The 57,671-nt window shown below is 34.4% G+C and carries 47 protein-coding genes and 2 pseudogenes (1 of these 49 running past the window's edge); 13 read left to right on the top strand and 36 right to left on the bottom strand.

The genetic code is table 11. The features are described from left to right. Together ACVQ8P_RS06095 and ACVQ8P_RS06090 are read right to left on the bottom strand one after the other, a co-directional pair. Positions 1-763, bottom strand: partial view of an ABC transporter permease gene (locus tag ACVQ8P_RS06095; protein ID WP_462298251.1) — the 5' portion only. It extends 11 nt beyond the left edge of the window; the window shows 763 of its 774 coding nt (coding positions 1-763); the start codon lies at positions 761-763; its stop codon lies beyond the left edge, outside the window. Next, complete coding sequence (locus ACVQ8P_RS06090; RefSeq protein WP_462298249.1) at positions 760-1,656, bottom strand: ABC transporter ATP-binding protein; 897 nt, start codon at positions 1,654-1,656, stop codon at positions 760-762. The genes ACVQ8P_RS06095 and ACVQ8P_RS06090 overlap by 4 nt, the downstream gene beginning before the upstream one ends. A 313-nt stretch (positions 1,657-1,969) precedes the next feature. On the opposite strand from ACVQ8P_RS06090, the gene ACVQ8P_RS06085 reads away from it, so the two are divergent. Beyond that, a complete protein-coding gene (locus ACVQ8P_RS06085) occupies positions 1,970-3,265 on the top strand; it encodes a sensor histidine kinase (protein ID WP_462298247.1) in 1,296 nt (431 codons plus the stop codon). Positions 3,266-3,273: 8 nt separating this feature from the next. Continuing rightward, on the top strand, positions 3,274-4,008 hold the full coding sequence (locus tag ACVQ8P_RS06080; protein WP_462298245.1) for a LytR/AlgR family response regulator transcription factor: 735 nt from the start codon (positions 3,274-3,276) through the stop codon (positions 4,006-4,008). 67 nt (positions 4,009-4,075) lie between these two features. Here the strand turns inward: ACVQ8P_RS06080 and guaA are convergent, their stop codons facing one another. The 4 genes from guaA to ACVQ8P_RS06060 all read right to left on the bottom strand — a co-directional run bounded on the left by guaA (position 4,076) and on the right by ACVQ8P_RS06060 (position 9,250). Then, on the bottom strand, positions 4,076-5,617 hold the full coding sequence (gene guaA / locus ACVQ8P_RS06075) for a glutamine-hydrolyzing GMP synthase (protein ID WP_462298388.1): 1,542 nt from the start codon (positions 5,615-5,617) through the stop codon (positions 4,076-4,078). Between the two features lie 133 nt (positions 5,618-5,750). Beyond that, a complete protein-coding gene (coaA, locus tag ACVQ8P_RS06070; protein WP_462298243.1) occupies positions 5,751-6,671 on the bottom strand; it encodes a type I pantothenate kinase in 921 nt (306 codons plus the stop codon). A gap of 62 nt (positions 6,672-6,733) precedes the next feature. Next, positions 6,734-9,025: an RNA polymerase recycling motor HelD gene (helD, locus tag ACVQ8P_RS06065; RefSeq protein ID WP_462298241.1), complete on the bottom strand. Its 2,292-nt coding sequence runs from the start codon at positions 9,023-9,025 to the stop codon at positions 6,734-6,736. An 87-nt stretch (positions 9,026-9,112) separates the two neighbouring features. Further along, a complete protein-coding gene (locus ACVQ8P_RS06060; RefSeq protein WP_462298239.1) occupies positions 9,113-9,250 on the bottom strand; it encodes a hypothetical protein in 138 nt (45 codons plus the stop codon). Positions 9,251-9,427: 177 nt separating this feature from the next. On the opposite strand from ACVQ8P_RS06060, the gene ACVQ8P_RS06055 reads away from it, so the two are divergent. The 3 genes and pseudogenes from ACVQ8P_RS06055 (at position 9,428) to ACVQ8P_RS06045 (ending at position 11,527) form a co-directional block, all read left to right on the top strand. Then, positions 9,428-10,081, top strand: coding sequence for a VTT domain-containing protein (locus ACVQ8P_RS06055; RefSeq protein ID WP_462298237.1), 654 nt, complete (start codon positions 9,428-9,430; stop codon positions 10,079-10,081). A 170-nt stretch (positions 10,082-10,251) separates the two neighbouring features. After that, positions 10,252-10,689: pseudogene (locus ACVQ8P_RS06050) on the top strand (transposase); the annotation flags it as partial. Between the two features lie 175 nt (positions 10,690-10,864). Continuing rightward, the gene (locus tag ACVQ8P_RS06045) at positions 10,865-11,527 is read left to right on the top strand and encodes a histidine phosphatase family protein (protein ID WP_462298235.1); all 663 of its coding nucleotides are present in this window, start codon (positions 10,865-10,867) and stop codon (positions 11,525-11,527) included. 46 nt (positions 11,528-11,573) lie between these two features. On the opposite strand, the gene ACVQ8P_RS06040 is transcribed toward ACVQ8P_RS06045, so the two are convergent. Continuing rightward, complete coding sequence (locus tag ACVQ8P_RS06040; RefSeq protein ID WP_462298233.1) at positions 11,574-12,305, bottom strand: deoxynucleoside kinase; 732 nt, start codon at positions 12,303-12,305, stop codon at positions 11,574-11,576. A gap of 271 nt (positions 12,306-12,576) precedes the next feature. On the opposite strand from ACVQ8P_RS06040, the gene ACVQ8P_RS06035 reads away from it, so the two are divergent. Next, positions 12,577-13,245: a histidine phosphatase family protein gene (locus ACVQ8P_RS06035; RefSeq protein WP_462298231.1), complete on the top strand. Its 669-nt coding sequence runs from the start codon at positions 12,577-12,579 to the stop codon at positions 13,243-13,245. A gap of 58 nt (positions 13,246-13,303) precedes the next feature. Here ACVQ8P_RS06035 and ACVQ8P_RS06030 read toward each other — a convergent pair whose 3' ends face one another. Both ACVQ8P_RS06030 and ACVQ8P_RS06025 read right to left on the bottom strand, forming a co-directional pair. Then, positions 13,304-15,103, bottom strand: coding sequence for an FtsX-like permease family protein (locus ACVQ8P_RS06030; protein ID WP_462298230.1), 1,800 nt, complete (start codon positions 15,101-15,103; stop codon positions 13,304-13,306). Positions 15,104-15,126: 23 nt separating this feature from the next. After that, on the bottom strand, positions 15,127-15,882 hold the full coding sequence (locus tag ACVQ8P_RS06025) for an ABC transporter ATP-binding protein (RefSeq protein ID WP_462298229.1): 756 nt from the start codon (positions 15,880-15,882) through the stop codon (positions 15,127-15,129). Between the two features lie 220 nt (positions 15,883-16,102). Here ACVQ8P_RS06025 and ACVQ8P_RS06020 point away from each other — a divergent pair, with 220 nt between their 5' ends. Further along, positions 16,103-17,545 (top strand): amino acid permease, encoded by a 1,443-nt coding sequence (locus tag ACVQ8P_RS06020; RefSeq protein WP_462298227.1) that lies wholly within the window; start codon positions 16,103-16,105, stop codon positions 17,543-17,545. Between the two features lie 57 nt (positions 17,546-17,602). On the opposite strand, the gene ACVQ8P_RS06015 is transcribed toward ACVQ8P_RS06020, so the two are convergent. Further along, positions 17,603-17,950 carry a hypothetical protein gene (locus ACVQ8P_RS06015; RefSeq protein WP_462298225.1) on the bottom strand — a complete coding sequence of 116 codons (348 nt, stop codon included), beginning with the start codon at positions 17,948-17,950 and terminating at the stop codon, positions 17,603-17,605. A 320-nt stretch (positions 17,951-18,270) separates the two neighbouring features. On the opposite strand from ACVQ8P_RS06015, the gene ACVQ8P_RS06010 reads away from it, so the two are divergent. After that, entirely contained in the window at positions 18,271-19,065 is a 795-nt protein-coding gene (locus ACVQ8P_RS06010; protein WP_462298223.1) for a hypothetical protein, read from the top strand. A gap of 186 nt (positions 19,066-19,251) precedes the next feature. Here ACVQ8P_RS06010 and ACVQ8P_RS06005 read toward each other — a convergent pair whose 3' ends face one another. From ACVQ8P_RS06005 to ACVQ8P_RS05985, 5 genes are all read right to left on the bottom strand, one after another. After that, a complete protein-coding gene (locus ACVQ8P_RS06005) occupies positions 19,252-20,211 on the bottom strand; it encodes an ABC transporter ATP-binding protein (protein WP_462298221.1) in 960 nt (319 codons plus the stop codon). Between the two features lie 16 nt (positions 20,212-20,227). After that, entirely contained in the window at positions 20,228-21,295 is a 1,068-nt protein-coding gene (locus ACVQ8P_RS06000; RefSeq protein WP_462298219.1) for an ABC transporter ATP-binding protein, read from the bottom strand. Between the two features lie 10 nt (positions 21,296-21,305). After that, a complete protein-coding gene (gene opp3C, locus ACVQ8P_RS05995; RefSeq protein ID WP_462298217.1) occupies positions 21,306-22,331 on the bottom strand; it encodes an oligopeptide ABC transporter permease in 1,026 nt (341 codons plus the stop codon). A 2-nt stretch (positions 22,332-22,333) separates the two neighbouring features. Further along, positions 22,334-23,263 (bottom strand): oligopeptide ABC transporter permease, encoded by a 930-nt coding sequence (opp3b, locus tag ACVQ8P_RS05990; RefSeq protein WP_462298215.1) that lies wholly within the window; start codon positions 23,261-23,263, stop codon positions 22,334-22,336. Between the two features lie 99 nt (positions 23,264-23,362). After that, positions 23,363-25,009, bottom strand: a complete 1,647-nt coding sequence (locus ACVQ8P_RS05985; RefSeq protein ID WP_462298213.1) for a peptide ABC transporter substrate-binding protein — start codon at positions 25,007-25,009, stop codon at positions 23,363-23,365. A gap of 311 nt (positions 25,010-25,320) precedes the next feature. Between ACVQ8P_RS05985 and hflX the strand changes: the two genes are divergently transcribed. Beyond that, positions 25,321-26,592: a GTPase HflX gene (gene hflX, locus ACVQ8P_RS05980; RefSeq protein WP_462298211.1), complete on the top strand. Its 1,272-nt coding sequence runs from the start codon at positions 25,321-25,323 to the stop codon at positions 26,590-26,592. A 146-nt stretch (positions 26,593-26,738) separates the two neighbouring features. Further along, entirely contained in the window at positions 26,739-28,070 is a 1,332-nt protein-coding gene (locus ACVQ8P_RS05975) for an APC family permease (RefSeq protein ID WP_462298387.1), read from the top strand. 75 nt (positions 28,071-28,145) lie between these two features. Here ACVQ8P_RS05975 and ACVQ8P_RS05970 read toward each other — a convergent pair whose 3' ends face one another. The 8 genes from ACVQ8P_RS05970 to ACVQ8P_RS05935 form a co-directional block, all read right to left on the bottom strand. Continuing rightward, a complete protein-coding gene (locus ACVQ8P_RS05970; protein ID WP_462298210.1) occupies positions 28,146-28,799 on the bottom strand; it encodes an amino acid ABC transporter permease in 654 nt (217 codons plus the stop codon). A 17-nt stretch (positions 28,800-28,816) separates the two neighbouring features. Then, positions 28,817-29,455, bottom strand: a complete 639-nt coding sequence (locus tag ACVQ8P_RS05965) for an amino acid ABC transporter permease (RefSeq protein WP_462298208.1) — start codon at positions 29,453-29,455, stop codon at positions 28,817-28,819. Further along, the gene (locus ACVQ8P_RS05960; RefSeq protein WP_462298207.1) at positions 29,452-30,279 is read right to left on the bottom strand and encodes a glutamate ABC transporter substrate-binding protein; all 828 of its coding nucleotides are present in this window, start codon (positions 30,277-30,279) and stop codon (positions 29,452-29,454) included. The genes ACVQ8P_RS05965 and ACVQ8P_RS05960 overlap by 4 nt, the downstream gene beginning before the upstream one ends. 33 nt (positions 30,280-30,312) lie before the next feature. Further along, positions 30,313-31,050, bottom strand: a complete 738-nt coding sequence (locus tag ACVQ8P_RS05955) for an amino acid ABC transporter ATP-binding protein (RefSeq protein WP_462298205.1) — start codon at positions 31,048-31,050, stop codon at positions 30,313-30,315. A gap of 155 nt (positions 31,051-31,205) precedes the next feature. Beyond that, positions 31,206-32,018: a DUF6681 family protein gene (locus tag ACVQ8P_RS05950; protein WP_462298203.1), complete on the bottom strand. Its 813-nt coding sequence runs from the start codon at positions 32,016-32,018 to the stop codon at positions 31,206-31,208. Between the two features lie 17 nt (positions 32,019-32,035). Next, entirely contained in the window at positions 32,036-32,509 is a 474-nt protein-coding gene (locus ACVQ8P_RS05945) for a hypothetical protein (protein WP_462298201.1), read from the bottom strand. Between the two features lie 69 nt (positions 32,510-32,578). Next, complete coding sequence (locus ACVQ8P_RS05940) at positions 32,579-33,034, bottom strand: Fur family transcriptional regulator (RefSeq protein ID WP_462298199.1); 456 nt, start codon at positions 33,032-33,034, stop codon at positions 32,579-32,581. A 63-nt stretch (positions 33,035-33,097) separates the two neighbouring features. Then, entirely contained in the window at positions 33,098-33,655 is a 558-nt protein-coding gene (locus ACVQ8P_RS05935; protein WP_462298197.1) for a guanylate kinase, read from the bottom strand. 168 nt (positions 33,656-33,823) lie between these two features. On the opposite strand from ACVQ8P_RS05935, the gene ACVQ8P_RS05930 reads away from it, so the two are divergent. Then, positions 33,824-34,003, top strand: coding sequence for a hypothetical protein (locus ACVQ8P_RS05930; RefSeq protein ID WP_409021673.1), 180 nt, complete (start codon positions 33,824-33,826; stop codon positions 34,001-34,003). 49 nt (positions 34,004-34,052) lie between these two features. On the opposite strand, the gene ACVQ8P_RS05925 is transcribed toward ACVQ8P_RS05930, so the two are convergent. The 6 genes from ACVQ8P_RS05925 to ACVQ8P_RS05900 all read right to left on the bottom strand — a co-directional run bounded on the left by ACVQ8P_RS05925 (position 34,053) and on the right by ACVQ8P_RS05900 (position 39,421). Beyond that, the gene (locus tag ACVQ8P_RS05925) at positions 34,053-34,595 is read right to left on the bottom strand and encodes an ECF transporter S component (protein ID WP_462298195.1); all 543 of its coding nucleotides are present in this window, start codon (positions 34,593-34,595) and stop codon (positions 34,053-34,055) included. A 1-nt stretch (position 34,596) separates the two neighbouring features. Further along, on the bottom strand, positions 34,597-35,436 hold the full coding sequence (locus ACVQ8P_RS05920) for a pyridoxamine kinase (protein WP_462298193.1): 840 nt from the start codon (positions 35,434-35,436) through the stop codon (positions 34,597-34,599). 125 nt (positions 35,437-35,561) lie between these two features. Then, positions 35,562-36,728 carry a cation:proton antiporter gene (locus ACVQ8P_RS05915; protein ID WP_462298192.1) on the bottom strand — a complete coding sequence of 389 codons (1,167 nt, stop codon included), beginning with the start codon at positions 36,726-36,728 and terminating at the stop codon, positions 35,562-35,564. Positions 36,729-36,836: 108 nt separating this feature from the next. Then, positions 36,837-37,508: an MIP/aquaporin family protein gene (locus ACVQ8P_RS05910; protein WP_462298191.1), complete on the bottom strand. Its 672-nt coding sequence runs from the start codon at positions 37,506-37,508 to the stop codon at positions 36,837-36,839. A gap of 60 nt (positions 37,509-37,568) precedes the next feature. Next, the gene (locus ACVQ8P_RS05905; RefSeq protein WP_462298189.1) at positions 37,569-38,321 is read right to left on the bottom strand and encodes a YibE/F family protein; all 753 of its coding nucleotides are present in this window, start codon (positions 38,319-38,321) and stop codon (positions 37,569-37,571) included. Next, complete coding sequence (locus tag ACVQ8P_RS05900) at positions 38,318-39,421, bottom strand: YibE/F family protein (RefSeq protein ID WP_462298187.1); 1,104 nt, start codon at positions 39,419-39,421, stop codon at positions 38,318-38,320. The genes ACVQ8P_RS05905 and ACVQ8P_RS05900 overlap by 4 nt, the downstream gene beginning before the upstream one ends. Before the next feature lie 177 nt (positions 39,422-39,598). Between ACVQ8P_RS05900 and ACVQ8P_RS05895 the strand changes: the two genes are divergently transcribed. After that, a complete protein-coding gene (locus ACVQ8P_RS05895; protein WP_462298186.1) occupies positions 39,599-42,007 on the top strand; it encodes a Xaa-Pro dipeptidyl-peptidase in 2,409 nt (802 codons plus the stop codon). A gap of 49 nt (positions 42,008-42,056) precedes the next feature. Here the strand turns inward: ACVQ8P_RS05895 and ACVQ8P_RS05890 are convergent, their stop codons facing one another. The 3 genes from ACVQ8P_RS05890 to ACVQ8P_RS05880 all read right to left on the bottom strand — a co-directional run bounded on the left by ACVQ8P_RS05890 (position 42,057) and on the right by ACVQ8P_RS05880 (position 44,603). Next, on the bottom strand, positions 42,057-42,998 hold the full coding sequence (locus tag ACVQ8P_RS05890; protein WP_462298184.1) for a hypothetical protein: 942 nt from the start codon (positions 42,996-42,998) through the stop codon (positions 42,057-42,059). Positions 42,999-43,087: 89 nt separating this feature from the next. Next, on the bottom strand, positions 43,088-43,624 hold the full coding sequence (locus ACVQ8P_RS05885) for a biotin transporter BioY (protein ID WP_462298182.1): 537 nt from the start codon (positions 43,622-43,624) through the stop codon (positions 43,088-43,090). Further along, a complete protein-coding gene (locus ACVQ8P_RS05880; RefSeq protein ID WP_462298180.1) occupies positions 43,611-44,603 on the bottom strand; it encodes a biotin--[acetyl-CoA-carboxylase] ligase in 993 nt (330 codons plus the stop codon). The genes ACVQ8P_RS05885 and ACVQ8P_RS05880 overlap by 14 nt, the downstream gene beginning before the upstream one ends. 135 nt (positions 44,604-44,738) lie before the next feature. Here ACVQ8P_RS05880 and ACVQ8P_RS05875 point away from each other — a divergent pair, with 135 nt between their 5' ends. Further along, a complete protein-coding gene (locus ACVQ8P_RS05875; protein WP_462298178.1) occupies positions 44,739-45,644 on the top strand; it encodes a proline iminopeptidase-family hydrolase in 906 nt (301 codons plus the stop codon). A gap of 93 nt (positions 45,645-45,737) precedes the next feature. Here the strand turns inward: ACVQ8P_RS05875 and ACVQ8P_RS05870 are convergent, their stop codons facing one another. The 4 genes and pseudogenes from ACVQ8P_RS05870 to ACVQ8P_RS05855 form a co-directional block, all read right to left on the bottom strand. Then, complete coding sequence (locus ACVQ8P_RS05870; RefSeq protein ID WP_462298176.1) at positions 45,738-52,508, bottom strand: isopeptide-forming domain-containing fimbrial protein; 6,771 nt, start codon at positions 52,506-52,508, stop codon at positions 45,738-45,740. Between the two features lie 12 nt (positions 52,509-52,520). Then, positions 52,521-52,718 (bottom strand): hypothetical protein, encoded by a 198-nt coding sequence (locus ACVQ8P_RS05865; protein ID WP_462298174.1) that lies wholly within the window; start codon positions 52,716-52,718, stop codon positions 52,521-52,523. Between the two features lie 347 nt (positions 52,719-53,065). Next, a complete protein-coding gene (locus ACVQ8P_RS05860; RefSeq protein ID WP_462298385.1) occupies positions 53,066-55,363 on the bottom strand; it encodes a heavy metal translocating P-type ATPase in 2,298 nt (765 codons plus the stop codon). A 180-nt stretch (positions 55,364-55,543) separates the two neighbouring features. Beyond that, positions 55,544-57,534 (bottom strand): annotated as a pseudogene (locus ACVQ8P_RS05855) (glucose PTS transporter subunit IIA). Positions 57,535-57,671: the final 137 nt, after the last annotated feature.

Genomic DNA, 57,671 nt, shown 5'->3' with positions numbered 1-57,671 from the left:
TCCTATCGAATATCAGTAATCCACCCATTATAAATATTATGATATAACCTACATTTCCATAAACTAACTGATTAAGTGTTAATTTTGTAATATCAAAATAATCTGGATTTCCCCACTGACCAGTAATATTCATCATGTTAAACGGATTCCACTTAATAAAATGAAATTGGTTAAATATACTTCTGATTAGTGTATTAGACAAACCTTCACCTATAAAACATATACCTAAGCCAACCGCAATGGCAACAGCACCAGTACTTGTTAATAATGCCAACATAAAAGTAATACTTATTAAAAAAATTGATGAAATCATATCCACTGACATATTTATCAACAAATTTCCAATAATCGAATGACCATATAAATATTTGCTGAACAATGATACACCATTACCATAAAATAATACTTTTAAAATAATAGTATATATTACTAATAATATATGCAAAAATATACTATAAAAAATCATCAAGCTCCATTTTGCTAAATAAATTTCAAATCGATTATGACTTTCAGAAATTAATTTTCTAATAGTCCCATATTGAAATTCCATTGAAACTATTGACGCACTCATAGTAATAATAATAATAGCTAACCACTCATATCCAGCAAATGCAGAAGCAATATAAAATGCCTTGTCTTTATTGCTACCATTCTTATTTATAACAGCTATTAATAACATTAATATAAATAAAAATACTGGCACATATCTAACTGACTTTCGATGATATAGCTTAAATATTTCTTGCTTAAATATCTTAATCATTTGAAAGCCCCCTGCTTACTCAAAATTTCTAATAATGCAGTTTCTAAATCACTTTCCACAGTCGAAATTTCTTCTAAAATCAAACCATTATCCACTAATACTTTAATGATATTATTTAATGTACCTGATTCATTTGTTGTAAATTTTATTGAATCAGTTTCAATATTCACATCAAAATTGTTATGCTTTAGTTCTGAAAAAGCTTTATTTAAATGATTTACTTTTAACACATATGTTTTAGTAGTATGCGCTTCAAGGTCAGTAATAGATGATTGTAAGACTACTTTCCCTTGATCCATTAATATTACGTCATCTGCAATTTTTTCTAATTCACTTAAAATATGACTGGAAATTAAAATTGTTTTTCCCTTACTTTTCAACCCTAAAATCAAATTACGTAAATCTTTAGTTGCAATTGGATCCAATCCATTCATTGGTTCATCTAATATAATAAAATTAGGATTATTGATTAATGCCATGGCAATACCAAGTTTTTGTTTCATTCCTAATGAATAATCTTTTGCAGGTTTATTTATATAACCGGTCATTTTTAATTCTTTTACCACATCTTCAAAATTATTAGTTCCAGAATAAAGTCTAAGATGTTCGAATCCCGTTAAAAATGGATATATCTCTGGATATTCAATTAACGATCCTACTCCAGTTAAACCTTCATGATTTCGTGTCGTAATTGAAATACCATTAACTAAAATATCTCCCTGCTTAATTGCTGTTAATCCTAAAATAATTTTCATTAAAGTTGATTTCCCAGCTCCATTAGGACCAATTAAACCAATGATTTTGCTCTCATTGATAGTAAGATTGATATTTTTTAATACTGATTTTTTCCCATATTGTTTTGAAACATTTTTAATAATAAGAATGTTACCCAAATTGCCCACCTCTTTCATTAGCTTCACATACTAAATAAGTCATTCGAATCATGATTCATTACAATCGACATTCAAGATCCCCACTTATTTTGTTTTCTTATAAAATTATTTAAAGAATTTAGATTATCGCTATCTTAATTATTATATAATTAAATTTCTTTTTTTAATTCGTAATGTCACCAATGGTTAGCTATTAGTCATGAACCGACATTAAATTACTATTTACTGCAAAAATATATAGCCATTTTATATAATTATGAAAAGGTAGTACAATAATTATGAAAAATAAAAAAAGTAAAGGAATTACTTATAAATGAATGATTTGCCATTAATTACATTACAAATACTTGTACAAGATACTTGTCTATTACTTATTTATAGTCAAATAAGCCATTTAAAAATAAGTAAAAAATTAGTACTTGCCATATTATTAGGAACTATTATTGGTAATCTACTGATGAGCGTTCTATTTTATTTACTAATTCTATTCATTTTTTACTATTTTGGAATTAAATCGCTTAAAATTACGAATAAAAAATCACTAGCTTTTTTCTATAGTATTTACGCAGTCTCTTTTTTTAGTATCTCAGGAAATCTAATAACAACTCTTACAGATAAGCTAGCACCTAATAATCTTCTATTAAGTGCCCTAGCAATACTGCTATCCGTTATATTAAATTGGCTTATATTAAAAATAGTCAATCCAGATACTCAATTTTTAGAAACAGATTATGGTCATACCTCAAAACTATTTTTATTAATACTTAATACCGTTCTCTTTGTCATTTGTACTTTACAATATACGAGCTATTCTTGGGAAAATACTATTGGGCCACTCGGTAACTCACGATACTATTTAACAATTTCATTTTTTATTTTAGTTTCTATAAGTCTATTTTATTTAAATTCTAAAATTAGGCATCTACAGGAAATACAAATTCAAGAAATGCAACTTGAACAAATAAAAGACTTAACTCAATACACATCTCAAATAGAACATCTATACAATGAAATTCGCTTTATCAGGCATGATTTCATTAATATCACGTCCAGTTTGGGACAGGCTATTAATGCTAAAGATATATCTGAAGTTGAAACAATTTTTAATTCTGTCTTTTTAGATTTAAACAGTTCTCTTGAAAATAATACCTATCAGCTAGGATATCTTAGTAAGATTCAACTTAGCGCAATTAAAAGTGTTATTTCTACGAAAATTATTAAAGCTCAACAAGAACATATTACTGTTAATATTGAATTAGAAGATAGTCTATCTGAAATTTATATTCACGATTTAGATTATATACGTATCTTCACAATATTATTTGATAATGCTCTAGAAGCAGCTAAAGAATCTAATTCTCCTGAGATTAGAATCGCGATTATCATTGATAGTGAATCAAATAAACAATTTTTAATAATTAAAAATAGTATTGTAAATAATAATATTAATAAAAAAGATATCTTTTTACGAGGCTATTCAACTAAAGGCCCTAATCGAGGACAAGGATTAGCAATTATAAGAAATATATTACTTAAAAATACAAACGTTAGCTTAGAAACTGAAGTTAAAGATTTTTATTTCACTCAAAAAATAACATTTGAAAAATGAGGTTGACGATGAATATTTTTATTTTAGAAGACGATATTATTCAACAACAGCACTTAGATTTTATTATTAAAAATATGATGAAAGAAAAGATAAATCAAAAATACACTATATTTGCTTCTGGAAGACCCACTGATATTTTAGATCATGTCAGTAATGCCGAAAATAATTTATATTTTCTTGATATTGAAATTAAGAACAATCCTCAATCTGGATTAGACCTAGCTAAAAAAATTAGACTTATTGATTCATATGGCCTAATTATTTTTGTCACAACACACTCAAATTTTTTACCACTAACCTTTGAATATAAATTAATGGCACTTGATTTTATAGAAAAAGGCCAAGATGAATCATCCTTTACTTTAAGAATTAAAGATTGTCTATCCACAGCCATCGATAGATTTAATTCCACCACTCCTATTGATATTTTTAGTTTTAATAATCAAAAATCTAATTTCAAAATACCATTATCAGACATTTTATTTTTTGAAACTACTGATATCCCACACAAGATCAGATTAGTCACCTTAAACAAACATAGTGAATTTAATGCCACATTAAAAGAAATTGAAAATAAAAATAGTAATTTTTTCATGTGTCATAAATCATATATCGTTAATCTAAGCAATATTTATCAAATAGATAAAAAAAGTAGAATTATCACTTTTAAAGATAGCTCAGATTATTGTTTAGTTTCTAGAAATAAGCTAAAGCAATTATTAAAAAAAATAGCTAATTTCTGAAATGTTTTCCAAAAAAAAGCTTAGAAATCCTAAAATAAAGGATTTCTAAGCTTTTTTCATCGTAATTCTATTCCCATTCAATTGTTGAAGGCGGCTTGCTCGTAATATCATACACGATACGGTTAACGTGTGCGACTTCATTTACGATACGTACTGAAATATTTTGTAAGACATCCCAAGGGATTCTAGCAAAATCAGCAGTCATACCATCAATTGATGTCACACCACGAATACCAACTGTATAGTCATAAGTACGACCATCACCCATCACACCAACACTTTTAATGCCTGGTAAGACAGTAAAGTATTGCCAGATTTCACGATCAAGACCAGCTTTTTTAATTTCTTCACGTAAAATTAAATCACTATCTCTAACAATCGTTAATTTTTCTTCAGTAATTTCGCCAAGAACACGAATGCCCAGACCAGGACCTGGGAATGGTTGACGCCAAACTAATTCATCACTCATACCCATTTTTGCGCCAAGTTCACGCACTTCATCTTTGAATAAGGTTCTTAATGGTTCAATTAAACTAAATTGCATATCATCAGGAAGGCCACCAACGTTATGATGAGATTTAATCGTTTGGGCAGTATCTGTCCCTGATTCAATCACATCAGTGTAAAGTGTTCCTTGTGCCAAGAAATCAATACCTTCTAATTTAGTTGCTTCATCATCAAACACACGGATGAATTCATTACCAATAGTTTTACGTTTCGTCTCAGGATCAGAAATACCTTCTAATTTACCTAAGAAACGATCTTGCGCATCAACTTTAATGATATTCAAACCAAATTTACCACCAAGCATTTCCATGACTTGGTCAGCTTCATTTTTACGAAGTAAACCATGATCAACGAAGATACTTGTTAGTTGGTTACCAATTGCTTTGTGTAATAAAACACCAACAACTGAAGAATCAACCCCACCGGATAAACCAAGAAGGACTTTCTTGTCACCGACAGTTTCGCGGATTTTAGCAATTTGTAAGTCGATAAAATCATCCATTGACCAATTACTTTCAGCTTTACAAACATCAAATGCGAATCGACGTAAAATGTCATCCCCAAATTCAGTATTGCGAACTTCTGTATGGAATTGAAGACCATAGAAATTTTTATCAAGATTCTGCATAGCAGAAATAGGACAGTTAGCTGAAGTCGCAACTGATGTAAACCCATCAGGAACTTCTGTTACTAAGTCACCATGACTCATCCAAACCGTTTGTTCCGTTGGTAACCCTTTAAATAAAGTTGCTTCTGAATCGGTAACTTCAATAACAGCTTTACCGTATTCTTTATTATTTGCGTTCTCAACTTTACCACCAGGCATACAGTATGCCATCAATTGCATCCCGTAACAGATACCTAAAATAGGAATACCTAATTCAAATATTTCAGGATCAACTCTGAAAGCATCTTCATCATAAACACTATTTGGGCCACCAGAAAAGATGATTCCTTTAGGGGCAATCTCTTTGATTTCAGCAGCGCTAATCTTGTGTGATAATAATTCAGAATAAACACCGAATTCACGTACACGACGAGTAATTAATTGATTATATTGACTACCAAAATCAAGAACGATAATTTTGTCGAAATCTTGCATGTTAACGTTGGCCAAAAATAGTCACCTCTTCATAATTTTTAATTTCTTATTATATCCATTCTACTGATTGAAACCCACTTGGTCAATCGTTTGATTTAATTTTCATGAAAATCTGTGAAAATAGCTCATTTTTCTAATATTTACGTAAATAAACTGTATTAATTCGATGCTCATCTGTCTTCTCTAAAATGAGATCAGCACGATTTCGCGTCGGTAAAATAAACGCATTCAAATTCTTTAAATTCACGGTTTTCCAAACATTACGAGCCAGCTTAAAGGCCTCATCATGATTACCAATTGCGTAATCATAATAGTAATTTCCCGGTTTCTGAAAAGAAGTGTTCAACAGAACCCCAAATCGTTCTAAATACCATTTTTCAATTAAGTCAGCATTGGCATCCACATAAATAGCGTAGTCAAAGAAATCACTGACATACAATTGTTGATTACTTGGCAACTGTAACACATTAATCCCTTCAACGATTAAAATATCCGGTTGATCAATTGTTTGTACTTCTCCTGGCACAATATCATAACTATCATGTGAATAGACAGGTGCTTCCGTTTTCAAGCCACTTTTCACATCATTTAAAAATAGAATTAATTTCTCCATGTCATAACTTTCTGGGAATCCTTTTCGATCCAAAATATCTTGACGCATTAACTCTGCATTCGGGTATAAAAAACCATCTGTCGTAATTGATTGCACTTTTTTCGTTGGATATAACGCTGTGAGTAACAACTGTAACAAACGTGCTGTTGTACTTTTACCAACCGCCACACTACCTGTAATACCAATCACAAAAGGCCATTTTTGCTCTTTAATGCCCAAAAAATCAGCTTTTTTTGACTGTAAATCTTGTTTACCAGTCAATGTCATATTCAATAAATGAACCAACGGCATATAAATTTCCTGCACATCTTGAACTGATATTTTATCATTGACGGATTGAATTTGATTTAATTCTTGTTGTGACAAAGAAACTCGCTCCGCTTTATAGAAGTTTCGCCACTCATCCCTCGGAATTTTATAATAATTCATCTGTTTATCCATTTTAATAATCCTCTAATAAAAATTACCTAGCCATTAATACAGTAGGTAATTTCTTCCACAACTTATTTTAAAACATATAAAGCTTTTGATACATGATCAAATAATGGTGATAGTTCAGTTTCAGCATAAACTGTTAATCGATGCATTGCTCTTGAGCAAATCGTATAAACTAACTGACGTTCATCTTCTTCATGGTAATTAATCTTTGAAGCGCCCCACATGACAACTGCATCGAATTCTAACCCTTTAGCTAAGAAAGCAGGCACAATAATTGTTCCATCAGCTAAACGTTGATTCTCCGTCTTAATCAAAGTAACAGCTACCCCATCAGCTTGTAACTGTTCATACAATGCTGTACATTCAGCCAATGATTTGGCAATAATGGCCGTGGTTAAGTGGTCATCCGCATTTTGTGTTAACTGTTCTTCTAAATCTTGAACTAATTTAGCCGAATTGTTATCCACAGTCATTGTGGGTAAGTCTCCTTGTCGGTTAAATGAAGTAACTGATTCACCATCTATCAACACTTCTTTTGTGAAATCTGTGATTTGTTGCGTTGACCGGTAAGATTTCGTTAATTGTACAACTTTTGTCTTATCAGCTGGGAATAAATGACCTAATTCTGACAACAAACTCTTACTATTTTCTTTTGTAAAAATAGCTTGGTTTAAATCACCTAGTAAGGTGAACTTCGCTCTTGGGAAGCCTTCCTTCAAGAAAGCCAATTGGAATGCTGTATAATCTTGAATTTCATCGATAAAGACATAGCGCACATCTGTTTCACCATGTTTACCCGTCATCCGATCAAACAAGTAAAGGTAAGGCGTCACATCATGCATTGAAATTTGACGTGTTTTCAAACGTGCCACAACATCTGCGACGTCTGCTTGCCATTCTTCTAAAGTCACACCATACTCACTTAAATTAATGTACTTAGGCACATTGTGCAAAAAGTTCACATATTGTGAATTAATATTCAAGAAACGATTACGTACAATTGCTTTATGCACACTTGTGAATTGACGCATCACTAACGTCCGCGTCAAGAAACGCATTTCTTTATCACCACTTGCAAATTCTCGATCTTGATCCCCATATAAATCATTCAATTGCTCTTTAGACATATCTTGAATGGCTTTTTCGACCCATTCTAATTTAGCTTCAGCCGCAATACGGCGATTCAATAATTTAACCAACGATTCACGCGTTGCTTCTAATCTTGTACGTAAATGATAATTTTCGTTATATTTATAGTAGATATCTTTTATTTTATCTTTTGAAATGAAGACTTCATTATTAAATTTAATATCTCTGAACTTCATGTCTGCCTGTTCCAAATGTTCTGAGTAAGCTGTTGACGCATTGAAAAAGGCCAAACTATTTTTCAAAACTTGAATATGCTTTTTAACTAACGTGTTGTCTTCTTCAAATCGTTCTTGCAAGGTTTCCACTTGCATATTAGGTAAGCGTCTTGAGGCATATTGGAAATAAGTCATTTGAACCATGTTTTGTTCACCAAGTTCTGGCAACACTTGGTCAATATAATCATTAAACAACTGATTAGGTGAGAACAAGACAACTTGACTAGCCGTTAAGTTTCCACGGTATCTGTACAATAAATAAGCAACACGTTGTAAGACAGCTGACGTTTTACCTGAACCTGCTGCCCCTTGGACGAACAATAACTCTGCTTTAACATCCCGAATAATTTGATTCTGTTCTTTTTGGATAGTTGTCACAATACTCTTCATTTTGGTATCAGCAGAATCATTTAAGACATCCAATAACATTTGATCACCGACAGCTTCGTCAGTATCAAAAATAGTCTCAATCTGACCATCTTCAATTACGAACTGGCGTTTTAATGAAACATCTACCGTCTGATCACCATCAGGGGTTTGATACGTCACATCCCCTAATCCACCATCATAGTAAACACTTGAGATAGGCGCACGCCAGTCATAGACCATAAAATGTTCAGGACGATCAGCGAAAGAACCCAATCCAATATAGAGGGTTTCTTTTTTATTAGTTCCTTCTTGAATATTCAATCGTGCAAAATAAGGTTTCTTTTCTAATTTTTTTAATATATCCAAACGAGATGTTGCATTCTTCCAACTCGTTTCACGTTCAGCCAATAATTGTTGTTGTTGACGAACAGACATTGCAGTATCAATCATTCCGGTATAAGTTGTTGTATTGATATGCACATCACTCGTAAATTCACCGTTGATTGATCGTGCTTCATTTTCAGCGTACTTAATTTCATTCTGGCGCTTCACTTCAGCGTCTTTAATTTTAACAATCACGTCATCAAGATGTGCTTGTTCTTCTATTTTAATTTTATCAGCCACTTCTTAATACCTCACTTTACATGATTTTCTTAGGCTTAATAGTTTATCACTTTTACATAATCAACTCAAATACGGCCTAGTTGGTTTTTATTTTGGCAAAAATTGATTTACTGTAATACCCACAGACAATCCGATTAATGTTGCAACAGCGATTTTGCCCATCATAATGCCAGCAATTAGACCCATTAATGTTGTCATCCCTGCAATTAAAGCGCGTCTAGTCATGTTGACCTCCAAAAATTTAATATATCCAGTATACCAGTATCGAAACCCGTTTGACACTGACGCACCTTAATAGTGCTGCAAATCTTAATAAAAGCTAAATATCGACGAAATTAATAGTTTTTTCTCTGTTTTCGGTTTAAGATAATGGTAAGAATTCAATGATTGGAGGTCCAAATAATGTTTGAACAAGCTTGGTTTATCTCTACCCATTTTGAAAATTACTTAGGACCTCTCTTTCAGTTTTTAGGTAATTGGAGTTACTTAACGCTTTTCGTTCTCATTTTTGCCGAGACAGGCCTTGTTATTTTCCCCTTCTTACCTGGTGAGTCATTACTTTTTTTCACCAGTTCAATCGCTGCCTACTCGACACAAACTTTAGATATTCGCGTATTAGTGCCCGTCTTCTTTGTGGCAGCACTTTTTGGCGATACTGTTAATTTTGAAATTGGTCGACATTTAAATAAATTACCTTTCTTCAAAAAAAGGGTTGCCTCTGCCAAAATTGGTGCCGCAAATACTTTTTTCGCCAAACATGGCGCAAAAACAGTCATGTTTGGCCGTTTCGTCCCATTGATTAGGACCTTTGTTCCCCTTATTTCTGGTAGTGTGCGCATGGACTATCGCCGCTTTAGTCTTTATAACTTAATCGGCGTTACACTTTGGGTCGCCTTCGGGTCTAGTGTAGGTTATTATTTTGGTTCTTTACCTTTTGTTAAAGACCATTTTTCATTAATCTTCCTGTCAATTGCCGGAATTGCGCTGATTCCATCAATTTTGATTGGTTTACTACATTTATTCAAACGATTTGCTGCCAAAACGGCGCATTCTTAAATCTAAGAAGAATGTGTTCTATACTTTTGAGTGTTGATGAGAAATCATTGGCACTATTTTTTCGCAAAAAAAAAAACATAAAGTTCTCACATGGTAAAATTAAAGCGTCTAAACCACAATTTTAGGAGTGTGAACGGTCTTCTAAACAGTTATCTCTTAAAAAAGATGCGCTAGTATTAAAACGTTATTGGAAAAAATTTAACAAGTATTCCGATAAACTCGATTATAAAAATTACCAACATTTTTCTTTATTTAAAGGACTTTTTACTGAACAAGACTTAATGGATCGATTATTAGCTTATTCACCTGAGCTTTCTGATGCCTATCATATTTATCAAGCTATTATTCGTATCATTAAATACAAAAAGACAGAAGAATTTCTTTCCTTTCTTGAGGAACTAGAAGAAAAAGGAACGCCGAATAATCTTTTTAAAACTTCAGTTCAATCAATAATCAAGCACAAAGAACATATACTAAATGCCATTTCCCATTCATATTTCAATGCAACATTAGAAGGCATAAACAATAAAATAAAGGTTATTAAACGTGTAGCCTTCGTTTACAGAACTTTCAGTTCATTCAGAAACAGAATCTTCATAACGGCATAAAAAAAAACAAAGAATCGTAAGATTCTTCAGCTTTAATTTTATCATTTTTTGCTTCATCAACACTATTTGACATAGAGACCTAAGAATTAGCTGTTTTGGTATTCATAAATTTTTAGATTAATCATTTTCTTTAGCGTATAATAAAACTTATCACACAACTTTCAGGAGGTTCACAATGTCATTTACAGTCTATCTCGTTCGTCATGGACAAACGCTCTTCAACAAGTACAATCGGATGCAAGGTTGGTCTGATTCACCACTTACAGAAAAAGGCATTAACGATGGTCACACTACTGGTAAAAAATTAGCTAAGATTCCTTTTGCTAGTGCTTTCAGTAGTGACACAACCCGCGCACATCGTACAGCTAATTACATCTTATCTGAAAATGAAACAGCTTCAGACTTAACGGTTACAACCTCAGAATTCCTTAGGGAACAAGGTTATGGTTATTACGAAGGTGCTGATTCTTCTCAAGCTTGGTTTGTTGTCGGTAAACCACATGGTGCTGCTAATTTTACTGAAATTTTACAACAATTCTCAATTGAAGAAGCTCGTGACTTTTTCAAAGAAGTAGATCCTTTCCACGACGCCGAAGACAATGCTGATTTTTGGGCACGTCGTGATAAAGGCTTTGATTTATTACGTCAAAATGCTAAAGATGGCGACAACGTTTTAGTTGTTAGCCATGGCACAACAATTCGAAGTATCGTTTCGCGTTTCGCACCAGAAATTGATATTTTAATAAGTCCTGAAAACGGTAGTGTCACTAAATTAATCATTGATAATGATTCAGTTAAAGTTGAATACTTTAATCACCACGATGATGATAAAATCTAACTAAAAAAGGAGTAACCCCTATCAAAAATGGGTTACTCCTTTTAATTTAGATTGCTTTACGTTGTTCCTTGTAATCAATAACTTCTTTTTCAGATAAATTACCTAATTCTTGTAATTTGTCTTCAATAATATTTAAAACAGTGTTACGATCAGCTTCGTTTTCAACAAAATCATATTTATCGCCATCAATGACTAAGAATTCTGAGACATCATATTCTTTTTCCCAATCTTCATAGTAACGCAATAATGTTTTGTAGTACTCCACTAAAGAATGATCTGTTTCAATTTGTTCATAATCACGGCCACGTTTTTGAATACGTCTAACCATTGTTTCGTAAGAAACTTTAATCATAATCATCAAATCTGGTGATTTTTTGTGTGCAGCGTAAGGTAATTCTTCAAGCATGTTATCTAACAAATCTTGATAGATGTCATATTCAACATTTGTTGCATTACCCATTTCTGTATTCATCTTCATAAAGATAGCATCTTCATAGATTGAACGATCAAGGACATTGTTATCTTCTTGCATTGCTGCTTTAATCATTCTAAAACGACGATTTAAAAAGAAAGTTTGTAATAAGTAAGCATATGGATTCGTTGCTTCCTTGTCCCCTGCTTCACGTTTTTTTGCAGCGATTTCGTTACCCTTGTAGAATAAAGGCAATACGGGATTATCTGTAACGGGTTCGTAGAAAGCTTCTACCCCAAGTTCTTCAGATAAAATTTTTGTCATACTAGATTTTCCTGAACCAATAATACCAGCCAACGTGATCAAAATAATAAACACTCCTTCTTAATGATGTAGTCAAAAATAATCAAACCTAGACTTGTAATTAACACCTCATTCGGTATTATCTTACTAGTAGCTATAAATAAATAATCTCATATTTTTAATTCTCCGTCTATTTAGTATACATTGGTTTAAATAAAATAAAAGACTTTTATTTTTTCAAATTCGTGATTTGTGCGCAACTTTTTATCAGAAGCTAGACAGCTCTAAGTACCTTTTATTTACAAAATAAATATTTATTTACGAAAGGATTTTTATGTCATTTACCGTTTATATGGTTCGTCATGGTCAAACATTATTTAACTCATTTCAAAGAATGCAGGGCTGGTGTGATTCACCACTTACAGATAAAGGAATCAATGATGCGACTCATGCAGGACAATTACTCCAAGACCACTCTTTTGATGCCATTTATCGAAGTGATACAATACGGACAGAAAAAACACTCGATACTATTTTAAAAGAATCACATATTGCCCAAAATGCACAGTTAACCCCAGTTGAAACGGCCCTTTTTAGAGAAGAATACTATGGTTTTTTTGAAGGTCAAGACACTGAAGAAGTCATGGAAACTGTTGGGGCACCTTATAACTGCCAAACATTTCTTGAAATCCTCGAAAACTATTCAATTGAAGATTCTCGTGATTTTATAAAAAAAGCCGATCCCTTTTCTTTAGCCGAAGATAACCAAGAATTCTGGAACCGGTATGATCAGGCTTTTGATTTTTTACGTGCCAGACAAAATGACAATGACCAAGTACTGTTAGTAGGTCATGGTACCGCAATCAGAAGTATCGTCTCACGTTACGCGCCTGATATTGATATTTTAACGAGTCCTAAAAATGGTAGTGTCACCAAATTAATTATTCATCCCGATACAATTGAAGTGAGCTATTATGGTAACTTAGGTGAACAACCAATTTAGAAATAAAGAAGGCCTAGTATTCAGTTTTTTAGCTAACTGAATACTAGGCCTTCTTTATTTATTTTTTCAAGACAATCCCTTTATACAAACTAACCGTTATCCAATAGTAACCTAGATAAAGAACTGCAAAAATGATAAATGGAATCGCAATATGGTCATAAGGTTCAGGAATCAACATTTTAAACATCTGTAACCCAAACAAGACATGAATGGCGCCAACAATACCTGGCAATAAGAACAAAATCCCAATTTCACGATTAATTGATTTTTTCATCAATTGTCGTCTAGCCCCTATTTGATTCAATAAATCATAACGTTTTTTATCAGTTGCCGCACTTGATAAAATTTTGAACATCAACATGCTTGCTAGCATGGCCAACATCGCAACTCCTAAGAAGAAGCCCATAAATTCCATACCGCCATAAATGACATTAACCATTTGATAAACAACATACGTATTCACTAGATAAGATGACATATCTATCTGGCTCTGAGGAATCCCTTTGCTTAATGCTTTTAAACTATCTTTATTGGCATTAAACGAAGCCAATCTAACTGTATAAATGCGCTGCGTTTTAGCTGAAACTGCAGAAAATGATTTATCTGAAACAACTACCGGCGTTAACATCTCCGATTCTAAAGTTGATCGAACAGCGCCTTCCCAATTGTTATCCTCATTTTTAGCGGTCATTTTAGCTGGATTAATTTTAACCAACTGACTAGAAGTCATACTGGTTTTCTTAGACTCATCGTACATATAAAGTGGTGATTTTTCAAAATCTGATTTTTTAAAGTAACGTGTTTTACCCACTTTTTTTGTCGTATAAACGGCTTCTTTTTTACCAGTCAATTGACCCAGTAAATGCTGTTCCTTTGCTGATGGATCCTGCAGAACAACAGAATAGGGAGAAGTTGCCGCAACTGTTTCATCAACAATACTAGAGAAGCCCATCCCCACTGTTATAGCGCCTAATGCTAGTGCAAATAGCATCGCAACCATCGTTAATACGCGATTCAATTCTCCTAATCGGAAACTCAATTGACCCAGTAAGAATGTGTTTAATTGTTTTTCTGAGAAACCTTTACTCCGTTTCAACAACTGAACTAATCCACTAAATAACGAATTAAAGATTAAAAAGGTCCCAATAAAAATGGCAGCAATTGAACCAAAAAGGCCTGCTACTTGGTATTGTGCCATGTGACTTAATAAATAATAACCACTTCCAATTAGCACTAATCCTAATACACTTTGAAACAAAATAGCGTTAGGTTTCATTATTTTACCTTGTGGTTGTTCTGCTTCATTTAACAGTTTTAAAATAGGTGTGTTTAATAAAGCACGACGGTTGAACACGGCAGCCAGCATAAAGAGAACAACGAAGAAAAGTAACGTTATCAGAATGGCTGGAAAATAAAAGGGTTGAAAAGATTGTGCTGAAATATCCATCTTATTGATTAATAAATGACCAACTCCAGCAGTTAAGCCAATTCCCACTAACGTACCAACAACTGTCGCAATCAAACCTACAATCAGTGTTTCCATAAAAATTAAACGGCCAATTTTACGTTTTTTTGCTCCCAACATCATAAACATGCCATAATCTCTTTGCCGCATACTCATTAAAAAAGTATTGGCATAGATAATATAAAATAGCGTAATAATCGCTAATAAGACTGACCCCATTTGAAAAATGATTGCCGAATACTTAACCATAACATTTTGTTTAATAAACGATTGGTTAGTCGCTAAAGCCTCGAACATATAGAAAATAGCCGAGGCCATGATTAATCCTGATAATAAAATTAAATAGTCTTTAAAACGACTCTTAATTCCCGTTAAAGATAATTTTAATAACATTTAGTCGCTCTCCTTTCTTAATATTATTGTTCCACTTTAGCTAATTCATTTAAAATATCTTGATAAAATTCCGTTCGACTTTTCGTTCCTTGGATTAGTTCTTGCCCAATCTTGCCATCTTTAATAAAGAGAATTCGTTGGCAATAACTGGCACTGACAGCATCATGCGTCACCATCAAGATAGAAACTTGGTCCTTTTTATTTAAGCTCTCCATAGTCGATAATAGTGACTTTGCACTCTTAGAATCCAAAGCACCAGTTGGTTCATCTGCTAATAAAATAGCTGGATTATGAACTAAGGCACGCACTGCCGCAACTCGTTGCTTTTGACCACCAGACAATTCAGTTGGATATTGTCCTAAGACGTCATCGATACCTAATGTCTTGGTTAAATCGTCAATCCGTTCTTCGTATTTTGCAACAGATGCATTCTGTAATGACAATGGTAAGGTAATATTTTCAGCCGCTGTTAAATTATCTAATAAATTAAAACTTTGAAAAATAAAGCCAATTTGTTGGGCTCTAAAATCAGATAATTTATCTCCACGTATCTTCGAAATATCTTGATTATTAATTTCAATATGACCTGAAGTGGGTAAGTCTAGCGTTGACAACAGGTTCAACAATGTTGACTTACCTGAACCCGAAGCCCCCATGATACCAATGAATTCGCCCTGTTCAACAGAGAAGCTAATCCCTTTTAAAGCTTCCGTTTTTTTCTCTTTATTTTTACCATAAACTTTTTTTACATTTTTTGCACTTACAACTATTTCTTTCATTTTATTCAGCCTCCATTAATATTCATCATTAAGTTCCATGTGTACCATTATACATAGTACACACGATAAATCAATTGTTTCGCTTATTAACATTCCTAATTTAATTCTCATTAAACCGATTACATTAACTATTAATTGGATTTACCATGGAAATTGACTACATAGTTCACTATACTTATAAATTGTTAGTTTAATTTACATATTTATTCGGGAGGCACTTATGGAAAACGAGAAAAAAACATTTATATCATGGCCCGTCCTGGCATTAATGTCATTTGTGACAGTCATCGGCTTTGACGATATCGTCTATAACTTTCAAAATCAAGGTATGGGCGTTATTACATCTTGGATTATTTTATTGCTATTATACGTGATTCCCTACTCTTTAATGGTAGGTCAATTAGGTTCTGTCTTTAATTCAGAGGGTGGCGGTTTAAGTTCATGGGTTCGTGGAACTCGTGGCGAAAAATTGGGTTATTTCACGGCTTGGACTTACTGGGCCGCTTCAATTCCTTACGTCGTTGATACAGCTAACACAGTTGTTGTTGGCTTCGGTTGGTTAATCAATGGCAGTAATGCCCTTGAAGACAGTTTATCAACCGCTATGTTTGCCTCGATAACACTGGTTATCTTCATCGGTTTTATCTTTATCCAACGTTTCTTCAAAGGTTCATTAGAATTCTTAGGTTTAATTGGTGGTGGTGCCATGTTCGTCCTCACGATTTTATACGTGTTCATGGCATTTGGCTCATTATTAACGCCATCTGGTCATATTGCTACAACCAACATGAGTTGGCACACCTTAATTCCTAAATTTAATTTACATTACTTCACAACAATTGGACTTTTAATTTATGCGATTAATGGTGCAGAATTGATTGCCCCTTATGTAACAAAAATGAAAAAACCTAAAAAGGATTTTCCTAAGGCCATGATCATGTTAACGGTTATGACCATTTTCTTAACTGTATTCGGGTCATTCGCACTTGGTATTTTCTTCAATGCGCATAACATCCCTAACGATTTCAAAATGAATGGTTCCTACTATGCGTTCCTTCGTTTAGGTGATCAGTTCCACATGGGTAGTTGGTTAATGTATGCCTTCGCTGTTACCCAAATTGTGTACATGTGTGCGCTTCTAGCTGTGCTTCTTGACGCTATGACTCGTATGCTCATTTCCGATACAGGCGCCCGTTATATGCCTAAAAAATTACTTAAAGTTAACAAAGATGGCCTACCTATTAATGGGTACATTTTAACGTGTGCTTTGAGTGCTTTCATTCTCTTCTTGGGTGTCTTCTTACCAGATATGAATACCATTTTTAATTGGTTACTTAACTTAAACGGAATCATCTCACCAGGTGTCACTTGTTGGATTTTCTTCGCCTTCATGCAAATCCGTAAAAATAGTGACAAATATCCATCAGAGTATGTCTTCATTAAGAATGATAAACTCGCTTATGCTGTTGGTTTATGGTGTTTAGTAGTCACTGTTTTGGCAACAATCTTCGGAATTATTCCTCAAGATGTCAAAATGGGTAGCTCATTATTCTACTATCAATTAGCAATCAATATTATTAGTATCGTTGTTCTGATTGGTCTTGGTTTCATTATGCCAATACTTGCTGAATGTGAACGTAAAAGAGACGGCATTAAAGATTAAATTAAAAGCACTATGATTACTTTATTAAAAAGTAACCATAGTGCTTTTTTAATTATCCTATAAAATAAGGCCTACATCTTCATTTGCTAACTTGCAAATCGTCAAAAAGCTAACATTCTGTAATTTTTCAAAATAATTCTTATACATTTCAAACCACTCACGGTATTCCTTGTAAATCTTTATTATTTGGCTTGCTTCACGTTTATCTTTTTTTAACTCCTTAAATAAGGCTTTACGATTCTCATTAAATCCATAAAATTCTGCAAAAGTAGCGATACTTTCAAGAAATAAATCAATAATGACTCCCCAGTTCATTTGATTTTCTGCAATGTTTCTTTCTTCTAACAATAAACGAACATCATATGGTAGTGCGCTTACAACTTTTACTTCTTCACCTAAAATCATTCGATTACCCCCCGATAATTTCATTTACCATAACACACCTTTCCTGTCGCTGACAAGTACTTCGTTTATCAGTCATTTTAACGGTCTAAACGTCTTATACAACGATTAAAAAATTCTAAAATAACGTTAAATTCCGCCTCTATTATAACTTCGCATTAAACTTTAAATTAGATCATTAATTTCAATTTAATAAATAATCATCATCACTATTTATAAGCTTGACATAGCAGTCATTTTTCCGTAAGTTAATCGTAGGGGCAATACAAAGCATGCAGGTATGAGAGTGCTTTAATTAATAGAATTGGGGAGAGATTTTATTCATGAAAAAAACAGTATTGGTTACAATGGGGTTAAGTGCATTACTTGTGCTTGGCGGGTGCAGTTCGAGTCATTCATCAAAAGATAGTTCAAAAAAAGTAAGTGTCGCAAAAGTTGAAAAAAAAGACGTTAAAAAAGATGCTGAAAAAGTATTAGCTTATATCTATGGCGGAAAAGAAGAATCATTCAATACAGTATCTACAGAATCTGCTGATACCGTAAAAGACCATTTGATTAATACATTATCAAAAAAGCAAGAAACGTTCTTTACTGAAAATGGTCATTTAGCTGACTATGCTTTGAAAGTTGACGGGTCAATTTATACAGCTAATGAAATAATTAAAGATTATTCAAAAGCTTACTTAGATCAAACTAATAAATTAACAGATTATAAAGTTAAATCAGTTTCCATAAATGGTAATGACGCTACTGTTAAGGCAACATTCACACCAATTGCATCATTATCAGAAGCAAATCCAATTGGTAGTGCACGATCAGAAATATTTGGTGGTATTGATAATGACACCATTGTGCGCGATTCACAAAATAAAGACGTTAAGGAAATTAATAGACTCATTACGTTAAAACTTTACGGTGTCTATTATGGTCAAATGGATAGTAATCCAGAATTAGCACCAAAGACTAAAGAAATTGAATTCACATTAAAAAAATCTGACAAACACTACGTGGCTAATTTAGACACATTTACGGAATTAGCCAAAGCATCACGAGAAAAAGTCTACTCAGATTCAAAAGGCTCAGATTCTGTCACTAAATCATCATCGAGCAAGCTCTAATTTTTCTAATTGCACGATATAAGTCGCGTTGATGCCCCTTAATTCATGCTCTACAATAACTGTTGTTAGTGATAGAAATTCTATCACTGGCAACAGTTTTTTTATTCCCCATTAAAATCACACACAATTTTAGAACACAAAAAAAGCCCTTTTCAATTACTCGAAAAGGACTTCCATGATTTCATTCTAGGCTTCTTGCGCCTGTATTTTTGCGGCACGTTCTTTGTACATCTCAACTTCGTCATCACTTGCTAGAACAAAATGTTCTGGCGAAATTTCGACCATTCGACGTTGCTTGCCATCCGCTTCAACTGATGAATCGTACGGAACCTGAATACGATTACGTTCAAACTCAGGATCAGGCACAGGTACTGCAGAAATCAAACTAGCCGTGTAGTCATGCAAGGGATGCGTATAAATTTCATCCGCTGGTGCAATTTCTAACAACTTACCGTAATGCATCACACCGATTCGATCACTGATATATTTAACCATTGATAAATCATGCGCAATAAACAAATACGTTAAGTTATGCTCAATTTGTAATTCTTTCAACAGGTTAACAACCTGCGCTTGAATGGAAACATCTAAAGCTGAAATGGGTTCATCAGCAATAATAAACTTAGGTTCAACAGCTAAAGCACGGGCAATCCCGATTCGTTGGCGTTGCCCACCTGAGAATTCATGTGGATAACGACTAGAATGATCTTTATTCAAACCAACCGTCTCCAATAATTCCTCAACTCGTTTTGCGCGTGCCTCATCATTTGCTGCCAGATGATGAATATCAATCCCTTCAGCCACAATATCTTTCACTTTCATTCGTGGATTCAAAGAAGCATAAGGATCTTGAAAAATCATCTGCATATCACGTCGAAATTGCAATTTATCTTTTTTTGATTTAATTTTACGAATATCCACGCCATCGAAATCAATTTTACCATCCGTTGGTTCATATAAATTGATGATACTACGTCCCGTTGTCGTTTTACCAGACCCTGACTCGCCCACCAAGCCAAACGTCTCGCCTTCATAAATATCAAATGAAATATCATCGATAGCTTTCACTTCGTCCAGTTTGCCAACATTGAAATATTGTTTTAAATGACGTACTTTTAAAATTTTGTTTTTCTTTTTTTCAACCACGTTCAGCGCCCCTTTCTTAGTTTTCTACCAAATTTTGATCCGCTTTAATTTTTGTTTCTTGTTGCTCTACAAAAATCTTGTAACGTCTTTGAATTTCAACTGGCGGTGTCACTTTAGGTGCATCTGGATGTAACAACCAAGTCGCTGCTGCATGCGTTGGTGACACATCGAAAAATGGTGGTTGTTGTTCTGTATCAATCTTCATTGCATAGTCATTACGAGCAGCAAAAGCGTCCCCTTTTGGTGGATCCAATAAATCTGGAGGTGTTCCTGGAATCGCATATAAGTGTTCACTATCAAGGGTTGGCATTGAATTCAATAAGCCCCAAGTATAAGGATGTTGTGGATTATAAAAGACTTCATCAACCGTCCCATATTCAACAATTCGACCCGCGTACATGACCGCTACACGATCCGCCATTCCAGCTACAACACCCAAATCATGCGTAATAAAAATGATTGACGTTTCAATTTTTGACTGTAATTCTTTCATTAATGCTAAAATTTGAGCTTGAATGGTCACATCTAAAGCCGTCGTTGGTTCATCAGCAATCAAAATTTCTGGGTAACAAACAAGCGAAATTGCAATAACGATTCGTTGACGTTGACCACCAGAGAATTGATGAGGATAATCTTTAAATCGTCTTTCAGCATCTGTAATACCAACTAATTTTAAAATTTCTAAGGCTTGCGCCATCGCTTTTTCTTTTTTTACATGTTTGTGTTTCATTAAGGGTTCAGCAATTTGTTTACCAATTCTCATGGTTGGATCTAAAGACGTCATTGGATCTTGGAAAATCATCGCGATATCCTTACCACGAATCCCTTCCATCTGCTTCTCTGACTTTTTAAGTAAATCTTCACCATGATACAGAATTTCGCCACCCATCACTTCTGCATTATTAGCTAACAAACCCATCAAACTTTTTGTTGTCACAGATTTACCGGAACCCGATTCGCCAACGATTGCTAAAGTTTCACCTTTAGCCAGATGAAAACTAACATCACGTATGGCTTTAACATCTCCGGCATACGTATGAAAATTAATTTCTAGATGATTAACTTCTAAAATATTTTCTGTCATTTTTCAACACCTACTCTTTCGTTTTTGGATCAAAGGCATCACGGAGTCCATCACCCAATAAGTTAAAGGCAACCATGATAATACATAAGACAATTGCCGGATACCACATTTGGTATGGCAAGAATTGGAAGTTCTTTTGACCATCATTCAATAATGAGCCCAATGAAGCTTGAGGGGCACTAATCCCAATCCCAATAAAACTTAAGAAGGCTTCGAAGAAAATAGCACTTGGAATCGTGAACATCGTTTGAATAATAATGACACTCGATAAGTTAGGTAATAAATGTTTCACCGCAATTTTAACCGGTGATTCACCTAACGTTCGAGCTGCAAGAATGTATTCTTGATCTTTTAATTTCAATGTCTGTGCTCGAATTAGTCGAGCCATGGTTGTCCAACCTGTTACCGCAATTGCCAAAATAATTGACGTTAAACCTGGTTTGAAAACTAATAACATTAAAACAATCACAACCAAGTTAGGGACAGATGAAATAATTTCGATGATTCGTTGCATGACTGTATCAACACGGCCTCCGCGCCAACCGGACAAAATCCCGTAAGCAACCCCAACACCTAAATCAACTAATGCGGCAACTAATGCCACAATTAAAGAAATCTTAGTCCCATACATAATTCTTGATAATAAATCACGACCAAAAACATCTGTTCCTAAAATAAAGTATTTATCTTTTGGAATATTATTTTGTTTATACGCGTCATACCAGTCACCTGATGACGTTTTTAATTTACCGTTGATGCCATTAATGTCAACACCTGGAATTTTAGGTGGTAAATTAGTGTACTCAACATTTTGTTTCGTCGCACTGTGTGGCGCTAAAATGGGTGAACCAAAAGCCAAAATAAAGATGGCAACAAGAACCCAAAGTGAGATAAAAGCCCCTTTATTTTTCTTTAATCGACGCCAAGCATCCTGAACGAAAGTCAACGACGGTGCAGCAATTTTTTCATTATCAATAGTGTTATTTTTATCTAACGGTTCAAATGCATCTACTGGTAGGTCAATTTTATCTGCCATCGTTAATTTCTCCTTCCAGTTAATCGAATTCTTGGATCAATAATACCGTAAATGATATCTGTTAATAAAATAACAACAACTAATCCAGCTGAGTACAGCATAGTAACGCCCATGATTGTTGGGAAATCATTCGTTAAAATTGATTTAACGAATTGCTCCCCAATACCAGGAATTGAGAAAATGTTCTCAACAACCATTGAACCAGTCATTAATGCGACCGTGTAAGGGCCAATTAATGTCACTAATGGAATTAAACTATTACGTAAAGCATGATGGAAAACCACCCCGAACTTCGTTAATCCTTTAGCCTTAGCAAGTTCAATGTAGTCACTACTCAAGACATCGACCATTTCGGTTCGAATGAACCTGGCCGTCTCCGCCAATGGCCCAACACCCAAAGCAATTGTTGGTAGAATCGTGTAACTGAATCCACCCCAATCGGCAATAGGTAACCACCCTAACTTCAATCCAACATAGTACTGTAATAAAACAGCTAATACGAAGGAAGGAATTGAAATACCCAAGATTGATAAAATAGTTGAAGAGGTATCAATCCAAGTATTTTTGTTAATGGCACCAATAGCACCAATCACAATTCCGATGACCAATCCGAAGATAATGGCTTGCAGTCCAAGCTGCCCAGATGGTCCAATACGACTTGAAATTAAGTATGAAACAGGCTGATTACTGTATTGGAATGATGTTCCTAAATCACCCTTGATCAAGCCCAATAAGTAAATGGCATATTGTTGCCAAACAGGCTTATTCAATCCGTATTGTTCATTCATAATGTGTAATTGTTCCGTTGTCATTTTTTGTTGATTCGCATAAGGTGATCCAGGCATTAACTTCATTAAAAAGAAGGTAATGGTTGCGACTAAAAACAACGTCAGTAGCATATAAAAAATTCGTTTAACTAGGTATTTACCCATAATTCTGACCCTCACTTTTGCTTTATTATGTAATTAAAACAAGTCAGAGCCAACCATAATGGCTAGCTCTCACTTGTTAAATTTTAATCCACAGCTTATTTATTTAGTAACGTAAGCATCTTTGAAATTGTAGTTAACACCGGCGCCATTGTAGATAACACCTTTAACAGTTGATCTTAATAATTGAGCTTGAGACATTTGGTAAAGTGGTGAGATTCCTTGGTCCTTCATTAAGATTTTTTCAGCTTTAACTAAATCATCCCAACGTTTTTCTGTATTACTTGCATCTGTTGTTTTTGATGCTTTGATTAAGGCATCGTACTCACTATTCTTCCATTTACCTGCATTTTGTGAGTTATCTGAAGTAAATAAATCTAAGAATGAAATTGGGTCTGAAAAATCTGCTCCCCATGCCGTAATAACAATATCGAAATCACCACTAGCTGATCTTGCCAAACGTGATTTGAATGGAATATTAGTCAACGTGACCTCTGAACCAGATAAGTTTTTCTCAATAGCATTTTGTAAAAATTCATTTGTTTTTTTAGCTTTATCTGTGTCTTCACTCATAATTGAGAAACTAGCTTTTTTAATACCTTCTTCTTTCAAACCAGCTTTCCATAATTCTTTTGCTTTAGTAACGTCTAACCCTGAAGCTGATTTAACAGCTGATTCTTTGGCGAAATCTTCACCTGTTTTAGGATTTGAAGCAAGCCCTGTTGAAACTAAACCTGTAGCAACTGTTGATCCGTCACCCAATATTTTATCTACAAATTGTTTTCTGTTGATAACCATTGATATTGCTTGACGAATTTTTTTATTTTTAAATAATTTATTTGTTTGATTATATTGTAAGTAGAATGTTGATGCTTGTTTACGTGTAATGTATTCTTTATCTGAACTCAACGTTTTAGCCTGTTCAGCTGATAAGTTCGTCATATCCAATTTTTTACTTTGGTATAAATTGTAACTTGTTGTGTTATCTTTAGAAACTTGGAAATTCATTTGTGATAACTTAACTGCTTTTTTATCCCAGTAAGAGTTATTTTTCTTTAATTCCCAAGTTAAGTTAGTTCCAGTCCAATCATTTAACGTAAATGGACCATTATAAACCATGTATTTACTTTGCGTTCCATATTTAGAACCATACTTTTCAACTACTTTTTGATTTTGTGGATAGAATGCTGGAAATCCCATTAATAATTTGAAATAAGGTACCTTTTTATCAAGTGTTACGACCAACGTATGTTTATCAGTTGCTTTGATTCCCAATGTTGAAGGTGCCATTTTACCAGTGCTGATAGCATCATAATTTTTGATTCCTGAGAAGAGGTATGCATATTGTGAAGCTGTTTTAGGATTAACTGTTCGTTGCCATGAATAAACGAAATCTTGCGCCGTGACATCATCTCCGTTACTCCATTTAGAATCACGAAGTTTAAAGGTATATGTCATGCCATTTTTTGTAACCGTTGTTTTAGTAGCAAGTGCATTCAAAATTTTACTATTCTTACCAATACTATACAATCCTTCATTTGTATTGTTCAACATATTAAAACTAACCGTATCTGTTGCAGTAGATAAATCCATCGATGGTAATTCCGCTGTTTCAGACCAATTAATGACTTGTTTATCAGCCAGCTCCTTGCTACTACCTGAAGATGACGACTTAGATCCACATGCTGCCAAGACGATGACAGACAATGCAAGTACACCACTTAATTTCAACACTGACTTTAACTTCATAATATGACCTCTCCTTTTTTATTTACCTTTTTTTAACGTAAATTCATCTTACATGAGAATAAGATTAAAATCAACTGTAAATTCTCATTTATTTTAAATAAAGTCAAGTAAATCTATTAAATAGGCATTTATACATCTTTTTAATCCTTTAAAACTCATTTTTAAACATATTACTAAAATAAAAAATGAGAAAACAGCCATTATTTATTGTGAATTCTCATTTAATTAATATTCTAACTTTCGCGGGTCGAATATTATTCTTGATAAATGTTATACTTAAGCTATTAATTAAGTTCCACGAGGAGGTTCTCATGAAAGAAACTTATTCTACAGAAATACCAGTCATTGATGTTTTTATTGCCGGTATCGAAAAACAACGCGAAAATTTAGACTATACAATGTCAGAATTAGCAGCATTAGTTGAAGCAAACAATATGCATGCAGTTGAAGATATTCGTCAAAAATTGGATCGGCCTACTGCTGCTCTCTACTTTGGTAAAGGTAAAGCAGAAGAATTCAAGACCGCCAGTGAAGAACAAGGCGTTAAAATTTTAATTGTCAATGATGAACTATCACCCACTCAAATTCGTAACCTTGAAGCTGCTTCAGGTATGGAAGTTATGGATCGTACGGGATTAATCTTGGCTATTTTCGCTTCCAGAGCACAATCACGCGAAGCAAAACTCCAAGTTCAGATGGCTCAGCTTCAATACCAATTACCTCGTTTAAGAGGGATGCAAGATAAATTAGATCAACAATCCGGTGGTGGACTTGCTAACCGTGGTGCTGGTGAAACAAAGATTGAATTAGACCGTCGTGTTATTGAAAATCGGATTAACCACATCAAAAAAGACTTAGCTGAAATGGACAAGGAAGAAACTACTAGACGTAAACAACGTGATAAATCTGGTATTCCTACGGTTGCATTAGTTGGTTATACTAACTCAGGTAAATCAACAACAATGAACGGCTTGTTGCGTTTAATTGGACAAGATGAAGACAAACAAGTTTTTGAAAAAAATATGTTGTTTGCCACATTAGATACAAGCGTTCGTAACATTCAATTTGAAGATAAAAAACAAATCTTATTAAGTGATACTGTTGGATTTGTTAGCAAATTACCTCATCAGCTAGTTAAGGCCTTCCGTACAACCTTAGCTGAAGCAGCTCAAGCTGACCTACTCATTCAAGTAATTGATGTTGCTGACAAGCATGCTAAAGAAATGATTCAAACAACCGAAGAGACCTTAAAAGCTATCGGTGTTGAAAATATTCCAATGATTTATGCTTACAATAAAGCTGATTTGGCTGATATTGCTTATCCGACTTTCTCTGATGATAACTTCACTTATAGTGCTCGTGATGAAAAATCGCTTAACCAATTAGTTGATATTATCAAAAAAAATGTTTTTAAAGACAATGAAGTCATGACTGTTCTTATTCCATTCGATAAAGGACAGCTTGTTGATTTAATTAACGAAAAAACAACAATCTTGGAAACAGATTATGAAGAATTAGGGACGAAATTAAAAATTGATGCCCCTAAAATCATCGCAAATCAGTTACAAGATTACATCATTTAACACAATATAAAGGCATTACTAAATTTGGTAGAAAATACTTAATTTAGTAATGCCTTTTTTGATGTCAGTCTAGTTATTAGATTAATTGCGCGATCCTCGGCGTTATGCTAAGATTCTAGTATTCATTTTATAAAAAGGGGGATTCAATTTTGGAAAAAAAACCAGCAGTTGAACTAAACAGATCGTTAGGTTTATGGTCAGCATTATCATTAGTCATTGGAACTGTCATCGGTTCCGGCATCTTTTTTAAACAAGCTTCGGTGCTTGATTATACCGGCTCTACTACAAACGCTTTACTTGCGTGGCTATGTGGTGGCGTCATAACCTTAACCGCTGGATTAACTGTTGCTGAAATTGGATCCCAGATTCCACAAACTGGTGGCCTATATATCTATATGGAAAAAATTTACGGCAAGATTTGGGGATTTTTAGCTGGTTGGATGCAAGTGATTGTTTACGGACCAGCCATGATTGCTGCGTTAGGTGCCTATCTCGCTATTTTAATCGTTGATTTTTTTAGTCTCCCAGCTGGTTATTCACATCTAGTTGCATTGATTGCGATTATTTTTATTGGCTCACTCAATATGCTATCGAATCGTTACGGGGCTTCATTTCAAATTGTCACAACTATTTGTAAATTATTTCCAATTGCTGCAATTATTATTTTCGGTTTATTTTTCGGTAATTCAAATGCGCTTGGCCAATCACTTACAACTATTAATCACTCGACTAGTAACTTTGGTGTCGGTATTCTAGCTACATTATTTGCCTATGATGGCTGGATTCTGATTGCCAATATGGGGGATGAAATTAAAAATCCTAAAAAAACATTACCTAGAGCCATCGTTTTAGGAATCTCAATTGTCCTTATCGTTTACGTTCTCGTTTCATTCAGTATTATGCGTGTCATGCCTGCTAACCAAATTCATCAACTAGGTGAAAATGCCACACCACAATTTGCCAAGATTGCTTTTGGTCAAATTGGTGGCAAAATCATGAACATCGGGGTGATTATTTCTATCCTTGGTTGTATGAACGGGAAAATTATGACTTTTCCTCGAATCATGTGGGCAATGGGTAAAAATAAACAACTACCTTTCCATAAACAGCTATCTTACTTACATCCAAAATCACATTCACCCGTTATCGCTACGTGCGTCGCATTGAGCATTGCGGCTATCATGATTTTATTTTTTGATGCTGACCGCTTATCTGAAATCTGTATTTTTACGGTATATTGCTTCTACGTTATGACTTTCATTGGCGTCTTTATCCTACGCCATCGGAACAAAGGAACTCAGTTAAAACGTGTTTTTTCTTTACCTCTATATCCAATCACACCTATCATCGCTATCTTAGGCGCCGCATTTGTCCTAATTAGCGAAATCCAATCAGACATTGTCGGTGTCTTAACTTCATTTACAATTGTTGCGATTGGTATTCCTGTTTATCTCTATGAAACACATAAAAATTTATAATAAAAAAGCCGTAATGACGATATTGTCATTACGGCTTTACTATTGGTCTATATCTTTTCCCGGGAAATTTACTTTTTAAGCTAAACGTCTTTCTAAGTACCTTGAAACCAAAGATAGCGCATAACAAACAACAAAGTACATTACTGCTAAGGCTAAGAACATTGGAATGACATAATTAGTATTTTGACCGTAAACTAATTGCGCATGGTATAGCAACTCTGGTAAAACAATAATTGTTGCTAACGACGTATCCTTAATCAATGAGATAAATTGACTAACCAATGGTGGAATCATTTTCTTTAGTGCTTGTGGTAAGACGATAACACGCAATCCTTGCCAATAAGTTAATCCATTAGCGCGAGCACCTTCCATTTGACCCGGTTCAACAGCTTGAATCCCACTTCGAATAATTTCAGCTAGCATTGCTGATTCAAAAACCGTCATTGCTAACGTTGCTGACCAGAAGATTGATAAGCGAATGCCCACATTAGATAGACCAAAGTAGACGAAAAATAGTATTAAAAGTAATGGCAAATTACGAATTAAATCAATTACAAATCCAACTATCGCAGATAACCGTTTCACTTTAATGTACCGTGTTAGGCCTAGAATAGCGCCAATAATAAAACTAAAAATAATTGAAATGACTGAAACTTCAATTGTTACTAATAACCCCTGTAACAAGTAATGAATATTGTCCCAACTATATGCTGCAATAAAATCTGACATAACCTTCTAGACCTCCTTTACCCTAATTTCTTTTCTAAATGTCTCATGTAGTAACTCAATGGCATTGTGATAATTAAATATAAAACCCCAACGATAATATACGTGTTAAACGTATCAAATGTTGTTGATGCAATAATATCACCCTGGTACATCAAATCAAATCCAGCAACGAATGCCAAAACAGATGAATTCTTTACCAAGTTAATGAATTGGTTACCTAATGGTGGAATGACATATTTAAAGGCTTGTGGCAAAATAATATAAACCATTGATTGCATGAACGTTAAGCCATTTGAACGAGCGCCTTCCATTTGTCCTGGGTCGACAGCTCGAATACCTGCTCGAACCGTTTCTGCAATAAAAGCAGATGTATAAATCGTTAACCCGATTGTTCCAGCCGTAAACCCATTAATATTCGTGACATACATAGGGACCACAACATAGAAGAACATTGCGACAACCAGTAATGGAATATTTCTGAAAACTTCGATATAAATACGTGCAATAATTTTTAAAATTCGGTATGGCATTTCTTCTAATATTGCAAAGAAAGAACCAATAATTAAACTAAAAAGCAATGCGAGTACACTTGAGAACAGCGTGTAACAAAGCCCTGTTAGTAACGCTTGCCAATTTTCTACAAAAATCGTAATCATTGTTGACTCGCCTCCTTCACGCTAAAGCCTGGAATAGTTCCAAACCATTTATTTAGTAATTTTTCATATGAACCATCGGCACGCATTTCAGCTAAAGCCTTGTTGATTTGCTTCTTGAACGGATCTTGTCCTTTATCAATTGCAATCCCATAAGGTTCATGTGTAAAGGTCCCACCGACAACGGAAAATTCAGGATTTTCTTTAACCATCCCGTATAAAATACCATTATCAGTTGTTAAGGCATCACCTTGTCCTGATTTCAATGCAGTTAACGCTTGCGCATAATCATCAAGTTCCAGCACTTTAGCCTTAGGCGCATACTTTTTCATGTTGATTACTGATGTTGATCCTTTAACCCCTAACACAATCATGCCGTTTTTATTCAAATCTTTAACTGATTTAATTGAACTTGTTTTCTTAACTAAAATTGATTGTCCGGCAGCAAAATATGACTTAGAAAAATCAACTTGTTTTTCACGTTCTTTAGAAATTGACATTGTCGCAATAATGGCATCAATATTTCCATTTTTTAAAAGTGGAATTCTTGTTTTACTTGTTACTTGAACAAAATTTGCCTTGGCATCTTTGCCAAGTACTTTCTTTGTCACAGCATTGGCAACATCAATATCAAATCCTTGAATCTTATCCGTTTTGATATTCATTAAGCCAAATAATTTTGTATCTGCTTTAACACCCCAGTTAATTGTTTTTGCTTTTTTGGTTGTCGTTAAAACATCGGTTTTACTTTTTGCACCACAACCTGCGATAACTAATACCATTATTAAGCTTATAAACAATAAACTAATTTTTCTTAATCGTTTCATCATTTAATCCCCATTCTCACAGCCTTAATTTTCTTAATGTTTAATAATTTTACTCAAGAATTTTTTAGCACGTTCTTCTTTTGGATTATCGAAAAATTCTGACGTTGTATCATCTTCAAGAATTTGACCATCAGCCATAAAAATAACACGATCAGCAACTTCACGAGCAAAACCCATTTCATGAGTCACAACAATCATTGTAATACCGTCATTTTTGGCAATATCTTTCATAACTTTCAAGACATCATCAATTGTTTCAGGATCCAATGCAGATGTTGGTTCATCAAATAATAATGCTTTAGGTTTCATCGCTAAACTACGTGCAATAGCAATTCTCTGTGATTGCCCACCTGATAACATGCGAGGATATGATTCTGCTTTATCTGCAAGACCTACCGTTTTTAATAAATCTAATGCAATTTTTTTATTTTCAGCTTCGTCACGTTTTAAAACTAACCGTGGTGCAAGCATAATATTTTCTAAAACCGTTTTATTTTCGTATAAGTTAAAATGTTGAAACACCATACCAACATTTTTTCTAATTTTATCAATATTGGTCTTTTTGTCTGCTAAATCAAAGTTATCCACTAATAATTGTCCCTCATTAACTTGTTCCAATCCGTTAATCGTTCTAATTAGTGTACTTTTCCCCGATCCAGATGGTCCAATAATAACGACCACTTCACCTGCTTCAACCTTTAAATTAATATTCTTCAATGCGTGAAATTTATCATAGTATTTCTCCACATTTTTAAATTCGATCATTGCCATACTATCCAGCCCCTTCTCTTAACTCTTTTATACTTTTTTTGTGATGTCTTAATTATACTACCAAATGAGCATTTAGTTACGTTGTTTTTTTTAATGTCCACATAACCACAAAAAAAAGTGATAACAATTTATTTCATTTGCCATCACTTTTATTATTAATCTGCTTTTTCTTTATATGCAATTTGGACTTTAACATGGAATTTGTGCGTTTCTTCAATCACCGATGATCGCCCAGCAATCTTCTGATTTCCACCATGGACCGTTAGTGTTGCTAGATAAATATCATATTGATCTTTAGCTGTTTTGATATCAGATAAGCCAGCATGTGTTAAATGACCAATCAATTGTTGATCAATCTGATTCATCCCAGCATAAATATTCATCTTGTCACCTTCTGTTTTTAATTCAAAAAATGGAAAGGCAACAGGTTGCGCCAATTCTGACACCGGTTTACCCGTATTTTGAATTTCTTTCATAATGGCTTCATCTGATAATCCTGCGTAATCAAAATCTGAATAATTAAATGTCTTCATTTGATGTGCTATTTTTTGAATCGCTACTTTTTCATTTCTAGTTGACTTAATCGTAGCTGGCATCATCATTTTAGAATCAAATAACCCATTCGTTTGAACATAGCCAGGTTGCGTACGATGACGCCGGTTTTCTTCAAGTGCTTGCTTAGGTGGGCCACCTAATAATTTTTCAATCTTCGGAGATGGATCAAACTTAGTTGTTTTATTCGTAAAGTAATAAATAACATTCAAAACGACAAAATATAACAAAATAAAAAATACAAGAATGAATAAACTTCCTCGAGCATAATAGCCATTTATAAAATATCGAGAAGCAATATACAATAAATACCAGTTACCCATGAAGCCTAAGACAGTATAAATTCTATTTTTCAATTTTAAATTAACGTTAAAAAAGCCCAAATAGTGATTTGCTAAATCTAATAAACTAAACATTTTTTTACCTCCAATCCTTAATCTGCATCTGTCGCCGTACTTGCTTGAACCTTTGTCACCGCTTTAGTCGTCTTAGGATCAGTCTTAGTTGTTACATTCGCACTTGACGTGTCTGCATCTGAACTTGCGTCATCAGCTGTACTTGAACTGCTTTCTGTCGTCGTATCATCTGCACTCGAACTGGATGCCTTATCTGATGACGTTGTTTCATCAGTAGCACTTGAACGACTTGATTCAGGCTCTGAACTTTCCGATGAAGATTCTGAGTCTGCAGAACTTGTTTCTGCAGAAGATTGGACTTTTTTTGAACTCGAATTATCGTCCACTTTAGGTGCCATTGACGATGAAGATGATGAAACTACCGAAGAGACGACTTCTGCCCCTTCGTTTGTATGCGTTGTTTTATTAACAACGACGTTAGTTGCTCCCAATGCAAGAACCATAGAGACAATCGCAAAAGGTGTAATAAATGGTGGCGTTCTATAAGCCATTAACTTTCACTCCAATTTTATGCTTCTTCCATTAAAACATACGCTGTTGAATTTTATTCGAAGATAATCTTAATTTTTCACTAATTTTTCTTGGCACTCGTCACAAATTCCGTGTAATTCAAATTTATGCTCTTCTATTTTATAACCGGGTAATTGCTTTTCAAAGTAACCTAACGGACAACTGTCAAGTTCAACAACTTTACTACAAGACGTGCAAATAAAATGATGATGATGTTTATGACTAAAATCGCATTGATACTTCACACAGGCCCTTTCACCATTCATTCGTTGTTCAACAAGTCCCATTTCTTTAAAAGCTTTAATATTCCGATAAATCGTATTATGACTCATCCCTGGATATTGATTTCTCATGTAATCATCTACAATGGTTACATCAACATAAGCTTCCTCATATTGACTTAAGTAGGTTAACAAACTTTTTCTTTGTTTCGTAATTTTATAGTTATTTTCTTTTAATATATGCAATGCGTCGTTAATTAATTCAGTCAAAAGGTTAGTCTCCATTTCTAAATAATAATGATTACTCTTTAAAAAGAATACCATATCAAATAAAAAAAGCAATCAGGCTCAATCTAATGATCGTATCAACGTATCAATTTGTTTTTTCGCATCAACCAAATGATCATTAATAATCACATGCGCAATCCCTTCAAGAGCTGCCGGCAATTTCATGTCTCGTTTAGCTTCGCCAGAATCTAATCGTAAACTTTGATTTTGAACAGTATCACCACGTTTAGCTAAACGGTCTTGCAGTATCTGGTTATCAGACACGCATAAATATAAAATAACTGTTTCCTTTGATAATTCTTTCGAATACGTGATAGCACCAGCAGTATCTAGAACAATCGTCGCATTTTTTGACTCAGCCCAAGCAGCATCTAACGCTTCCCTTGACGAGCCATAATAATGGCGATCGTATGCAACATGTTCCAAATAATGAAAATTAAAAAAAGTATCGTTTGATTCAAAATAATAATCGCGACCATCTATTTCATTAACTCTTGGTTGCCTCGTAGTATGCGTAATCACCTTTTTAGCGTCATATCGCTCAGTCAAGTAATCTCTAATTGTTGTTTTACCTGTTCCAGGAGCTCCTGTGATCACAAATATTCGCTTTTTCATCAAATCATTCCTTTATCTTTTTTACACTGCTTTATTCATTTCAAAAATTTTCAATTAATATAAACTAAATGACTTGCATTCTTTTTACATACGTAATATACTAATCTTCTACTACGAAATCCAGAATGCGCTTTCATAGTAGTAAGATATAGAAATACGGAGGATACACTTATGAAATTTGGAACATTTAGTAAAAACTGGTATACGATTTCTTTAGATACTGAAAAACAAATCTTTATTGCTAGTTCAAAAAATAATCCAGCCATTTCAGGTTCTGGGGTAACAATCGAAACAGCCGTTTCCAACTTATCAACAGAAATGAAATATGTTCAATCTGGACAATTTGTATAGAGGGTAAATGTGAGCTCACGCACATCAACCCTTTTTTATTTGCCCTTTTTTAACGATTAAATCGGGCCATCAGTTTCTTAATGGGGACATATAATAAACTCACAATAATAATTGTGGAAATTGAATTTACCACAGTTGCTGGCAAACTCAGAAAAGCTTGAACAATCGCAACCTTTAAGCTAACACCCTTAATCATTGCCTCGCCAATAGATACTAAATACGACGTCCCAATTTTACCAATTCCTGCAGTTGCAGCCACAATAATAATCCAGTATTTACCCTGATAATTTTTTAATAACTTCATCATACCGGTCACTAATAACGCAATCGCAATCACCTCAAGTACGGTAAAATACGACGTATCAGCATATCCATTCAGTACATCAAACAAACCAAGACCAATTGCGCCTGCAATTGTGCCATAGCTAAAACCTAAAAAAATAACGGCTAATGCTGCTAATGAATTACCAAAATGAATAAAAGGTTTACCCACCATTGCTGGAATTGGAATTCTAAAAACTGAAATACCAATATAAATAATTGCCGCGAATAATCCCGCCAAAATAATCTTTCTTAATCGTTCATTTCTCATTTTATTTTTCCATCCTTTGATTAATATCAGGTAAAATACTCATAAAATTCACGCCTAATCTCACATCAAGCTTTTCATTATCAGAAATACCCATAGCCTTCCAAGTTTCTTCCACCGCAAATTTTAGTGCTTCTTTTAACGGTCTACCCGTCATTAATTCCCCTACCACACAACTTGCAAGTAAGTCCCCTATACCAAAATAATGCGACTCACGTTTTTCTTTCAATACCCAACCAGATTCACCATTTTCTGTTCGAAAAGCGACCCCAATTTGTTTTCGTTCATTAGTAACACCTGTAATCACAATCGCTTTTAAATTTAATTTTTCCAATAAATATTTTAATAACCGATTAACTTCTGTTTCATCAGGCTTTTTTTGATACCGTTCGTCTGCTAACAAATAGGCTTCCGTTAAATTGGGTAAAATCAAATCCGCTTGTGTTAGACACAACTCTCTCAAATCATTAACGTAATCGTTAGTCATCCCAGAATAAAGCTCTCCATGATCAGCCATAACTGGATCAATGACGGTCAATTTTTCATCATTGGATAACTCAGCCAACAAACTTTGCATCGCTTTGACGCTCTCTCTTGTTCCTAAATAACCGAGATATGCACCTGTGAATTGAACTGGAATCCTTGCCCACTGCGCTTTAAAAGCCTGAATTGACTGTGACACATCTAATTTAACCGGTGTCCCAAATCCACCAGTATGACTACTTAACAACATCGTTGGTAAAATGGTCGTTCGTTGCTGATAACTTGCCAAAATAGGAATTGCAATCCCTAATGAGACACCACCAACGCTAGATAAATCTTGTGCAATAAGTAATTGTTTCACTATTTCACCTACTTCTTTTAAAGTTATTCATTTCATTATAAAGTGAATACGCCAGAATAGCGATATTTAATGACTATTCTCAAAATAAAAAACCTGCTGATTCTTTCTATCAACAGGTTCACTCTCTATTCAGTTATCTTTTGTCGCCCAATAGCATGTTTCAACATAAATGGCGCTAAGATTGTTGATACAATAATCACCATAATCACCGCAGAATAATATTCCGTTGATAACAGATGTGCTTCATACCCTATTTGAACAATAATCAATGCCATTTCACCACGAGAAATCATCCCCGCACCAATCACATAAGCACTATTTAAATCAAATCCAAGTAATTTGGCACCAAGCCCACCACCAAGTAATTTAGTGAGCACTGCTAGAATCGTTAAAATAACAATAAACCAGATACTGTCCATAAAACCATCAAATGACATATTTAACCCAATACTTGTGAAAAACATAGGTATGAACACTGCGTATCCAATTGGTTCAATATTAGCATCAATCTCTTTTTTATAAGGCGTTTGTGCCACTGCAATTCCAGCAAAGAACGCTCCAATTACTGCACTTAGCCCCACTAAGTCAGCCAAATATGCCATACCCAAACAAATAACCAATGACATAATGGTAACCGATGAACCCACCAATAATCGTTCACTCAGCCTCATTAAGAAAGGCGCCACCCATTTGAATAAAATGAAAATACCGATAAAATAAATAAATTCCAATAAGAAACCAAACCAGATATTCGTCTGTACGCCGTCCCCAGTATTAGTAATATTACCAAACATACTGATTAAAATACTCAAGATAACGACAGCCAAAATATCATCAACAACTGCGGCACCTAAGATTGTCGCGCCTTCTTTTGAATCTAATCGTTTCAATTCTTTCAATACTTCAACTGAGATACTGACTGAAGTTGCCGCAAATATAACGCCTAAGAACAACGCTGACTCAAAGCCAAAATGATACATTCGACCAAAGTAATACACAACTACAATGGGAAAAATAACACCTAAAGTCGCAACTGACAAAGCTGGTTTTAAATATTTTTTTAATAACGTCAAGTCACTTTCTAGTCCTGCCATAAACATCAAAATAATCACACCAATTTCTGCAAACATCGCAAATAAATGATCTGAATGAACCCAGCCTAACATTGCTGGGCCAAGTAAAACACCAACCAATAACTGACCGATAACACTTGGTACACCAATTCGTGTACTTAAATGACCCGCAATCGATGTCGCAACCAATACCAAACAAATTGTTCCTAAAAATGCCATTGTTTCTCCTCTCGTTCGTTACTATCCTTATTAACCATAACATACATTTAAAATAAAAAGCAGCAAATCCCTTTGCGGAATTTACTGCTATCATTCACTTAATTAAAATTAAGCTTCTTCACTGTTAAAGACATATTTTGCTACAAATGCAGCAATAGCACCACCAACTAATGGGGCAAAAATAAATACCCAAAGTTGTGAAAGTGCATCGCCACCAGCATAAAGTGCAGGTCCGATACTACGAGCAGGGTTAACTGAAACCCCTGTAAGTGGTAAACCGACAAAAATAAGAACTGTCAATGTTAGCCCAATAACAAACCCAGCAATATTACTGTTACCGAATTTTTCACTCGTTACCATCAAAATAATTAAGATGAATAAGAACGAGAATAAGGCTTCAACGAAAAATGCCATTCCACCAGGAATAGTTGAATAGCTATTTGAGCCAAAGCCATCAGGAACTTTTGTTGTGTCTGACATTGATGAAATAATCATTTTAACAACGCTTGATGCAACAATAGCCCCTAAAATTTGACTAATCCAGTAAGCAAACATATCAGTCAATGACATGCGCTTGTTGATGTACATTGCCAATGAAACAGCAGGATTTATGTGTCCACCTGAAACAGGCCCAATAGCATAAACCATCAACGTAATTGCTAATCCGAATGCAAATGCAATAACGATTGGGCTACCGTTACCTAATGTAACTGCCCCTGTACCAAATAATACCAAGAAAAATGTGCCGATAAACTCAGCAATATAATTTTTATAATTCAATTTTAAATCCCCCTTTATTAGTATTCTTTAATTATACACATAACCTTAAAGCCATTTCAATTATTTTCTTTTTTTTAATTTTTGAATTAAAACCCATGCTGTGATTGGAACTGCCAGAATAACGCCTATGATAGAAAATAAAATCATAATTAATTCTGCAACAAAAATTTTATCATTTATCACATCAGCAAACGTGGCATGCGTCTGTACCAACAAAATAAATAAAGCTAAAAAACCACCGAAGAAGCCAAAAAACAACGTATTAAAGGTCGTGCCAATAATATGCTTACCTATACTAATACCAGCAGCATACAATTTTTTCAAATCAATCGTTGGCGTTTGTTCAACAATTTCATTTAACCCTGCAGAAATGGCAATAGCCCCTTCTGCAATGGCACCCAACGTACTAAAAATAGCCGTTGAAATCGCAATTTGCATAAAATGAACACCTACTAATAATGAAAAGGCTTCGATTTCTTCACTATCCTCTGTTCCAAAGCCTTGGACTGCTGCCAAATGTTCGACTGGAACAATCAAAAAAACTAAGACAACAAGAACAATTAATGAGGCATAAAAAGCTGTTTCAGTCACTTGCGTATTATCGTCACCAAGGAAGATCGTAATCGCTAAAATAATAATTCCATTAACCAAAGTCACCACAACTGGTGGAAAACCACCCGTAATTAAGATAATCGTGAAAAATAACATTATAAAATTAAAAAACAAACTTAAAAATGAACGAACCCCATTCATCCCACCAACAATGACCATTAAACCAAACAAAATAGCACTCAACCAACCAATTGTCATCATAACGTGTCAGCTCCTTTTATCAAACGGCTCGCAAAGAAACTTGCAACCGGAATTGCAATCACAATGCCGATACCGCTGATTAATGTTTGAACAACACCTAAAGCCATAGTCCATGAGAACGTATAACCAATCGTATTCGTCGTTCTAAAGTAAAGTACCGCAAGTGGAAAAATATCTGCGATAAAAATTAAAAATAACACATTAATTAATGGCCCCATAATTGATTGACCAACTTCTCGTCCAGACTTGAACAGTTCTCTCGGCAAAATTGTTGGTTGTTCCTCTTTCAATTGGAATAACGTTGCGACAATATCTGTTGATTCGTCCATAACCGCTCCCAAAGAACCCAGTAAAGTTGCAGCAAGGAACAGTTCTTTTGGCGCTTGTGTCGCATAAGACAAAGCCTCATAATGCATTCCCTGATCATTAGTTAATTTTAAAACGATCACACTAATTATCAACGACAGACTTGTCCCTGTTAAAGTTGCCAACAACGTAACCAACATTTGCCGATTAAAGCCAATTACCAGACTTAAGGTAAGCACCGCAAATATTAATGCAACACCTGCAAAAATCCAGAAGAAATTCGTGATGTTAATCAAAATTTCAAATTTAATAGCTAAAAAGAAAATAATCATATTTAAAACAATACTCAAGACAGCAATCATCCCATTGAATTGCATAAATCCAACTAACAGACTAACAGCGACCCAAATTAATACAGCCACCACCACATCACGTTTAAAGCCATCGATAACACCAGTCAGCCCTTTTTTATGAGGATTAACCGTCACAAATACCTGATCATTTTTCTGATATTTTTGATCATTTGCTCGTGATGACGAATACATATTTGGCAAGCTTATTTTTTGCCCTTTATCTTTACCATTCATGACAATTCCGGACAATTTTTGGGTTGTCTGTGTATCTTTATTTTCAAATTCGTCTGTGACTTTTTCCGTTTTGCCATCCTTAACCTGTGTTATCTTGACAATTGTATCTGAATACAATGCTTGATCATATTTAACACCCATAACAAGTATGCCACCGATAATAATTGTTAAAATTAAGCTAATATTCTTACGAAATAACTGTTTCATTGATTCTGACCTCACTTAACTATTACGTCTATTTCTCCCAGTTTAACATTTTCAACAAGAATAGTCTGACAAACAGGCATTTCCTCCTTAGAAAAGGCGTTTTATTTCAACCTTATTTCCATTTAAGTTATACTCAAATAAGTGTTTCAATCCATTTTGAAAGGAAGTTTTTAACTGATGAAAAATAATCAATTTGCTAACTATATGCCTACTTTTGAGACACAAATTAAAGAACTTAAAGCCATGAAATTTTACATAGCATCTGAAACTAACCCCACTCATTTATTTGAACAATTACTCAGTACTGTTTTCCCTGAATATAAAACGGTTAGTGCACAACAACAAAAATATAAAATGTTATTAGCCACTGAAAAAATTTCTGTCTACGATTTTTTCATAACAAAAAAAGAATTAACGCCCGTTATCTTCTATAATATTGTACTGCAATTATTAGGATTCGAAGTCGCAATCGATTTTAAAATTGATGACCCCTTTACAGCAATGACTAAAATACAATTACCTGCTATGAAGGTTATTAAGTCAGTAGATGACTTTTGGTCAGCCTGGTATCTCTTACTAACAACACATACAAAAAATGGCCAAGTTTTTACTGATTTATTAGCGAATAAAGGCTACTTTGTTTCGTTTTACAATGATGCCAAACCACTATTTTTCAACGGAAAAGCGCAACCCGTTTTTGATACAACAAAACTCATCCGTGAAGTTGTCTACGTTGAAGCGCCCTTAGATACTGATCAAGATGGCAAGCGTGATTTATTAAAAACAGAAATTTTAAGACCCACCGTTGCACCTGGTTTAAAAGTGCCTGTCCTTTATACAGCCAGTCCATACAATCAAGGCACAAATGATGACTCAGAATTAATGCACAACGTTACCCTTCCACTTGTGGAAAAGCCGATTACTCAGGTAACTGAATCAGCGATTACCTATCACTATCAGGAACCAACTTTACCTGAACAACGTCCAATCCGCTCAGAATCAGCTGAAACTGAACAAACGTTTAGTCGTGAATTTTCTTATACTTTCAACGATTATATGCTTGCCAGAGGATTCGCCGTTGTCTATGCTGCCGGCATTGGCACGCGTGAATCAGACGGTATTCGGACTTGCGGTAGTGTCGAAGAAACAGTTTCAACCGTCGCCATTATTGAATGGCTAACGGGTCACCGCCATGCCTTCACAAATAAACAAGATAATCAGTCCATTAAAGCAACTTGGAGTAATGGCAATGTCGCAATGACCGGAAAATCTTACCTTGGTACACTCGCAACTGCGGCGGCAACAACTGGCGTATCTGGTTTGAAAACAATTATTTCAGAAGCTGCAATTTCAAGTTGGTACGATTATTATCGTGAAAATGGGTTAGTTGTTGCCCCTGAAGCTTGCCAAGGTGAAGATGCAGATGTTTTAGCTGCGCTTTGTTTAAGTCGTGAGAAAGATGCCGCGGACTACGCAACTATTCAAGCCTACTTTGGCAAAGTCATGGATCAACTAGCCATTGGTCAGGACCGCGAATCAGGTAATTACAATAAATTTTGGGATGAACGTAATTACTTAAATAACGTTCAAAATATTAAAGCAAACATTGTCATGGTTCATGGCTTAAATGACTGGAATGTTAAGCCACGTCAAGTGGAACAACTTTGGCAAGCGCTACGTCCTTTGCCTATTGTTAAAAAATTATTCTTACATCAAGGTAAACATATCTACATCAACAATTTTCGTTCACTAGATTTCACAGATATGATGAACTTATGGCTATCAAACCAGCTTTATGCTATTGAAAATGGTGCTGAGACACTCATCCCTAATGTGACGATTCAAGATAACTTAGAAGCAGAGACATGGCACACTTACAATGATTGGGCAGAACCAGATTCAGCAACGCAATCTTACCATTTTCAACAAGATAAACTGACACAATCTATCACATCAGATGAACAACAGGCAGTCACTTTCAAGGATGATTTACCAGATACAATTTTTAACAACTATGTAAAAAATACGCAACTCTGGGAACACGATTTAATTTCAACCAAGGAGACAGAAATGTCAGAGAATCGCGTCCAACTGATAACAGTCCCATTAACTGAACGACTTTTCATCTCTGGTTCAGCACATGTTAAATTATCTATCGCAGCTGGCCAAACTAAAGGGCTCATTAGTTGTATGCTTATCGATTATGGTAACGCAAATCGACTAAATCAAGTGCCAACTATTCTTGGTCGAAAAGCCTTAGATACAGGCTTTCATTGGCGTGAAGATGACTTAGTCGAATTTACTAAAAATCAGACAACAACCCCCTGGAAAATGATTTCAAAAGTCCACATTAACCTACAAAATAGAACAAATCGTTATCAAAATGATCTTGTCCTTCCAGGCACCTTCAATACAGTAGAGTTCGACTTACAACCAACAGCTTATCAAGTTGAAAAAGGCCATCAACTTGGACTTATTATTTACGCAACTGACTTTGGTATGACTTTACGGAATAATGAATCAGCTATTTATACCCTTAACCTAGCTAATTCTCAACTTGAGGTACCATACAAATCAAAAAATTAATAAAACAAAAAATCAGGAATACCTATTTAAAGGCATTCCTGATTTTTTATTACCGTGTTATCGTAGAATTGGTTGTATCTACTGATTTATCAAAATTTTCAGCTTCTAATTTCAATGAGACTGTCGTACTATTTCGATCAGGAACCATATACCACGTATTCAATGTAATACCCTGTGTATTTAGCGCCGTTATCTTCCAGCCACCATTCCCATAAGGTTCATAACTTAACCTTCCAGTAAACGTAGTTCCATGTACTTGACCCATCGTTTTATAAACCATTTCGCCTGTATTATCTTCACCTTTTTTTAAAATTGTTACTGGAGTAGCCTTCTTATCAGCATCATTTATCTTAAAAATTTTATTATTTAGGATACCTAGGGCTTCCTTAATAGATATTGCTTGCTCATATGTAAATGTCTTTTCTTTAGAACTTTGCGTATCCTCATTCTCACCAATAGTCACATTATTTACTATTTCATTTCTAGCATCATCAGATAATTTTTTATTGACAAAGCTAACGATTGTACTCATATTGGATTTTTGAAGCCTATTATCTGAACTATCGTAATAATTAACCGTATTATGTGTGCCACCTACCAAGCGATAGTAAGGTTCATTTCCTTTTTGAACATAATATTTAACTGTACTGGCATTAGGTGTTTCAATTGAAACGTTAAATCCATCTGCTAATTCTCCCGATAAACTATCCCATGAATGATAGGCCCCATAATAAGCAATTGCAACCGCAGATTGTTTAGGGTTGTCCTTCATTTGTTGAACCGTTAGTGTCCCTAAAATTTTATTATCTTTTTTCGTTTCCTTAATTGATGACGTTTCACTACTTGCAGTATTTTCTGATTTTACTTTCTTTGTCGATTCAGATTTAACTGATGAACTGCTATTCTTTGTATTCATTGAAGTTCCTTTTGAACAGCCAACTAATACTAACAATAACCCTAATCCCCAAACGCCTAACTTTATTTTCTTCATTATCTTGTATACCCTCCAAGTATTTTTTACCGGTACAATTTTCTCATATCCTTTAATAATTCGCAAACTATCCCAATATCTCATTTTTCTCAACCATTTATTTGATATCTACCTATTAAATAATGAGCTAATTCGCTAACAAAAATCACTTTCATAATACCAACTAATATAAATGGTAAAACACCTATTAAAAAGGCTTCTTGAATCGTTGTTTGTTGATAAATCATTAGCCAGCCTGCACCAAAGAGTAACTGTACACCAGCACCTAACAAATTTGCGACATATAATTGCCAACGGCCTTTTTCATGTCCTTTTAAAAATAATCCAGCTAAAATAATGTAAGCTAAAAAGCCAAATAGATAGCCACCTGTTGGTCCAATTAATGAAAAAAGTCCTGAATGGAAGCCAGCAAAAACTGGTATCCCTATTAATCCCAATAAAAGATAAATACCGATAACTTTCACGCCTTCTTTTATTGACATTAAGCTTGCCAATAAGCCAATAAAAATCGTTTGTAGCGTTAATGGTATTGAACCTAAAGGTATCACCAGTTGAGATAAGACACCTAACACAGCCGCTAGTTCAGCCACAACAATTAATGATTTCAATTGATTATTCTTGCCCATTTACCAAACCCTCCACGTTGACTTTTACAATTTCACCTGCCATATAGGTCGTAATATTACCTGCCTCATCTCGTAAAACTAACTGTCCATCATTATCAATCGTTTCAATAACGCCCGTTATTTCTCGATGACCACTCTTTAAAGCCACTGTTTTTCCAATTACTAAAGACCGTACACGATAATCATCCATAAAATCACCAGATTGATAATGCTGATAAATTTTCATAAATTGATTCGTTATTTCTGCAATTAATTCATTCCGTGTCATATTTCCTGCTTCATCAACTAACGACCCTACTTTAGTTTGTAAATTGGGCGATAGTTTTGCAAGATCTGTTTTAAAATCTAACCCAATCCCAATCACTAAACTCGTAACTTGTTGCGTCTCAATATCTGTAACAGCCTCAGTTAAAATGCCACAAATTTTTTTATTTTGATAATAAAGATCATTGACCCACTTTATCTGTGGTTGAATGTGTAATTTAGTTTCTAAAGCATAACTAACGGCCATTGCCGTCGCCGTCGTTAATTGGCCAACATCTTTAATTGGCTGATCAATTCGCAGTAAATAACTCAGATAAATACCAGTATTTTCTGGTGATTCAAATGTTCGCCCAAATCGACCGTATCCACCCGTTTGACTGTTAGCCACAATTAACAGTGGTTTATCACCCATTTGTTGGTTCACCCGTTCTTTTGCTAATTGATTTGTCGAAATAAGTTCATCAAATGTTTCAATTTGAATATCTTGAACATCTAAATAAGACTGAATCATCGGCGCGGACAATTGATTACTATCATTTAAAATGTAACCTTTTTGCGCAACAGTCTCAATTTCAAACCCTTTTCCCTGCAAATTTTTAATCGCCTTCCAAATGGCTGTTCTTGAAACACCAATCATTTCAGCTAACACTTCTCCAGAGACAATTTCATTTTGTTGTTCAGATAAAATTTTAAGAATACTATCTTTTGTTTTCATTCTTCACCGTTAACCTTTCTATTTTATAAGTTAACATAGATTTTAAACTAAATTATAAAATTATGCAAACATCGTTCTTAAATACTGCTAAAAGTGCTATGATTAATCTATTCTTAAGAAATTAGGTGGATTAATATGGCATACGGAACAAAAATTATTACGTTAGATAATGGGTATCATCTCTGGACACATACTGAAGGACAAGGCGATATCCAATTACTTTGTCTCCATGGTGGCCCTGGTGGCACACATGAATATTACGAAAATTTTGCTGAAAAATTAGCACCTCTTGGCGTTCAAGTTTCAATGTATGACCAACTCGGTTCATGGTATTCTGATCAACCAGATTTTACCAAACAAGAAAATGTTGATAAATTTCTTAACATCGATTACTTCATTGACGAAGTTGAAGAAGTCCGTCTTAAATTAGGCTTAGATAACTTCTACTTAATCGGTCAATCATGGGGTGGCGCTCTTGTTCAAGAATATGCATTAAAATATGGCGATCATTTAAAAGGCGCTATCATCTCAAGTATGACTGATGATATTAACGAATACTTAACTAACGTTAACGCTATTCGTGCCAAAGAATTGGACGCTGATGCACTTGCCTACATGCAAGAATGTGAAAAAAATAATGATCTTGATAACGACCGTTACCAAGGGTACGTGACTATTTTAAATGATGGTTACGTTGATCGTAAAAAACCAGCCCAAATTGCTCATTTAGTAAGCACAATGGCTGAACCCGTTTATAATTATTTCCAAGGTAACAATGAATTCGTTGTTACTGGTAAATTAAAAGATTGGTCAACTCGTGATCGTATCAAAAACATCACTGTTCCAACATTGATCACATTTGGTGAACATGAAACAATGCCTTTAGCAACAGCCAAAAGAATGGCAGAAACAATTCCTCACGCCCGTCTTACGACAACCCCTGAAGGTGGTCATCATCATATGATTGATAACGCACCCGTTTACTTTGATCATTTAAGTACTTTCTTATCAGATGTTGAAAACGATAATTTTAAAGACTAACACTAGATTGTTACAAAAAAATAGGCATTCTCAAAATCGTATGATTTTGAGAATGCCTATTTTTATAGAATCTACTTTAAAAATTGTTACAAGTTAATTTTTTACTTTTTTACGACGTAACATACCAAAGCCTGCTAGTCCTATCAATCCAGTCCCAATAACACTTAATGTTATTCCGTCAGCATCGTTTGTTTGTGGTAATTCTTTTTGTCCAGTTGCTGATACCACATTTTGTTTTGTTGGTAGTGCTACATCCGGTTTCATCGGTGTTACTGAACCTGATTTGTTTGGTAGTGTCGTACTTGGTTTTATCGGTAATACTGGTTTTGTCGATGGTGTTACACCTGGTTTTACTGGTGTTTCAGGATTCTTAACTGCTGGTACCTCTACAGTTGATTCCGGTGGCGTAACTTTATCACCATCTTTATCTTCTCCCGAACCTTTAGCCGTATTTTCAATTTTTCCACTTTCTGGAATTGAAATTACTTTAGCTTTAAAGGTTATCACCTTAGACTCATCAGCACGTAAATCTCCGATTGACGCCGTCAATACACTATTTTTCCAAACATCTTTATCAGAAACTTTCTTACCATTAACCACAGTTGTCTCTGCGACTAATTCTAGATGTTTCGTATCTAATGTATCGCTGATCATCGCATTATGCCATATACTTGCATCGGCTGCGTTTCGTGCCGTAATGGTATAGGTAAACGTATCACCTAATTTCAATTCTGATTGACTTGCTGTTTTCTTTAATGTTGGATCTGGTTTTGTTGGATTTTCTGTTCCTGGTGTTGGCGTTTCTGGTACTTCACCACCTGGTGTTGTTCCTGTCCCTACCGCAACATTATCTAACTTACCATCTGCATCTTTACTTACTGTGACATCAAAACCAACAACGACTTTGTCGTTACCTTTTAAATCACCAATATTAATTTTTAAATTTTGACCTTCAAAATACTTATCTTCTGTTGCTTTTCCGTTAACTGTTAAAGTACCTGCCTTGTATTCTAGGCCTTTAACTAAACTATCTTTAACAATTACGTTATACAACATCCCAAATTCATTCGTATTTTCAGCCGTAATATTGTAATGCAATGTATCACCAATTTTTACTTCTTGGTTATTCAAATTATTACCTTTGGCATCTGAAACGGTTTTATCCATTTTCAATTTACCGTCTTGATAATCTGTTGGCACTTCGACAGAAACATCCGGTGGCGTAACCTTATCACCATCTTTATCTTCTCCCGAACCTTTAGCTGTGTTTTCAATTTTTCCACTTTCTGGAATTGAAATTACTTTAGCTTTGAAGGTTATCACCTTAGACTCATCAGCACGTAAATCTCCGATTGACGCCGTCAATACACTATTTTTCCAAACATCTTTATCAGAAACTTTCTTACCATTAACCACAGTTGTCTCTGCGACTAATTCTAAATGTTTCGTATCTAATGTATCGCTGATCATCGCATTATGCCATGTACTTGCATCGGCTGCGTTTCGTGCCGTAATAGTATAGGTAAATGTATCACCTAATTTTAGTTCTGATTGACTTGCTGTTTTCTTTAATGTTGGATCTGGTTTTGTTGGATTTTCTGTTCCTGGTGTTGGCGTTTCTGGCACCTCACCACCTGGTGTTGTTCCCGTCCCTACCGCAACATTATCTAACTTACCATCTGCATCTTTACTTACTGTGACATCAAAACCAACAACGACTTTGTCGTTACCTTTTAAATCACCAATATTAATTTTTAAATTTTGACCTTCAAAATACTTATCTTCTGTTGCTTTTCCGTTAACTGTTAAAGTACCTGCCTTGTATTCTAGGCCTTTAACTAAACTATCTTTAACAATTACGTTATACAACATACCAAATTCATTCGTATTTTCAGCCGTAATATTGTAATGCAATGTATCGCCAATTTTTACTTCTTGGTTATTCAAATTATGACCTTTGGCATCTGAAACAGTTTTATCCATTTTCAATTTGCCGTCTTGATAATCTGTTGGCACATTTACAGATGCGTCCGGTGGTGTTACCACTTTTCCTTTGCTATCCGTTCCGGTAGCTTGCGTAACATTATGGACGATACCATTTTCTGGAACAGCAATTACTTTTACTTTGAATGTAACTGTTACATTTTTACCTGTTCCTACATCTCCAATTTTAACATCCAGCTTATTGTCTGACCAAACTTGTGTATCTAAAATAGCTTGTCCATCAACTTTTGTCGTATTTGCAACATAAGTTAAATAACGTGCATCCAAATTATCTTTAATAACTGCATCTTGCCATTTAGCAGCATCTTTAGCGTTACTTGCCTTAATCGTATATTCAAAAGTTTCACCTAGATGTGTTTTTTTCACACTAGCTGTTTTTTCTAATTTAGGATCAGGATTTGCACCATTATTTGTTTCAGGAGTTGTTGTTGGTGGAATTTCCCCTCCTGGCGTATTCCCTTCAACTACAGCAATATTTTTCATTTCAGAAGTTGCTTGATCATTAACAGTAACATCAAAACTGAGAACGGCTTCTTCATCATATTTCAAATCACCTACATTAGCGCTAATATTTTGTCCCTTAACATTATTATCGCTAATTGTATTCGCATTTACTTTGAGTGATCCTTCTTTATAAGTGAATCCTTTTTCTAGCGTATCTTTAATTAAGACGTTTGTTACAATACTATCTTTAACAACATTCTTAACATTAATTTCAAAATGTAACGTATCACCAACCTTAACTTCTTTTCCATTTAAACTATTTCCATCTGCATCTGAAACTGTTTTTAAGCTCTTCAATGCTCCTGAAACATAGTCAACTGGAATATTGACACTTGAATCTGGTGGTGACACTTTGTTTCCACTACTATCTTTCCCAGTAGCTGTTGCCGTATTTTTAACAACCTTACTACCCGGGATAGCTTTAACTTTAACTTTGAACGTCACCTTATTTTCTGCACCACTAGCAACATCGCCTAAAGCCACTGTTAATTGATTATTATTCCATACATCTTTATCTGAAACTTTTTTACCATTAACAAGTGTACTATTTGGAACTAATTCTAAATAAGCAGCGTCTAATTTATCAGAAATACTTGCGTCATACCAAATGCCAGCTTCAGCAGCATTTTTAGCAGAAATTGTATATTCAATTTCTCCACCTAATTTGGTTTCACTAACATTACTTGTTTTTACTAGTGAGGGTTTTGGATTAACGTAATTCGTTGTTGGCGGTGTAGGCTTTTCTGGTATTTCAGGATCTGTTGCTGATATTAATGCAACATTTTCTAATTTTCCAGTGGCATCTGACGTGACTGTTACATCAAATCCAACAGTCACAGATTCCTTACCTTTTAAACTACCTGCATCAAGGTCTAATTTTTGACCATTAAAATGACTATCATCTGCACTAACCTTAGTTCCATCTGGTTTTGTAATCGTTAATGTGCCTGATGTATATTTAAATGCATTCGTTAGTTCATCTTTAACTTTAACGCCTCTAACAATTGTTCCAATTTCACTAATATTATTTACAGTGATATCAAAATGGAGTGTATCTCCAATTTTAACGACATCCCCATTTAAATTATTTCCTTTACTATCACTAACTGTTTTAACAATTGATAACTCACCAATTCTATAATCAACTGGAACCAATACTTTAGAATCTGGTGGATTAACAGCTTGTCCTTTACTATCCTCACCTGTTGCTTTAGCAACATTGGGGATAACAGTCCGTGTTTCCTCTGGAATAGCTTTAACTTTTACTTTAAAAGTAATTATTTTTGTTTCTCCAGCTTTTAAATCACCAAGTTTCAGCATTAACTGGTCCTTACGCCAAATTGATGTATCTGAAATTGCTTTCCCATCTAATTTTGTTGACCCCGCAATATAATCTAAATATTTATTTTCTAGACTATCTGTGACTTGCGCATTATGCCAAATACCTGCACCTTTTTGATTTCCCACTTTAATTGTATATTCATAAGTGTCACCAAGTCCTAGAACATGTGTCACATCTGATGTCTTTTTAAGTGTTGGTTTAGGTTGTGCCTCATTTCCCGTTTCTGGTGTCGGTGTTTCTGGAATTTCGCCACCTGGTGTTGTTCCTGAAGTAAGGGCCACATTAGTCAAATCACCATCTGCATCATCTGTAATTGTGACATCGAATCCGACCGTTACAGATTCTTGAGCCTTTAAGTCCCCAACACTAATTGATAAATTTTGGCCTTTAAAATTAGTATCTGCGGCTGATTTTTTAACGCCATTAACATCTGTTACTGTCAATGTGCCTTTTTTATAAGCAAACGCCTTAATCAAAGCATCTTTAACACTCACATTTGCTACGATACTATTATCAACTGTATTTTTTACTTTAATATTAAAATGAATCGTATCGCCAACAGAAACTTCTTTACCATCGATGTTGTTCCCTTTTTCATCTGTTACTGTTTTTGTTGATACTAATTCACCATCTTTATAATCTACAGGCACACTAACTTTAGCATCATCAGGTGCAACTGCTTTACCAGCCGCATCTTTACCCGTTGCACTAACGATGTTATTAATAACTTTATTCGACGGAATATTAATAACCGTCACTTTAAAGGTTACTGTCTTAGATTCACCAGCTTTTAAAGCACCTGCATTATAGGTAAATGTTTTATTATTATTCCAAACAGTGGCATCAGATAAAGCACTACCTTCTACCTTTGTACTATTAGCCACTAATTTCAAATTAGCTGTATCTAATTTATCTGTCATCACAACATCACGCCATGTTCCATTAGAACTTGGATTTGTTGCTTTTAATGTATATGTGTATGTATCACCCAATTTGGCGGATTTTACATTCACGCTTTTTGTTAGTTTTGGTTTAACAACCTCTTTATAGTTTTTAAGGTTTAATTTAACTGGTTCAGTTTGATTCTTTGAAATTGTAATACTATGACTTGTCGAATCTTTAATATAGCCTGAAAGGGCTGCAGATTCTTCAACTGTATATTTGCCTGGTTCTAAATAATGCAAGTCAATTTGACCCTTGCTATTTGTTGATAAATTATTTTTAACGACTTTACCCTTATCATCTTTTAAAACATATTTAACCCCTTTTAAAGGTAATCCTGTATCACCATCTGTTTTGGTAATAACAGCATCCCCGTTATAAAGTGTTGTTTTATTTGAATCAACCGGATTAGAATATTTAGAAGAAAAGAGTGCTTGATTCATAATGTTTCCTGTTCCATTAACTTTCACTTGGAACACAATTTCTCGTTTGGCTCCTGGTGCGACATCTCCCAGTTTAATTGTTCCATTATTCCATACTGAATCTGCTTTTTTGTCACCATCAACCATCAACGATCCTGGTACATAAGCATGACGTGTATCCAAAACATCTTTAAGTTCAGCTGACAATAAGTCTTGTGTATTGCCCTTATCAGATTCATATGACAAACGATATTCAACAATATCGCCTTTTTTCTCTATTGTTGTTGTTTTGTAGTCATCATCTTTATTCGTTATATTTTTAACTTCTTTTTTTAGAGTTGATTTTGTTTGATCAGGTAATTTGTCAATTGCAACAGCTTGATAATTTGTAGAAGTCCCTGTTGAACCGGTAAATCCCCAATAAACTTTTTCGCCACCAAATAAAGCAGTGGGATTGGCTATTTTGTAATTTTTACTCCCAAAGCCTGCAATAGTATACGATAAATTTTTACTTTTTGCAGACCATGATAAATCAACTTTACGCCATTTATTGTTTGTTAAAGGATCTTTTGCTGTCCCTAACATTAAGTTTTCATGTTTACGTGCAACAGATTGTGTTTTTTGAATAGCGATATGTCCATAATTTTTAGATTTAACATCAACATCGCCATCATTGGTTCCTTTTGTTGCAGCCTTATTGTGGTACGTATCAAATTCTAGTGCTAACCCATTTCTAATATAGTTATCTTCTTCTTTATCTTTACCATAGGCTCCAAGTCCTGCCCCAGTTGCCCCTATAGCCTCTAAGCCCTTTGGGTCATTTTGCATAACAAATGTAATCCCATCGGCACCTTTGGCATCCATATTTTTATCACCTAAGAAAACGTACATACCCATGTCAAAGTCTTTGGTTAAATCAATTTTATTTTTATACCAAAGACCACCCTTTTGTTTTGTACCATCTTCTGTAATAACAACTTCATTTTTGTTTGTTGGATGAATATAAGAATCATGGTCTTTTACCACTTTAAAAGTATCTTCCAAGAAAATATTAGAAGTTGGTGGATTTGGCACTTCACTTGGTGATTGTCGTGTTGCTTTTTTATCTCTGTTAATTTCATTACTTTCACCTTGCGCTAATTTAGCTTCAGATGTTGTTGCTTTTGCTTTTTTTGTTACCTTTTCAGAAATCATTTCAGTATTAATTATTTTTTGACTTGTTTTTCCATTTTTAACAAAATCTTTTAAAGAAATTTTGCCCGTTTGATGTTTATTTTTATTTGCTACTAATGTTAATAAAATTGTTTTACTTAATTTATAATCTTCTAAATTAAATGTAATTTTATTAGTCGCTTTTTCATAGTTTAGTTTACTTTGTGCTAAGCCATTCACAGACTTATACGTTAGAAAATCAGGTAATTCAATTTCCATTTTTTCTAAATCTGCACGATTATCACTAATTTTAAGCTGATACTCGCCCTTATCAGTTACTTCTAATTTTTCTATTGCTTTATCATTACTATCCAAGACATTAATTCCATCAATTGCGTTTGCAGAGACACTTTTTGTTTGCATCATAACTGACAACGGTGATGAAATAACTTGCATCGTCACATACAATATTGTAACTACTTTATATAAAATCCCCATTTTTTAGTTCCCCTATTTCCCTTTTACATGCACTGTAACAGCGTTAGATTTTTCAGATACTTTTTTTACCATTTGTTTTTTCGATTGGCTACTTTTGGTTGCACTTTCATTAGACGTGTTTTTAACTTTATTACCACATCCTGAAGCAACCCCTCCTACAAATATAAACAAAATAATTAAAAGTAAAAATTTTTTCGTTTTAATTTTCATATCTATCCCCCATTTATCTTTTTATTTTATTATAAAACCGTAATCATTGTAACACAATAAACGGTTTTATGACTATTATCCATCCATTAAAAATGATAATAAACACGTTTTTGTTATAGTACGTATTACTTGAGTTTAATATTTAAGTATGTTAATGAACCACTTATAAAATAGCTAAATAGTTGTCACAAGCGCTTTCTATCACTCTCTTGTAATGACTTCCAGAGAGCGGTCACCAACTGAATTAATTATGACAATAAAATACGGATAAAAACAAAAATAAGCAACCAATTACCACTCAATTTGAGCAATAATTGATTACCTATTAATCTAAACCTATTTCTATTTTAATCGTGCAGTGTCATCGCATTAATCGCAACAACAATTGTACTTAACGACATCACAGCTGCCCCAACCAATGGACTTAAAATAAAGCCAATTGGTGCTAAAATACCAGCTGCCAATGGTAATGCAATAATATTATAACCTGCACCCCACCAGAGATTTTGAATCATTTTTGATCTTGTATTTCGACTTAATTTCAAAAATTTTAAAATATCCATCGGATTGCTCTTAACTAAGATAACGTCCGCAGAATCGACCGCAACATCAGTACCCGACCCAATTGCCATCCCAATTGTTGCGCTTGCCAAACTTGGTGCATCATTAATCCCATCACCAACCATGATGACTTTATGCCCTTCAGCTTCTAATTGATTAACAATCTTAGCTTTGTCTTCAGGCATTAAATTAGCACGAACCTCTTCAATCCCTAACTGACTACCAACTTTTTCAGCAGCATTTTGATTATCACCGGTCAACATGATGACTTTGATATTCATCTTCTTTAATTTTTCAACTAATCCAAATGATTCAGGTTTAATTTGGTCCCCTTGAGCCGCATAACCCATTATTTTTTCATTTTGAAGTAAATAACTAATTGAATCACCTTCGTTATCTGAAATCATTTTATCCGTTAATAATTGGTTCTTATTAACGTAAGATTCAGAAACAATCTTAAATAACTTACCGTTAATCTGGCCTTCTAAACCAACACCATTAATTTGTTGTGTCTCACTGGCTGTTGGAATTTCAAGGCTTAAATCTTCGGCCTTCTGCATAATGCCTTTACCCAAAGGATGCGTTGAACCACGTTCTAATGATGCCATCAAACCAATAATTTCTGATTCAGAAAATTGATCAGTAACTGATTTATAACCGGTCACCACAAAATGGCCCTCCGTTAAAGTTCCTGTTTTATCAACAAGCAACGTATCAATCGTATGCGCAACTTCCAAAGCATTTCTATTTTTAATTAGTAACCCATTTTTAGCTGATAAAGACGTACTTCTCGCAACAACCAATGGAATTGCCAAACCTAAAGCATGCGGACATGCAATAACTAAGACGGTCACAAGGATTGATAAAGCTTGACTAAACGTCCCCGTAAACAGCCAAACAACAAATGCCAAAAGACTAACTGATAAGGCAGCATAAAATAAATACCCCGCTACTTTATCGGCTAACGTTTCAGTAGTTGATTTTTCTGATTGTGCATTTGACACTAATTTTACGACTTGAGCCAAATAACCCGTTTCACCAGTCCCAGTCACAGTCATGGTTAATTCGCCATTCCCATTAACTGATCCCCCCACAATCTCATCATCAATCGTTTTTTCAACTTGCTTTGATTCACCTGTAATCATGGCTTCATCTACACTTGTTTTACCAGAAACAATCAACCCATCAGCTGGAATTGTTTCGTTTCCTTTAACTAACAGGACGTCACCAACATGAACATCAGTTAAATCAACCTCTTTAATGTCATTATTCTCACCAACAAGATGTGCTTGCTTAGGCAAAAGTTCAGCTAATTTTTGAACAGCATCCCCCGCTGACATTACAGCATTCATTTCAATCCAATGGCCTAACAACATGATGACGATTAACGTTGCTAATTCCCAGAAGAAATCCATCACATGGTGACTCGGATCAATAAGATTATTCATTACAACGGCGTATAAACTATACAAGTAAGCAACACTAATCCCCATTGCAATCAAGGTCATCATTGCCGGTTTCTTGTCTGCTAGTTCCATTTTGGCACTATCCAAAAATGTTTTACCACCATAAAAGAACAAAACTGTCCCAATTACAGCTACCACCCAATCAGAACCCGTAAATGAAAATTGAAAGGGTAAATTAAGTCCCATCATTGGCGTCATTAAAATAATTGGAATTGTTAAAACTAATGAGATCCAAAATTTCAATTTCAAATTCCCCATATGCATCATATGACCACCCATACCTGACATATCGTGGCCTGACATATTCATGTCCCCATGATTCATATGTTTCATGTCATGCTCTGACATATCCATATCCCCGTGATTCATGTGTTTCATGTCATGATCTGACATATCCATTTCTTCATGATTCATATGTTTCATATCATGATCTGACATATCCATTTCTTCATGATTCATATGTTTCATATCATGATCTGACATATCCATTTCTTCATGATTCATGTGTTTCATATCATGATCTGACATATCCATTTCTTCATGATTCATGTGTTTCATGTCGTGACCTGACATATCCATGTCCCCGTGATTCATGTGTTTCATATTGTGTTCTGACATATCCATTTTTTGATTCATATTGTTCTTATTTTTATTAGCCATTTCCTTACCTCCGCTCTTAATGATTTAAGTTTACACTTGTAAACTTAAATCGTCAACTATTCTAATCTCATATTAAAAATATTTACAAAAAAAAGATTAAAGAGATATTATCTCCTTAATCTTTTTAAATTAAGCTTATTATTCTTTACCGATTGTTTTACGACGAGTAACATCTTTTGCAGCAATAACATCAGCATCTTTAAAACCAAAGAACCAAGTACAACCAAATGCTACGATGATCGTAATAATTGAAGCAATCCAAAAATTAATTTCATTACTCATTCCGCCACCAAATTTTAATGGTGTAAAGAATGAAGGAAATCCAATTAATGAACCAGTAAATCCATACATGTTAACATTTAATAATCCTGCTACTAACCCACCAACTGCACCACCAATATTAGCTGATAGGAAGACACGTCCGTACTTCAAATTAATCCCATAAATAGCTGGTTCTGTAATACCACTAAACGCTGCGATAACAGCTCCACCAGATAATTCTTTAATATTAGCAATTTTTGATTTAATCATAACTGCCATTACAGCAGCTCCTTGAGCCACCATTGTTATTGAAACGATGGCATTTAAATAACTATAACCTTTAGAAGCAATATCATTTGCAATTAAAGGCACAACTGCCCAATGTAATCCAAAGATAACCAAGCATTGATATAACCCTCCGATAACGAAACCTGCAATTGGATAGTTAGCTGTTAAAATTGTATTTAGAATAATAGAAATACCTGTACTAATTAATGTAATAATAGGACCAACGATAATAATAATAGCTGCCGAAACAATCATAACTTCTAATAATGGCACAAAAATCATCCGTAAGACTTGTGGAATAACTTTTTTAAGTCCTTTTTCAACATAATGTGCCAACCATGCGCCTGCAATAATTGGGAAAATACTATAAGTATAATTAACCATATGAATTGGAATCCCAAATAAGTTAGTATTTAATGACATTCCCAAAATTTGTCCAAAAGCTTTTGTGCCTGTTGCAATACCAAAAAGTGATGGGTATACCAATACACCACCCACAATAGCCATAATAATAGGATCAGCTTTTAACTTCTGTGCTGCCGTAAATCCAACAATGATAGGTAAGAAATAAAAGGCCGAATCACCCATAGCTGATAGGAAAATATAAGTCTGTGACGTTGCCTCTGTCCAATGAAAATCGACAGCCATCTGAAGTAATCCTTTTAAAATACCACTAGCAGCCAACAGTCCAATAACAGGCATCATAGATCCCGTAATTACACCAATTAAAGAATTAAACCCAGCATTCAATTTACCACGAAATGTTGTAGGTTGATCTCCAACTGGGACATCGTCGTCAGCATCAACCTCACCACCTGCATATTCAGTTCCTAATTGTGCAATAACTGCATCATAAACATCATTAATGGCTGGTCCAATAACGACTTGATATTGGCCAACTGCATGCCGAACATCAATCACGCCAGTTAAATTTTTGATAACTTCGTCGTTTGCTTTACTTTCATCAACTAAATAAAAACGCAACCGGGTAATACAGTGAATTAAACTTTTTATATTCTCTTTACCACCAACTTGCTCAATAATATCTGTAGCTAATTGTGTGTAATCTTTTGCCATAATTAATTCTCTCCTTTCGCAGTACCAGACCCAAGCTCCATACCACCATCAAAAGATTGGGGTTCTGATAAACTTAATTTTTCAAGTTGATCTTGTGTGTTCGTAATTACTACCATAAGAACATTATCCAATTTTGCCTCAGCCACTTGCGCCAAATCCATGCTACCAAGTAACTCACCGCCATGAACACGCGTACCTTTTTTTAGGTTAATATCAAATGGAGCACCTTTTAAATCAACCGTATCAACACCCATGTGCAATAAGATTTCAAGTCCATTATCCATCGTAAAACCAATGGCATGTTTTGTTGAAGCAACCAATGTTACTGTTCCCGATACTGGACTAAAAATATTTCCTGCCGTTGGTTTAAAACCAAATCCATCACCCATTAATTTTTGAGCAAAAACAGAATCACTCACATTCTCTAAAGCAATTAAATCCCCCGCAGCTGGTGCATAAAATTTATCATCATTTATTTTTTGTTTTCTTCTAAAAATTGACATTATGTTTCCCCCTCTTTATATTAAATCCTATTTAACTTATAACAGTTAAATGAATTCCATTAAATAAGCGCTTTCAAGATACCTTTATATTAAACCTGTATATACAACATGTCAACGCTTTCTTCACTTTAAATTAA

This window comes from Dellaglioa sp. BT-FLS60 (assembly GCF_054941065.1).
Note: the sequence above shows the minus strand (reverse complement) of the source record. Positions and strands in the feature narration are given on the sequence as shown.

Excerpts from the sequence above, each read along its gene's own strand:
- ACVQ8P_RS05925 (WP_462298195.1), bottom strand. The coding sequence starts at position 34,595 with ATGAGAAATGAACGATTAAGAAAGATTATTTTGGCGGGATTATTCGCG.
- ACVQ8P_RS05985 (WP_462298213.1), bottom strand. The coding sequence starts at position 25,009 with ATGAAGTTAAAGTCAGTGTTGAAATTAAGTGGTGTACTTGCATTGTCT.
- ACVQ8P_RS06035 (WP_462298231.1), top strand. The coding sequence starts at position 12,577 with ATGTCATTTACCGTTTATATGGTTCGTCATGGTCAAACATTATTTAAC.
- ACVQ8P_RS06000 (WP_462298219.1), bottom strand. The coding sequence starts at position 21,295 with ATGACAGAAAATATTTTAGAAGTTAATCATCTAGAAATTAATTTTCAT.
- opp3b (WP_462298215.1), bottom strand. The coding sequence starts at position 23,263 with ATGGGTAAATACCTAGTTAAACGAATTTTTTATATGCTACTGACGTTG.
- coaA (WP_462298243.1), bottom strand. The coding sequence starts at position 6,671 with ATGGATAAACAGATGAATTATTATAAAATTCCGAGGGATGAGTGGCGA.
- ACVQ8P_RS05865 (WP_462298174.1), bottom strand. The coding sequence starts at position 52,718 with ATGAAAATTAAAACGAAAAAATTTTTACTTTTAATTATTTTGTTTATA.
- ACVQ8P_RS05905 (WP_462298189.1), bottom strand. The coding sequence starts at position 38,321 with ATGATGACAATTGGTTGGTTGAGTGCTATTTTGTTTGGTTTAATGGTC.
- ACVQ8P_RS06030 (WP_462298230.1), bottom strand. The coding sequence starts at position 15,103 with ATGTTATTAAAATTATCTTTAACGGGAATTAAGAGTCGTTTTAAAGAC.
- ACVQ8P_RS06020 (WP_462298227.1), top strand. The coding sequence starts at position 16,103 with ATGGAAAACGAGAAAAAAACATTTATATCATGGCCCGTCCTGGCATTA.
- ACVQ8P_RS05955 (WP_462298205.1), bottom strand. The coding sequence starts at position 31,050 with ATGGCAATGATCGAATTTAAAAATGTGGAGAAATACTATGATAAATTT.
- ACVQ8P_RS05965 (WP_462298208.1), bottom strand. The coding sequence starts at position 29,455 with ATGATTACGATTTTTGTAGAAAATTGGCAAGCGTTACTAACAGGGCTT.
- ACVQ8P_RS05930 (WP_409021673.1), top strand. The coding sequence starts at position 33,824 with ATGAAATTTGGAACATTTAGTAAAAACTGGTATACGATTTCTTTAGAT.
- ACVQ8P_RS05950 (WP_462298203.1), bottom strand. The coding sequence starts at position 32,018 with ATGTTTAGTTTATTAGATTTAGCAAATCACTATTTGGGCTTTTTTAAC.
- ACVQ8P_RS05970 (WP_462298210.1), bottom strand. The coding sequence starts at position 28,799 with ATGTCAGATTTTATTGCAGCATATAGTTGGGACAATATTCATTACTTG.
- ACVQ8P_RS05895 (WP_462298186.1), top strand. The coding sequence starts at position 39,599 with ATGAAAAATAATCAATTTGCTAACTATATGCCTACTTTTGAGACACAA.
- ACVQ8P_RS05875 (WP_462298178.1), top strand. The coding sequence starts at position 44,739 with ATGGCATACGGAACAAAAATTATTACGTTAGATAATGGGTATCATCTC.
- opp3C (WP_462298217.1), bottom strand. The coding sequence starts at position 22,331 with ATGGCAGATAAAATTGACCTACCAGTAGATGCATTTGAACCGTTAGAT.
- ACVQ8P_RS05940 (WP_462298199.1), bottom strand. The coding sequence starts at position 33,034 with ATGGAGACTAACCTTTTGACTGAATTAATTAACGACGCATTGCATATA.
- ACVQ8P_RS05890 (WP_462298184.1), bottom strand. The coding sequence starts at position 42,998 with ATGAAGAAAATAAAGTTAGGCGTTTGGGGATTAGGGTTATTGTTAGTA.
- ACVQ8P_RS05945 (WP_462298201.1), bottom strand. The coding sequence starts at position 32,509 with ATGGCTTATAGAACGCCACCATTTATTACACCTTTTGCGATTGTCTCT.
- ACVQ8P_RS05870 (WP_462298176.1), bottom strand. The coding sequence starts at position 52,508 with ATGGGGATTTTATATAAAGTAGTTACAATATTGTATGTGACGATGCAA.
- guaA (WP_462298388.1), bottom strand. The coding sequence starts at position 5,617 with ATGCAAGATTTCGACAAAATTATCGTTCTTGATTTTGGTAGTCAATAT.
- ACVQ8P_RS06010 (WP_462298223.1), top strand. The coding sequence starts at position 18,271 with ATGAAAAAAACAGTATTGGTTACAATGGGGTTAAGTGCATTACTTGTG.
- ACVQ8P_RS05860 (WP_462298385.1), bottom strand. The coding sequence starts at position 55,363 with ATGTCAGAACACAATATGAAACACATGAATCACGGGGACATGGATATG.
- ACVQ8P_RS06080 (WP_462298245.1), top strand. The coding sequence starts at position 3,274 with ATGAATATTTTTATTTTAGAAGACGATATTATTCAACAACAGCACTTA.
- hflX (WP_462298211.1), top strand. The coding sequence starts at position 25,321 with ATGAAAGAAACTTATTCTACAGAAATACCAGTCATTGATGTTTTTATT.
- ACVQ8P_RS05915 (WP_462298192.1), bottom strand. The coding sequence starts at position 36,728 with ATGGCATTTTTAGGAACAATTTGTTTGGTATTGGTTGCGACATCGATT.
- ACVQ8P_RS06025 (WP_462298229.1), bottom strand. The coding sequence starts at position 15,882 with ATGAAAGAAATAGTTGTAAGTGCAAAAAATGTAAAAAAAGTTTATGGT.
- ACVQ8P_RS05885 (WP_462298182.1), bottom strand. The coding sequence starts at position 43,624 with ATGGGCAAGAATAATCAATTGAAATCATTAATTGTTGTGGCTGAACTA.
- ACVQ8P_RS05960 (WP_462298207.1), bottom strand. The coding sequence starts at position 30,279 with ATGAAACGATTAAGAAAAATTAGTTTATTGTTTATAAGCTTAATAATG.
- ACVQ8P_RS06045 (WP_462298235.1), top strand. The coding sequence starts at position 10,865 with ATGTCATTTACAGTCTATCTCGTTCGTCATGGACAAACGCTCTTCAAC.
- ACVQ8P_RS06055 (WP_462298237.1), top strand. The coding sequence starts at position 9,428 with ATGTTTGAACAAGCTTGGTTTATCTCTACCCATTTTGAAAATTACTTA.
- ACVQ8P_RS06060 (WP_462298239.1), bottom strand. The coding sequence starts at position 9,250 with ATGACTAGACGCGCTTTAATTGCAGGGATGACAACATTAATGGGTCTA.
- ACVQ8P_RS06085 (WP_462298247.1), top strand. The coding sequence starts at position 1,970 with ATGAATGATTTGCCATTAATTACATTACAAATACTTGTACAAGATACT.
- ACVQ8P_RS05880 (WP_462298180.1), bottom strand. The coding sequence starts at position 44,603 with ATGAAAACAAAAGATAGTATTCTTAAAATTTTATCTGAACAACAAAAT.
- ACVQ8P_RS05900 (WP_462298187.1), bottom strand. The coding sequence starts at position 39,421 with ATGAAACAGTTATTTCGTAAGAATATTAGCTTAATTTTAACAATTATT.
- ACVQ8P_RS06015 (WP_462298225.1), bottom strand. The coding sequence starts at position 17,950 with ATGATTTTAGGTGAAGAAGTAAAAGTTGTAAGCGCACTACCATATGAT.